This is a genomic window from Collimonas sp. OK242, from assembly GCF_900107095.1.
Taxonomy (GTDB): Bacteria; Pseudomonadota; Gammaproteobacteria; order Burkholderiales; family Burkholderiaceae_D; genus Collimonas.
Genome location: NZ_FNOR01000022.1, coordinates 1 through 57,499, shown reverse-complemented (window position 1 = coordinate 57,499; position 57,499 = coordinate 1). Strand labels below are relative to the sequence as shown.

The 57,499-nt window shown below is 57.9% G+C and carries 53 protein-coding genes and 1 tRNA gene (1 of these 54 cut by a window edge); 23 read left to right on the top strand and 31 right to left on the bottom strand.

All coding sequences use genetic code 11. The features are described from left to right. The 4 genes from tilS to cysS all read right to left on the bottom strand — a co-directional run. Positions 1-88 carry the 5' end (the start) of a tRNA lysidine(34) synthetase TilS gene (gene tilS, locus BLV81_RS20815; protein WP_092359820.1) on the bottom strand. It extends 1,358 nt beyond the left edge of the window, so the window shows 88 of its 1,446 coding nt (coding positions 1-88); the start codon lies at positions 86-88; its stop codon lies off the left edge, out of view. A 2-nt stretch (positions 89-90) separates the two neighbouring features. Continuing rightward, on the bottom strand, positions 91-1,065 hold the full coding sequence (locus BLV81_RS20810; protein WP_092359818.1) for an acetyl-CoA carboxylase carboxyltransferase subunit alpha: 975 nt from the start codon (positions 1,063-1,065) through the stop codon (positions 91-93). 64 nt (positions 1,066-1,129) lie between these two features. Further along, on the bottom strand, positions 1,130-1,780 hold the full coding sequence (locus tag BLV81_RS20805) for a DNA-3-methyladenine glycosylase family protein (RefSeq protein ID WP_092359816.1): 651 nt from the start codon (positions 1,778-1,780) through the stop codon (positions 1,130-1,132). 4 nt (positions 1,781-1,784) lie between these two features. Further along, positions 1,785-3,206: a cysteine--tRNA ligase gene (cysS, locus tag BLV81_RS20800; protein WP_092359814.1), complete on the bottom strand. Its 1,422-nt coding sequence runs from the start codon at positions 3,204-3,206 to the stop codon at positions 1,785-1,787. 227 nt (positions 3,207-3,433) lie between these two features. Between cysS and BLV81_RS20795 the strand changes: the two genes are divergently transcribed. From BLV81_RS20795 to BLV81_RS20785, 3 genes are read left to right on the top strand one after another with little or no spacing between them, the layout of a single operon-like run. Beyond that, entirely contained in the window at positions 3,434-4,036 is a 603-nt protein-coding gene (locus BLV81_RS20795; RefSeq protein WP_092359813.1) for a peptidylprolyl isomerase, read from the top strand. 54 nt (positions 4,037-4,090) lie between these two features. Next, entirely contained in the window at positions 4,091-4,582 is a 492-nt protein-coding gene (locus BLV81_RS20790) for a peptidylprolyl isomerase (RefSeq protein ID WP_092359811.1), read from the top strand. Positions 4,583-4,627: 45 nt separating this feature from the next. Further along, a complete protein-coding gene (locus tag BLV81_RS20785; RefSeq protein ID WP_092359809.1) occupies positions 4,628-5,419 on the top strand; it encodes a UDP-2,3-diacylglucosamine diphosphatase in 792 nt (263 codons plus the stop codon). Between the two features lie 16 nt (positions 5,420-5,435). Here BLV81_RS20785 and BLV81_RS20780 read toward each other — a convergent pair whose 3' ends face one another. From BLV81_RS20780 to rnr, 4 genes are all read right to left on the bottom strand, one after another. Beyond that, the gene (locus tag BLV81_RS20780) at positions 5,436-6,170 is read right to left on the bottom strand and encodes a YceH family protein (protein WP_255365397.1); all 735 of its coding nucleotides are present in this window, start codon (positions 6,168-6,170) and stop codon (positions 5,436-5,438) included. 30 nt (positions 6,171-6,200) lie between these two features. Continuing rightward, complete coding sequence (gene cysE, locus BLV81_RS20775; protein ID WP_092359807.1) at positions 6,201-6,950, bottom strand: serine O-acetyltransferase; 750 nt, start codon at positions 6,948-6,950, stop codon at positions 6,201-6,203. Between the two features lie 183 nt (positions 6,951-7,133). Continuing rightward, complete coding sequence (gene rlmB, locus BLV81_RS20770) at positions 7,134-7,877, bottom strand: 23S rRNA (guanosine(2251)-2'-O)-methyltransferase RlmB (protein WP_061540435.1); 744 nt, start codon at positions 7,875-7,877, stop codon at positions 7,134-7,136. A 55-nt stretch (positions 7,878-7,932) separates the two neighbouring features. Then, positions 7,933-10,392 (bottom strand): ribonuclease R, encoded by a 2,460-nt coding sequence (gene rnr / locus BLV81_RS20765; RefSeq protein WP_092359805.1) that lies wholly within the window; start codon positions 10,390-10,392, stop codon positions 7,933-7,935. 145 nt (positions 10,393-10,537) lie between these two features. Between rnr and BLV81_RS20760 the strand changes: the two genes are divergently transcribed. The 3 genes from BLV81_RS20760 (at position 10,538) to BLV81_RS20750 (ending at position 13,096) form a co-directional block, all read left to right on the top strand. Further along, positions 10,538-10,622, top strand: a tRNA-Leu gene (locus BLV81_RS20760). A 384-nt stretch (positions 10,623-11,006) separates the two neighbouring features. Next, positions 11,007-12,299: an MASE1 domain-containing protein gene (locus BLV81_RS20755; RefSeq protein ID WP_092359804.1), complete on the top strand. Its 1,293-nt coding sequence runs from the start codon at positions 11,007-11,009 to the stop codon at positions 12,297-12,299. Further along, positions 12,296-13,096 carry an alpha/beta hydrolase gene (locus BLV81_RS20750; RefSeq protein ID WP_092359802.1) on the top strand — a complete coding sequence of 267 codons (801 nt, stop codon included), beginning with the start codon at positions 12,296-12,298 and terminating at the stop codon, positions 13,094-13,096. Before BLV81_RS20755 ends, BLV81_RS20750 begins: the two co-directional genes overlap by 4 nt. 45 nt (positions 13,097-13,141) lie before the next feature. On the opposite strand, the gene BLV81_RS20745 is transcribed toward BLV81_RS20750, so the two are convergent. Further along, positions 13,142-15,472: a patatin-like phospholipase family protein gene (locus tag BLV81_RS20745; protein WP_092359800.1), complete on the bottom strand. Its 2,331-nt coding sequence runs from the start codon at positions 15,470-15,472 to the stop codon at positions 13,142-13,144. 243 nt (positions 15,473-15,715) lie between these two features. Between BLV81_RS20745 and BLV81_RS20740 the strand changes: the two genes are divergently transcribed. Beyond that, positions 15,716-16,852 (top strand): metallophosphoesterase, encoded by a 1,137-nt coding sequence (locus tag BLV81_RS20740; RefSeq protein ID WP_092359798.1) that lies wholly within the window; start codon positions 15,716-15,718, stop codon positions 16,850-16,852. Positions 16,853-16,898: 46 nt separating this feature from the next. Here the strand turns inward: BLV81_RS20740 and arfB are convergent, their stop codons facing one another. Further along, a complete protein-coding gene (gene arfB / locus BLV81_RS20735; protein ID WP_218134298.1) occupies positions 16,899-17,336 on the bottom strand; it encodes an alternative ribosome rescue aminoacyl-tRNA hydrolase ArfB in 438 nt (145 codons plus the stop codon). A 33-nt stretch (positions 17,337-17,369) separates the two neighbouring features. Beyond that, the gene (locus BLV81_RS20730) at positions 17,370-18,071 is read right to left on the bottom strand and encodes a glutathione S-transferase family protein (RefSeq protein ID WP_092359796.1); all 702 of its coding nucleotides are present in this window, start codon (positions 18,069-18,071) and stop codon (positions 17,370-17,372) included. Positions 18,072-18,255: 184 nt separating this feature from the next. On the opposite strand from BLV81_RS20730, the gene BLV81_RS20725 reads away from it, so the two are divergent. From BLV81_RS20725 to BLV81_RS20695, 7 genes are all read left to right on the top strand, one after another. Further along, on the top strand, positions 18,256-18,906 hold the full coding sequence (locus BLV81_RS20725) for a YceI family protein (protein ID WP_092359794.1): 651 nt from the start codon (positions 18,256-18,258) through the stop codon (positions 18,904-18,906). Positions 18,907-19,166: 260 nt separating this feature from the next. Next, the gene (locus BLV81_RS20720; protein ID WP_092359792.1) at positions 19,167-20,054 is read left to right on the top strand and encodes a GntR family transcriptional regulator; all 888 of its coding nucleotides are present in this window, start codon (positions 19,167-19,169) and stop codon (positions 20,052-20,054) included. Between the two features lie 166 nt (positions 20,055-20,220). Beyond that, entirely contained in the window at positions 20,221-21,306 is a 1,086-nt protein-coding gene (locus BLV81_RS20715) for a LacI family DNA-binding transcriptional regulator (protein WP_255365395.1), read from the top strand. 173 nt (positions 21,307-21,479) lie between these two features. Then, on the top strand, positions 21,480-22,292 hold the full coding sequence (locus BLV81_RS20710; protein WP_143036400.1) for a sugar phosphate isomerase/epimerase: 813 nt from the start codon (positions 21,480-21,482) through the stop codon (positions 22,290-22,292). Continuing rightward, the gene (locus BLV81_RS20705; RefSeq protein ID WP_369823912.1) at positions 22,283-23,260 is read left to right on the top strand and encodes a sugar kinase; all 978 of its coding nucleotides are present in this window, start codon (positions 22,283-22,285) and stop codon (positions 23,258-23,260) included. Before BLV81_RS20710 ends, BLV81_RS20705 begins: the two co-directional genes overlap by 10 nt. 69 nt (positions 23,261-23,329) lie before the next feature. Further along, entirely contained in the window at positions 23,330-24,604 is a 1,275-nt protein-coding gene (locus tag BLV81_RS20700) for an MFS transporter (RefSeq protein ID WP_092359784.1), read from the top strand. Positions 24,605-24,631: 27 nt separating this feature from the next. Beyond that, positions 24,632-25,648, top strand: coding sequence for a 2-hydroxyacid dehydrogenase (locus tag BLV81_RS20695; RefSeq protein ID WP_092359782.1), 1,017 nt, complete (start codon positions 24,632-24,634; stop codon positions 25,646-25,648). Here BLV81_RS20695 and BLV81_RS20690 read toward each other — a convergent pair. The 9 genes from BLV81_RS20690 to BLV81_RS20650 form a co-directional block, all read right to left on the bottom strand. Then, entirely contained in the window at positions 25,598-25,921 is a 324-nt protein-coding gene (locus BLV81_RS20690; protein ID WP_092359780.1) for a chaperone modulator CbpM, read from the bottom strand. The genes BLV81_RS20695 and BLV81_RS20690 overlap by 51 nt on opposite strands. Positions 25,922-25,931: 10 nt before the next feature. Next, on the bottom strand, positions 25,932-26,861 hold the full coding sequence (locus tag BLV81_RS20685; protein WP_092359778.1) for a DnaJ C-terminal domain-containing protein: 930 nt from the start codon (positions 26,859-26,861) through the stop codon (positions 25,932-25,934). A gap of 1 nt (position 26,862) precedes the next feature. After that, positions 26,863-27,414, bottom strand: a complete 552-nt coding sequence (locus BLV81_RS20680; protein ID WP_092359776.1) for an NADPH-dependent FMN reductase — start codon at positions 27,412-27,414, stop codon at positions 26,863-26,865. Between the two features lie 60 nt (positions 27,415-27,474). Next, complete coding sequence (locus BLV81_RS20675) at positions 27,475-27,885, bottom strand: OsmC family protein (protein ID WP_092359774.1); 411 nt, start codon at positions 27,883-27,885, stop codon at positions 27,475-27,477. A 188-nt stretch (positions 27,886-28,073) separates the two neighbouring features. After that, on the bottom strand, positions 28,074-28,403 hold the full coding sequence (locus tag BLV81_RS20670) for an Hpt domain-containing protein (RefSeq protein ID WP_092359773.1): 330 nt from the start codon (positions 28,401-28,403) through the stop codon (positions 28,074-28,076). Between the two features lie 275 nt (positions 28,404-28,678). Next, entirely contained in the window at positions 28,679-29,824 is a 1,146-nt protein-coding gene (locus BLV81_RS20665) for a 50S ribosomal protein L11 methyltransferase (RefSeq protein ID WP_092359838.1), read from the bottom strand. Between the two features lie 253 nt (positions 29,825-30,077). Then, on the bottom strand, positions 30,078-31,898 hold the full coding sequence (locus BLV81_RS20660) for a methyl-accepting chemotaxis protein (RefSeq protein ID WP_092359771.1): 1,821 nt from the start codon (positions 31,896-31,898) through the stop codon (positions 30,078-30,080). 28 nt (positions 31,899-31,926) lie between these two features. Beyond that, a complete protein-coding gene (locus tag BLV81_RS20655) occupies positions 31,927-33,585 on the bottom strand; it encodes a methyl-accepting chemotaxis protein (RefSeq protein ID WP_092359769.1) in 1,659 nt (552 codons plus the stop codon). A gap of 254 nt (positions 33,586-33,839) precedes the next feature. Next, the gene (locus BLV81_RS20650) at positions 33,840-34,769 is read right to left on the bottom strand and encodes a cation diffusion facilitator family transporter (protein ID WP_092359767.1); all 930 of its coding nucleotides are present in this window, start codon (positions 34,767-34,769) and stop codon (positions 33,840-33,842) included. Positions 34,770-34,945: 176 nt separating this feature from the next. On the opposite strand from BLV81_RS20650, the gene BLV81_RS20645 reads away from it, so the two are divergent. The 3 genes from BLV81_RS20645 to BLV81_RS20635 all read left to right on the top strand — a co-directional run bounded on the left by BLV81_RS20645 (position 34,946) and on the right by BLV81_RS20635 (position 37,317). Beyond that, on the top strand, positions 34,946-35,389 hold the full coding sequence (locus BLV81_RS20645) for a CHRD domain-containing protein (RefSeq protein WP_092359766.1): 444 nt from the start codon (positions 34,946-34,948) through the stop codon (positions 35,387-35,389). 91 nt (positions 35,390-35,480) lie between these two features. Further along, the gene (locus BLV81_RS20640) at positions 35,481-36,104 is read left to right on the top strand and encodes a hypothetical protein (protein ID WP_092359763.1); all 624 of its coding nucleotides are present in this window, start codon (positions 35,481-35,483) and stop codon (positions 36,102-36,104) included. Positions 36,105-36,213: 109 nt separating this feature from the next. After that, complete coding sequence (locus tag BLV81_RS20635) at positions 36,214-37,317, top strand: patatin-like phospholipase family protein (protein ID WP_176992917.1); 1,104 nt, start codon at positions 36,214-36,216, stop codon at positions 37,315-37,317. A gap of 26 nt (positions 37,318-37,343) precedes the next feature. On the opposite strand, the gene aroQ is transcribed toward BLV81_RS20635, so the two are convergent. Beyond that, a complete protein-coding gene (aroQ, locus tag BLV81_RS20630) occupies positions 37,344-37,964 on the bottom strand; it encodes a gamma subclass chorismate mutase AroQ (protein ID WP_092359759.1) in 621 nt (206 codons plus the stop codon). Between the two features lie 106 nt (positions 37,965-38,070). Between aroQ and BLV81_RS20625 the strand changes: the two genes are divergently transcribed. Both BLV81_RS20625 and cls read left to right on the top strand, forming a co-directional pair. Then, complete coding sequence (locus tag BLV81_RS20625; RefSeq protein ID WP_092359757.1) at positions 38,071-40,182, top strand: site-specific recombinase; 2,112 nt, start codon at positions 38,071-38,073, stop codon at positions 40,180-40,182. A 51-nt stretch (positions 40,183-40,233) separates the two neighbouring features. Further along, entirely contained in the window at positions 40,234-41,568 is a 1,335-nt protein-coding gene (gene cls / locus BLV81_RS20620; RefSeq protein ID WP_092359755.1) for a cardiolipin synthase, read from the top strand. Here cls and hutG read toward each other — a convergent pair whose 3' ends face one another. From hutG to BLV81_RS20580, 8 genes are all read right to left on the bottom strand, one after another. Next, positions 41,569-42,390: an N-formylglutamate deformylase gene (gene hutG, locus BLV81_RS20615; RefSeq protein WP_092359753.1), complete on the bottom strand. Its 822-nt coding sequence runs from the start codon at positions 42,388-42,390 to the stop codon at positions 41,569-41,571. A gap of 33 nt (positions 42,391-42,423) precedes the next feature. Continuing rightward, complete coding sequence (locus BLV81_RS20610) at positions 42,424-43,803, bottom strand: formimidoylglutamate deiminase (RefSeq protein ID WP_092359751.1); 1,380 nt, start codon at positions 43,801-43,803, stop codon at positions 42,424-42,426. Between the two features lie 13 nt (positions 43,804-43,816). Beyond that, on the bottom strand, positions 43,817-45,064 hold the full coding sequence (gene hutI, locus BLV81_RS20605; protein ID WP_092359750.1) for an imidazolonepropionase: 1,248 nt from the start codon (positions 45,062-45,064) through the stop codon (positions 43,817-43,819). Next, positions 45,045-45,659, bottom strand: coding sequence for a HutD/Ves family protein (locus tag BLV81_RS20600; RefSeq protein WP_092359748.1), 615 nt, complete (start codon positions 45,657-45,659; stop codon positions 45,045-45,047). Before BLV81_RS20600 ends, hutI begins: the two co-directional genes overlap by 20 nt. A gap of 29 nt (positions 45,660-45,688) precedes the next feature. After that, on the bottom strand, positions 45,689-47,230 hold the full coding sequence (gene hutH / locus BLV81_RS20595) for a histidine ammonia-lyase (protein ID WP_092359837.1): 1,542 nt from the start codon (positions 47,228-47,230) through the stop codon (positions 45,689-45,691). A gap of 71 nt (positions 47,231-47,301) precedes the next feature. Continuing rightward, the gene (gene hutU, locus BLV81_RS20590; protein WP_092359746.1) at positions 47,302-49,002 is read right to left on the bottom strand and encodes a urocanate hydratase; all 1,701 of its coding nucleotides are present in this window, start codon (positions 49,000-49,002) and stop codon (positions 47,302-47,304) included. 94 nt (positions 49,003-49,096) lie between these two features. Then, positions 49,097-49,981: a universal stress protein gene (locus BLV81_RS20585; RefSeq protein ID WP_092359744.1), complete on the bottom strand. Its 885-nt coding sequence runs from the start codon at positions 49,979-49,981 to the stop codon at positions 49,097-49,099. Between the two features lie 3 nt (positions 49,982-49,984). Then, positions 49,985-51,448, bottom strand: a complete 1,464-nt coding sequence (locus BLV81_RS20580; protein ID WP_092359742.1) for an amino acid permease — start codon at positions 51,446-51,448, stop codon at positions 49,985-49,987. A gap of 279 nt (positions 51,449-51,727) precedes the next feature. Here BLV81_RS20580 and hutC point away from each other — a divergent pair, with 279 nt between their 5' ends. The 3 genes from hutC (at position 51,728) to BLV81_RS20565 (ending at position 54,811) form a co-directional block, all read left to right on the top strand. Next, positions 51,728-52,432, top strand: a complete 705-nt coding sequence (gene hutC, locus BLV81_RS20575; protein WP_092359836.1) for a histidine utilization repressor — start codon at positions 51,728-51,730, stop codon at positions 52,430-52,432. 82 nt (positions 52,433-52,514) lie between these two features. Then, a complete protein-coding gene (locus tag BLV81_RS20570) occupies positions 52,515-54,011 on the top strand; it encodes an MFS transporter (RefSeq protein ID WP_092359740.1) in 1,497 nt (498 codons plus the stop codon). Next, on the top strand, positions 54,008-54,811 hold the full coding sequence (locus BLV81_RS20565; protein ID WP_092359738.1) for a ferredoxin--NADP reductase: 804 nt from the start codon (positions 54,008-54,010) through the stop codon (positions 54,809-54,811). Before BLV81_RS20570 ends, BLV81_RS20565 begins: the two co-directional genes overlap by 4 nt. Before the next feature lie 6 nt (positions 54,812-54,817). On the opposite strand, the gene pstS is transcribed toward BLV81_RS20565, so the two are convergent. Both pstS and BLV81_RS23995 read right to left on the bottom strand, forming a co-directional pair. Then, positions 54,818-55,861, bottom strand: coding sequence for a phosphate ABC transporter substrate-binding protein PstS (pstS, locus tag BLV81_RS20560; protein ID WP_092359735.1), 1,044 nt, complete (start codon positions 55,859-55,861; stop codon positions 54,818-54,820). An 815-nt stretch (positions 55,862-56,676) separates the two neighbouring features. Next, on the bottom strand, positions 56,677-56,910 hold the full coding sequence (locus BLV81_RS23995; protein WP_092359733.1) for a hypothetical protein: 234 nt from the start codon (positions 56,908-56,910) through the stop codon (positions 56,677-56,679). Positions 56,911-57,286: 376 nt separating this feature from the next. On the opposite strand from BLV81_RS23995, the gene BLV81_RS20550 reads away from it, so the two are divergent. Next, on the top strand, positions 57,287-57,499 hold a 213-nt coding region (locus BLV81_RS20550; protein WP_143036399.1), incomplete at its 3' end, for a transposase.

The following is a 57,499-nucleotide window of genomic DNA, read 5'->3' as shown; positions in this document are numbered from 1 at the left end:
TGGCAGGAAACGTTCGCGCGGCTTTTGCGATGGCCGCCAGAGTAGCTTCTAAGTACGCGTAGATACTAGTGGTAGATGAATTCGACACGCCTATTCTGCAGCCAGCACTTCCTTGAATTTACCGTAGCTCATCAGCTTTTCATGGCGTGCATTCAACAGATCCTTGGTCTTGACGCCTTGAAACTGGCGCAAGGTGTCCGCCAATGCGCGCTTCAACAGGGAAGCCATCTGCTTTGGATCGCGATGGGCGCCGCCCAGCGGTTCGCTGACGATCTTGTCGATCAGGCCGACTGCTTTCAAGCGATGTGCGGTCAGGCCCAGAGCATCGGCAGCGTCGGCTGCGCGCTCAGCGGTTTTCCACAAGATCGAGGCACAACCTTCAGGCGAAATTACCGAATAAGTCGCGTACTGAAGCATCAGGACTGCATCGCCGACCGCAATCGCCAAGGCGCCGCCGGAGCCGCCTTCGCCGATGATGGTAGCAATCAGCGGCACTTTCAATTCCGCCATCGCGTACAAATTATGGCCGATCGCTTCCGACTGCCCACGCTCTTCCGCATCGATGCCCGGGAACGCGCCCGGGGTATCGACAAAGGTGAAGATCGGCAGGCCGAATTTTTCCGCCACCTTCATCAGGCGCAGGGCCTTGCGATAACCTTCCGGTTTGGGCATGCCGAAATTACGCAATGCGCGCTCTTTGGTGTCGCGCCCTTTTTGATGGCCGATCACCATGCAAGCCTGGCCGTTGAAGCGCGCCAGACCGCCGACTATCGACTGGTCGTCGGCGTAAGTGCGATCGCCGTGCAACTCATGGAAGTCGGTGAATATTTCATTCACATAATCCATGGTGTATGGGCGCTGCGGATGACGTGAAATCTGAGAAACTTGCCAAGGAGTCAGTTTTGCGTAGATATCCTTAGTCAATTGCTGGCTTTTTTTCGACAGGCGCTCAATTTCTTCCGAAATATCTACCGCAGAGTCATCCTGGACAAAACGCAGCTCTTCGATCTTGGCGTCCAACTCGGCAATCGGCTGTTCGAAGCCGAGGAATGTTGTTTTACTCATATTACTCCCTTGATTAAACTGTCACTGCCGATGAAATTACTTAAAATCACCATCGGGCAATGACTTAATACTCTGCAGACACCGCATCCAGGCTACGCCATAGATACCAGGTCGCCACGGTGCGCCACGGCTCCCAGTTGGCAGATACCTCGCGCGCATCGCTACGCGAAACCGGCTCTCCTGAAAAGTAGTTGACACTAATGCCTTTAAGCAACCCCAGGTCATCCAAAGGCAAAATATTGGGCCGGAGCAAATTAAATATCAAAAACATCTCCGCTGTCCAGCGTCCGATGCCGCGAATTTGCGTCAAATCCGCGATGACTTCCTCGTCTTCCATCTCCTGCCACTGTTCGGCATTGACCCGTTTCGCCTTGAAATGATCGGCCAGATCTAGAATATAGTCTGCTTTACGCTTAGACAAACCGCAAGCCGCAAGTTGTTCGGGACCGGCTTTTAATACTTGGGCGGGAGTGGTCTTAGGACAGACTAACAGAAATTTTTGCCATACAGATTCCGCTGCCTTGACGGAAATCTGCTGGCCGACTACCGAACGCGCCAGCGTGGTAAACGCCTCGCCGCGGCCAACCAGATGCAGGTCGCCGAATTGCGGGATCAATTTACGCATGATGCGGTCACGCTTCATCAACTCAACTTTGGCGTCCTCCCAATACGAAGGCACAAAAAAAGGGGTGTCGACAGCTATCGTTTTTTGCATACGGTTACGCCCTTCGCCATTCGGTCTGACCACCGGGCTTATCTTCCAGCAAGATGCCATCGGCCTGCAGTTCCTTGCGGATCTGGTCTGCGGCAGAAAAATCCTTGGCTGTTTTTGCTGCTTGACGAGCTTGAATTTTGAGTAGGATATCTTGCTCTGACAAAGCCGCTTGTGCAATGCCATTTCCGACAACATCGTAACCGGCGAGCGCCCGGCCTTTCAAGAAATCTTCAGGAGTACGCTGCAACAGTCCCAATACGCCGGCTAGATTTTTGAGTTGGCGCGCCGCTGCCGGCGAGCGTTTCTTATTGACTTCATTGGCCAGATCGAACAAAGCCGAGATCGCCATAGGCGTATTGAAATCGTCATCCATGGCTTGCGCCAGGCGCTCGGCATGGGCCTCGTTCCAGTCCAGCGGCGCAGCGTCGGCCGGCACTTCTTTCAATGCTGTATACAAGCGTGTCAGCGCATTCTTGGCGTCATCCAGATTCGTATCGGCATAATTCAAAGGACTACGGTAGTGCGCCCGTAGAATAAAGAAACGCACCACTTCCGCATCATATTTTTTCAGGACGTCGCGAATCGTGAAAAAATTTCCCAAAGACTTGGACATCTTTTCATTGTCGATGCGCACAAAGCCGTTGTGCATCCAGTAATTGACGAACTGGTGGCCATGCGCGCCTTCCGATTGCGCGATTTCATTTTCATGATGCGGAAACTGCAAATCCTGGCCGCCGCCATGAATATCGAACTGCTCGCCCAGCAATTGTTCCGCCATGGCGGAACATTCGATATGCCAGCCCGGCCGGCCATGACCCCAGCGCGAGTTCCATTTGACTTCTTCCGGCTCGCTCTCTTTAGCGGCCTTCCACAAGACGAAGTCGAGCGGATCGCGCTTGCCCAGATTGACATCGACGCGCTCGCCGGCGCGCAAATCGTCGAGCGACTTGCCCGACAATTTACCGTAGCCGGCGAAATCGCGTACCGAATAGTTCACATCGCCGTCGCCGCCCTGGTATGCCAGGCCCTTATGCTCCAGCTTTTCGATCAGGGCCAGCATCTGCGGCACGAACGCCGTCGCGCGCGGCTCATGATCCGGCTTTTGCACGCCCAACGCGGCCGCATCCTCATCCATGGCCTGAATGAAGCGGCCGGTCAGCTGCGAGATCGTTTCGCCATTCTCGACGGCGCGCTTGATGATCTTGTCATCGATGTCGGTGATATTGCGCACGTAAGTAACGTCCAATCCCGACTGGCGCAGCCAGCGCTGCACCATATCGAACACCACCATCACCCGTCCGTGGCCAAGATGGCAATAGTCGTAGACCGTCATGCCGCAGACGTACATGCGGACCTTGCCTGGTTCGATTGGAGAAAACGGCTGCTTCTCACGCGCCAGCGTGTTATATATTTTCAGGTCGTTCATGGGAAGTTACGGCTTAGGGCACAGAAATAAAGCACAGAAATATTGCACGCCGCTCCATCCGCCTGCACGCTTACCGTGCGAGACATCGGTACAACTGAATAGCCAAAACTCTTTTGCAGTGCTTAGTTTGATAAAATGTTGCTTTTCGCCGCAGTATATCATTACTGAAATCCGAAAATGCAGCACATGAGATACGAAAACGGTACCACTTACAAGAAGGAACTTTGATGCCAACACCTCTTCGCTTGACTTTTCGTTTGCCGCGCCGCAGCTTTGCAATGGCGCTTGCATCAACACTTGCAGCGGCTTGCCTCATAGGCAATCCATCGTTTGCCGGCGCTGCCGACCAGCCGCATGTTTTGTTGAAAACCAATATGGGCGACATCGTCATCGAGCTGAATCCGGAAAAAGCGCCAAAGACTGTCAAGAATTTTTTGAGCTATGTGAACAGCGGCCACTATAACGGCACCATTTTCCATCGCGTCATCGACAATTTCATGATCCAGGGCGGCGGCATGACCAAGGACATGCGCGAGAAGCCGGCGCCAAGCAAGGTGGAAAACGAAGCCAAGAACGGCCTCAAGAACGTGCCATACAGTGTTGCCATGGCGCGCACCGCGGACCCGCAGTCGGCCGGCGCGCAATTTTTCATTAATGTCAACGACAATGAATTCCTCAACTACCCAGGCCGCGACGGCTGGGGTTACGCGGTATTCGGCAAGGTCATCAAGGGCACTGACGTTGTCGACAAGATCAAGAAGGTGAAGACTGCTTATCAAGACGTGCCGACTACGCCGGTTATCATCGAATCGGCTACAGTGACCAAATAAACCGGATTTTTACTTCTCCATTTTTCAACTTCCATCAATCTCATAGGAAATACCATGGCTGTCCTTCTCACCACCAACCACGGCAAGATCAAAATCGAACTCGACGCTGAAAAAGCGCCGAAGAGCGTGGAAAATTTCCTGGCATATGTCAATGCGGGCCACTATAACGGCACTATTTTCCACCGCGTAATCCCTGGCTTCATGGTCCAAGGCGGCGGCTTCGAACCTGGCATGAAGCAAAAGCCGACCAACGATCCGGTCGAAAACGAAGCCAAGAACGGCCTCAAGAACGAGCCGTACACACTGGCGATGGCCCGTACTTCGGCGCCGCACTCAGCGTCCGCACAATTTTTCATCAACGTCAAGAACAATAGCTTCCTCGACTATCCGGGCCAGGACGGCTGGGGCTACTGCGTATTCGGCAAAGTGGTTGAAGGCACCGATATCGTCGACCAGATCGAAAACGTAAAAACCACGCGTACCGGCATGTTTGCCGACGTGCCGGTGGATGACGTCATCATCGAAAAAGCCGAAGTAGTCGCTTAATCCGGGTTTGGCTCCTTCTTTCAGCTCCTGCTTTTAGCGCATCCTATGACAGCTTCAGTCTCGAACCAGCCCGGCGCCGCCGTTGCGCTGTTTATTTCCGACCTGCATTTGCAGCCCGCGCACCCGCGCACTACGCAAGCCTTCCTGGATTTTCTGCGGGAACAGGCAAGGCGGGTGCAGCAACTGTATCTGCTGGGCGACTTGTTCGAGTACTGGGCTGGCGACGACGATCTGGAAACGCCGTATAACCGTGAAATTGCCGAGGCGATCCGGCAAGTCAGCGAGAGCGGCGTACAAGTTTTCTGGATCGCCGGCAATCGCGATTTCCTGGCCGGCGAAGGCTTCGCGCAAGCGGCCGGCCTGACCATGCTGCCTGACCCGTCGGTGATCACCGTGGGGGGCCGCCGTCTGGCCATCGCACACGGCGATGCGCAATGTACCGACGATCTTGCCTACATGGAGTTTCGCGCGCAGGTACGCCAGCCGCAATGGCAGGCGCAATTTCTGGCGCTGCCGCTGGCGCAGCGCAAGGCAATCATTGCCGGCGTACGCAAGGAAAGCCAGGAAGAACAGCGTCACAAATCCATGGAAATCATGGACGTCAATCCGGCGGCGGTGACCGCCTTGTTTGACACTACCGCTACCACCACCCTGATTCACGGCCACACCCACAGGCCGGCACGCCACCACTCCGGTGACGGCGCGACCGCCCGTACGCGCTACGTGTTGCCGGATTGGGAGTATGACGTCAAGGCGCAAAGAGGCGGCTGGATTGCGATTGACGCGGATGGCGCGATTCGGCGCTTTGGCCACGACGGCCAGGAACTCGCAGATTGAACCGCAGGTCGAGCAATTAGTCGAACTGTCGCTTGAACTCGGCAAACTGCGCCGACAAATCATCCATTTGCCGCCGCAGGCTAAGCACTTCCTCTTCAAGCTGGGCGATCCGGTCCTGGCTTCCGCTTTTCACCACTGAAGCGCTGCCGGTCATCGCATCGGCCATTGCCTGCTGCTCCAATATCTCCTCGCCAGCCAGCAAATGGGCGTAGCGCGACTCCTTGGTGCCGGGCGCTTTCGCCAGGCGCGCCACCAATGGCGGATACTTATCGACCAGGAATTGCAAGGCCGCTTCAACTTCGCCGACAGAGGTGAACTCATGCAGCCTGCCGCTGCGGCTACGCAACTCTCCCGCGGTCTGAATCCCGCGCAGCATCAAGGTGGTCAATACCGCCAGCTTGTCTTGCTCCAGCAGCCATTTGACGCGCATCCGGTGTTCGTATTTGGCTACCCGGGCGCTGGCCTGGTTCACCTCCACCACCAGCTTGCGCCGCATCAGGCGCTGCAGGACATCCAGCACGGTCGACTCGGCGATCGCCATCACCGGATCGCGACTGGACAGCTGGTTGCAGCCATTGGTCAGGGTATTCAGGGACAAGGGATAATTATCCGGCGTCAGCGCTTCCTTTTCTGCAAGCACCGCCAGCACACGAATTTCGAACTGATCGAGAAATTCATCGGCGCGGGCCGAATCCGCTGCCGGCTCGCCATCACTGCCAGCGGCCGCAATACCATCTACTTCTTGATTCATCGCACTTTCTCCTGACACACCGCCACCAGCTTATTCAACCAGCTTATTCAGCTGATCCGGGTCGAATTTCTCGAGCTCGGGCAAGCTCTCGCACGCGATACCCGACTTCTTCAACAATGCAATGATGCGGTCAATCTGATGTTCTTGCGCTGCGGCGTTGTCGATCAAGCCATGCAAAGCCTTGGACAGAGGATCATCGCCGTTGGGCGTGACGCCATAGGCGGCAAACATGCGGGCCGCAGCTTCATCCTTGCCGCTGTTGCTTTCTTTCAAGACGATGCGCGCCGGATTACCTACCGCAGTCGCTCCCGGCGGCACTTCCTTGACCACTACCGCATTGGAACCGATCTTGGCGCCCTCGCCGACAGTGAAGCCGCCCAGCACCTTGGCGCCGGCGCCGATGATCGCCCCGCGCGCCAGGGTTGGATGGCGTTTGGCGCCCTTGTTCAGGGAGGTCCCGCCCAGAGTTACGCCTTGGTAAATGGTGCAATCATCGCCGACTTCGGCGGTCTCGCCGATCACCACGCCAAAACCGTGATCGATGAACACGCGCCGGCCTATGGTTGCGCCGGGATGGATTTCGATGCCGGTCAAAGTACGGGCAATCTGCGAAATAAAACGTCCCGGCCATTTGAAGCCGTTATGCCAGCAATGATGCGCCCAGCGATGCAGGATGATGGCATGCAAGCCCGGGTAGCAGGTCAGTACTTCCCACTGGGTGCGAGCGGCGGGGTCACGCGCCATGATGTTGGCAATGTCTTCACGAATGCGGCTGAACATAGGAATGTCGGATGAATGCGGAGGCGTAATGGTATTCCAAATTACGCCCGCCGTCTTTTGCGGCGAAAGTCCGGCGGTTCGGGCGACCGGCAAGCCGGTCTCAGACTGGACGGGAAAATTCTGAATTGCCGCGATTCATGGCAAACCGGCGGCGAGATTCAGAATGGGTAAGGCGGAATGCAATCAACAACCCTTTACCATGCGTTGACGGCGGGCTTCATACAGGCAGACGCCGGACGCTACCGACACATTCAGGCTTTCGACTGAGCCGAACATCGGCACGTTGACCAGCACATCGCAGGTTTCGCGCGTGAGGCGGCGCATGCCTTCGCCTTCGGAACCCATGACCAGGGCTGCAGGGCCGGAAAAATCGGCTTCATACAAGCCTTTCTCACCGTCTTCGCTGGTGCCGATCAGCCAGATTTCGCGTTCTTTCAGCTCGCGCAAGGTACGCGCCAGATTGGTCACGGTAATGTAGGGGACGGTTTCCGCAGCGCCGCTGGCGACCTTGGCGGCGGTGGCATTCAAGCCGACCGCGCGGTCTTTCGGTGCAATCACGGCATGCGCGCCGGCGCCGTCTGCCACCCGCAGGCAGGCGCCCAGGTTGTGCGGATCGGTGATGCCATCGAGAACCAGCAACAAGGGCGGACCGACAATCGCGTCCAGCAATTCGTCCAGGTTACGCGCCAGCGACAACTCGCCGGCTTTTGCTACCACGCCTTGATGGCGGCGCGTGCCGACGATATTCGACAAACGCGCATCGTCCACCGGGATCACACGTACGCCAACCGCTTTGGCGGCATTCAGCAGTTCTTGCATGCGGCGATCGACGCGCCCGGCGTCCACATAAATCTCTTCCACCGACGATGCTTCGTGACGCAAACGCGCGGTGACGGCGTGAAAGCCGAAAATCATTTTACTTTTCATATTCTATCTATCAGGGTCTATCTTCTATCTATTACAAGGTCCATCTTTTACAAGACTATCTTTTACGCTTACTGGATTTCGTAAAAGCCTTTGGTGCACGCGCCTTTTCAGGAACGATTGCCGTCTTGGCCTTCTTGGCTTTGCTCACCTTGCTCGGGCTGGTGGTCCTGGCCGCAGTGGTGACGCCGCCGGTTTTCTTGGGCGGCGCCGCTTTGGCCCCGGGTTTGGCGCTGCGCGCTTGCTCATTGTCGGCACGCCGTGCTTCATTCTTGAGTACGGTCTTGATACCCGGCTCGTTGACCAGGCGCAGATCGATCTTGCGGGCATCCAGGTCAACCCGGCTCACCTGCACCGTTACCCGGTCGGTCAACTGATAACGGATGCCGGTACGTTCGCCGCGCAATTCGTGGCGCGCTTCGTCGTACTGGAAATAATCCGCGCCAAGCTCGGTGACATGCACCAGTCCTTCGATGTACAAGGCATCGAGCTGGACAAAAATACCGAAGGTGGCGACGCCGGAAATCACGCCGGTGAACTCTTCGCCCAGCTTGTCGCGGATGAAATAACACTTGAGCCACGCTTCGACATCGCGCGAAGCCTCGTCGGCGCGCCGCTCATTGGCGGAACAGTGCACGCCGAGCGCTTCCCAGATGGCCAGGCTGCCTTCGTTTTTCTTCTTGCCCGCCGCTTTGTCTTCCGCCTGTTTCTTGCGGCCGGCCGGCGACAGCATGGTGTTCAGCGCGCTGGTGTCCAGGCCCCTGGGATCATAGCGCTTACCTTGCAGGATGGCCTTGATGGTCCGGTGCGTGAGCAAATCGGGATAGCGCCGGATCGGGCTGGTGAAATGCGCATACGATTCATACGATAAACCGAAGTGGCCGATATTTTCCGGGTTGTAGACCGCCTGCTGCATGGAGCGCAGCAGCATGGTTTGCAACAGCAAGGCATCCGGCCGCGCCTTGATCTTCGGCATCAGCTCGGCATAATCGGAGGCCGAGGGCGTATCGCCGCCAGCCAGCGTCAGGCCGACCTGTTTCAGGAAGGTGCGCAGTATCGCCAGCTTTTCCTTGGTCGGCTGCGCATGGATACGGAACAGGCCCGGATGCTTGTGACGCTCCATCAGGTCGGCGGCGCAGACGTTGGCCGCCAGCATGCATTCTTCAATCACCCGGTGCGCATCGTTGCGGGTGCGCGGCAGGATTTTTTCTATCTTGCCGGCGGCATTGCAGACGATGTAGGTCTCGGTGGTTTCAAAATCGATAGCGCCGCGCGCATGGCGTGCTTGCAGCAATGCATGAAAGACTTCATACAAATGCAGCAGATGCGGCACCAGCTCGGGACGCTTGGCTGCTTCCGGGCCCTTGGTATTGCCCAGGATGGCCGCCACTTCGGTGTACGTCAGGCGTGCCGCCGAATGAATCACAGCGGGATAGAACTGGTAAGCCTTGATTTCGCCCTTGGCGCTGATCACCGCATCGCACACCAACGTCAGGCGGTCGACGTCGGGATTGAGCGAACACAGGCCATTGGATAGTTTCTCCGGCAACATCGGAATCACACGGCGCGGGAAATATACCGAAGTGCTGCGTTCCAGCGCGTCGACATCCAGCGCATCGTTAGGTTTGACGTAATGGCTGACGTCGGCAATCGCCACAATCAGCCGGTAACCGTTGGCGCGGCCGATCTTGACCGGTTCGCAATAGACGGCATCGTCGAAATCGCGGGCGTCTTCGCCGTCGATCGTTACCAGCGGCACGTCGCGCAAATCGACGCGGTCGGCCAGATCGGCGGCACGTACTTCACCCGGCAGCTTGGCAGCCAGTTTCTTGGCTGCCTCGGAAAACTCATGCGGCACGCCGTATTTGCGCACCGCAATTTCGATTTCCATGCCCGGATCGTCAATGTCACCCAGGATTTCGACAATCTTGCCGACCGGCTGGGTAAAACGCGAGGGTTGCTCGGTCAGCTGGACGCTCACTACTTGCCCGGCCTTGGCCTTGCCCGGCGAACCGGCCAGGATGATGTCCTGGCCGATACGCTTGTCTTCGGGAGCGATCACCCAGACCCCGTTCTCATTGAGCAAACGGCCGATCACATGGGTATTCGCGCGCGATACCACCTCGACAATCGTTCCCTCAGGGCGGCCGCGGCGGTCGGTGCCGACGATACGCGCCTGCACCCGGTCGCCATGCAGCACTTTCTGCATTTCCTTTTCAGGCAGGAAAACATCATCGCCGCCCTCGTCCGGGATCAGGAAGCCGAAACCGTCGCGATGGCTACTGACGCGCCCCTCGATAAAGCCGGGCGAGTTGGTCAGTTTGTAGATGCCGCTGCGGTCGGGCTTGATTTGTCCGTCGCGTTCCATGGCATTCAGGCGGCGCGTCAAACCATCCATTTCATCGGGTTTGACATTAAGCGCGGCGGCTAGAGCGGCGGCGTTTTGCGCCTCGGAAGAGGTGCGCAGAAGGCCGAGAATTTCCTCCCGGCTGGGGATGGTGTAGGAATATTGGCTCAAAAGGCTATTTTCAACAGGTTGTTATTCATCAAGGCTTAGTGTAACGGAGGATTAAGACATTCTCCTAACCAAGCAATTTATATCTTCATATCGTTATGGCGGAGTTGACTTATTTTCAGGTTAGCTTATAATCTCGCTCTCTCAAGCCCACGTGGCGGAATTGGTAGACGCGCATGGTTCAGGTCCATGTGCCGCAAGGTGTGGGGGTTCGAGTCCCTCCGTGGGCACCATATACCATAGACTAGACCCTTTCCGGGGTCTAGCTCTCCGCAAAATTCCCAGCATTGCCGAGTTAATCGGGATGCGCAGTGGATATCAGGATTAACACCCATAACAGTGTTGAAAACAATGTACCGGCATCACGGGTTCGCCATTTCTGGCGCATTCGGCTTAAGCACGATGCATGATATCAGCAAATTGCAATAATCCAGAAGCAGCGAGGCCCCGTCTGCCATCGGCCCGGCTTGGCTCGCCTCCATCACCGGCGAACGCCGGCAAGCAAGCCGCGAATCTTGCCGATAGCCAAATTCTTTCCAGATTCACCATATAATGAGCGACGCCATAATCACCGCTTTCAGGATGACGCGGGCGCCAACGCCATAAGGATATTGAGTGTGAAACTGACCAACCGATCTGTCATAGCATTGCTGTGGGGTTTGCTCTACCTGGCCACCGGCTATATGTCGCATCAGCTCAATGGTCCGATTGCGGCGACCGGCTATATCTGGCTGCCGGCCGGCGTCACCGTGGCGGCATTCATGCTGACCCGCACCGCACGCTGGCTGCCTGTGGCTATCGGCTTCGTGCTGGCGCAATTGCTTCTGGGCTGGATCGAAGACCGCAATCTGCTACGGGTTGCACTATTTGCGCTCGACGAAATCGGCGTCGCTGCCATCGTGGTGGCGCTGGTGCGCATGCTCCGATTGCCGATGGAAGGCTTGCATTTCGTGCGCGGCCTGTTGATCGCGGGCGTCGCCTGCAGCGCCATCAGCGCGGCCATCGGCGCAGCCTGGTACTTGCTGGTGCAGCAGGTGCCGTTCTGGCCGACTGCGCGCATCTGGGCCGCATCCGACCTGGTCGGCATACTGATCGTCACACCTATGCTGGCAGGCTGGTCGCACTTCCACGCGATGCGTTCGGGCGGCATGGATCGCAGCGACTTTCTGCTCGGCCTGGCGGCCTTCGTCGCCTTGGGAGCGACTGCTTATATCATCTTCGACGGTCATGGCATCAGCAATTTTTCTGCCGGCGTCAATTTTGCGCTGACTTACGTACCGCTGTTTTTCGCAGCAGTTGTGACCCTGCTGTGGGGCGGCCGAGGCGGCTCGCTGGCCGTCGCCATGCTGGCTTTTTTTGCCTTGTTGAACACAGTCCAGGGCGAAGGGCCGTTTGCCGCCCTTGCGGACACCTATTCCAAACATTCGCTGCTGGAAGCCCAGCTCTATCTTGCCGTCGCCGCCCTGCTTTGTCTGCTGATCAGCGCCCTCAAGACGACCCGCGAGCAACTGCATGAAGATGCCGCGCAGTGGAAAAACGACGTTGAGCTAGCTCTGGTGGCCAGCAAGCAACTGGTCTACAACATAGACCCGCACAGCAAAAAACTGTGCTGGAGCGGCGATCTGCAGGGATTGCTCGGCGTAAGCAACACCGCCTTCAGCGATCTCGACCAGGTTCTGGCACATGTCCATCCGGACGATCGCCAGCCGCTGCGCAGCCGCTGGCTCGACGACACCGACGATGATGCCCGGCCTGACCTGAGTTTCCGCCTGCTGCTGCCAGCTGGAGAAGTAAGCCATGTGACCGACACGAGTGCAGTGTTGCTCGACGCCGACGAATCGGTCGCCATGGTGGCTGGCGCCTGGCGCCTCAATCTCAGGGAGGATGCGCAGCAACGGGGCCGGACATGAGTGTTCGTACCGGCGCCTTGCTGATCCATGGCTTGGGCGGCACCCAGTTCGATCTCGGCTCGATGCACAAAGTGCTGCAGCGTGCCGGCGTGGAAACCCACGCGGTTACCCTGCCCGGCCACGGCGGCCAGCCCGAGGATCTGGTGACGGTAAGCTATGAGGACTGGCTCGATAGCGTCACCGCCAGCTACCGCGAACTGGCGCCGCAGTATGACACTTTCCATGTGATGGGCATGTGCCTGGGCTCGTTGCTGGCGCTGGCACTGTGCGCGCGTGTCCAGCATGACAAAGGCAAATTGGTGACCTTGGCGCCGCCGGTCTTTATCGATGGCTGGTCTACTCCCTGGTATCGCCAGCTGCGGCATCTGGTGTACTGGATACCCGGCATGGCAGACCGGATGAAGGTCGAAGAAGACGAGCCGTTCGGCATCAAGAATGCCACGGTGCGCGCCATCGTCAAGGCCAAATTCGCGCGTGGCGATAATTTCCACTATCGCTGGGTGCCGCTGGCCTGCATACGCCAGGTCGACCGCTTACGCAAGAAAGTCCTGGCCGACGCCCACAGGATTGCTTGCCCGACTTTGGTTGTCCATGCGCGCGAAGATGAACTGACCAGCCTGAAATCGGCCGAGTTCCTGCATGCGGCGTTGCCGGATGTGCGCGTGGTGGTGCTGGAAAACAGCTACCACATGATTTGCGTCGACAATGACCGGGAACAAGTGATCAACAGCGTGCTGGAATTTTTCGGTTACCCGCCAGCGCCGCCACGGCGGGTACGCGGCTGCGGCCAGACTTGATACTTATCTGGATGCCCCTATAGAGCACCGCCGGCACCGGTCATTTTAAAATACCCGGCCCAATTGCAAATACACGTTCCAGATCCCGCGCGGCGCAAGGGCCAGGCCAAAATACAAGGGCCCGAGGAAGCTGCTCCCGCCTAAAAACATGCTGGCGCTTTTCTTGTATGGACCGGTACCAAAGGCGGTGCGGGTCTGCCAGACGTCGCCTACTTCCAGGCTGCTGCCCAGCACCGTATTACGTAGTCCAGGCAAATCCAGGCCCGGCATCTCGTGCAGATAAGTCAGGCGGCTATATAGCAGGTAATTGCCGTTAAATTGGTCCGGGGCATACGCCGATAAATGCTGAAATCCTCCCAGAGAAAATCCGAGCCCGCCGTTGCCGCTGACATCATTCGCTTCGTTGCCATAGGTGCCGGCGGCTTCCAGCGCCAGGTTAAGCGTATTGCCGCCACGGCTGATCGCCCACAGCGCCTTGCCTTGCGCGTCGCTGTAGCTGTTGGCGGCACCGCCGAAGGCCACGTTGCTGATGGCGGAAAGGTAGTAACCTTTGCGCGGGTACAACGGATCGTCAAGTTGATCGATGGTGAGCTGGGCACGGAATACCGGCTGCTTTATACGGAATGACTGAAATATTCCATCGGCCTCCTGATCGCTGACGGGGATATTGTATGAAGGTTTGGCTACCAGCCACTGGTAATTAATCCCTGCCCGGAATTCTCCGAGGCGGCCAAGCGGGACACCCAGGTCAACGCCGACCTTGGTGGTATCGATCCGGTAGGCAGTAACAGGAATTGTAGACGAAGTGGCATCCTTGTCGGAGTAGACATCAATATGACGGCGCCCAAATTCTGCGTAAGGCGCCACATATAAGCCGACCTGGCCCCAGACCGGCTGCCGCAATTCGGTATGCAAGCTCCCTCGATTGCTACCCAGAACCACATCGTTGCGCCATTCCAGGCCGCTTTCGGTAATCCACGGCAAACGATGGCCGATTTGCAAATTGAAGTCGCCGCGGCCGTCGAAATTATTCGACATACCCAGGCCGAACAACAGGAAATGCGGCCCCCAGGATTTATCGTCGGCATCGACTTTCAGCACATTGCGGCCATTCTCTGTCACCAGCTCTTGCGTCACGCTTTTGAAATCGCCGTTGGTCGCCAGGCGCGCCACATCTTTATTGAGCGCGACCGGGTTGTAGAAATCGCCTTCCTTGACGTCCAGCGCGCGGCGCACTACCGCTGCCGGCACCCGGCCGTTGCTCTTGATTTCAATTGCGTCAATCCGGGTTTCCTGCGCCAGCACCGGGCCGCCGCTACGCGCAGCCAGATATTCTTTCCACTGCTGTGGCGGCAACGCCAGCGCTGCGAGTTTGGCACGCTGGCGCTCCGTTGCCTGGTAGCCAGCCTTGACGCCGTCCTTGCCGCGCGAAAAATCGGCAAATGACAGGTCGCCCAGCTCCGGTTCTATCAACACATCGCCTTTCTTGAGCGAGTCGATCTGTTGCTTGACGTTTTGGTGAATCAGGATAGTCACCATCTGTTGCGCCACCGCGGTCGGCGAATCGAGGGTAGAAGGATCCGCCAGATCGGTTGCGATATTTACCGCGATGATGATGTCGGCCCCCATGCTGCGCGCCAGCGATACCGGCAGGTTGCTTACCAGGCCGCCGTCCACCAAGGTCCTGCCATCCAGCTTGAGCGGCGCGAACAGTCCTGGCACCGCCATGCTGGCGCGAATCGCGCGCGGCAGCGAGCCATGGCTCAGAATCACCTCGGCGCCGCTGCCCAGATCGGTGGCCACTGCACGGAAAGGTGTCGGTAACTTGTCAAAAGAAATATTTGCAGGCAATTGCGGAGTCCAGTCCTGCAATAACAGCAGCAGATTGTTGCCCTGTACCAGACCGGATGGCAGTTTCAGCTTGTCCTCGCCGTAACCGGCCGACAAGCCGATAGGGTATTGGAAATCATCCTCGCGCTGAGATTGCGGCAGCTCCGCTCGCTCATTGCGGTCAAAGGCGATATCGCTCAGGTTGGTCTCGGTCAGGATGCGGTCCAATTCCTCCACCGACAGCCCGCTCGCGTACAAGCCGCCGACCACCGCTCCCATGCTGGTTGCCGCAACATAATCGATAGGAATGTGCATTTTTTCCAGCGCTTGCAACACGCCCAGATGAGCGTAGCCGCGCGCGCCGCCGCCAGACAGCACCAGGCCGATACGCGGCCGGGTCGAATTTGCGCTTTTGACGTCGACAGCGGCTTCCGGCGCGGCTGATAGCGGCCCCGCATGCGCCAGATTCAACAGCAGGCACCCCAGGTAAATACATACACCGCGCAACAGGCGGGAAATTACATTATTTCGCTTCGGAAGAGCCATAACTTACGGGAAAGCACCTGATGTTGGGAGAGTGTTAAACAAAAAACCATCTGATTATATTTGAATAAGCCCACAGTTTCCTCAATACACCCTATGCCATCGCAGCTTTATGTGAGCGCGCGGCTATTGAAGCTGGCCTGCGCGCCCTAATATGGGTAAACAGCGCAAGCACCGGACAGTGCATGGCGCCTCATTCATTTGCCTCACTTATTTACCTCACTCATTCTCCTCACAGGTATCTCCATGCCCTCGCGCTTTGCCATCGTGCTTGTACTGTTTTTGCTGGGCGTATTGCATGCGCTTATCGCTTGGCTCCTGATGCCGGCGCTGTCGGCCGTCCCATTCTTGTCAATCCTGCTGGGCAGTTGGCTGCTGCTGTCGTTCTTGCTGATTCCTGCCGGCCTGCTGGCCCGCGTTATCCGGCGCCAGCCCCTGTCTGATCGCCTGGCATGGGCCGGCATGCTGGCCATGGGGGTATTCTCATCGCTATTGCTGGCGACCTTGTTGCGTGAGCTGTGCCTGTGGCTGTCGCCTTGGTTCGCGCCGAACCAAGATCAATTCCCGCTCTGGAGCGCGGTGGCGGTGCTGCTGCTGACCGCCGTGACGACCGCCATCGGCTTTTTCAATGCACGCCGCCTGGCTGCGGTGGTCGACGTCGATGTCCCGATCGATGGTTTGCCCGCTGCCCTGCACGGCTACAGCATCGTGCAGATCAGCGACATCCATGTCGGCCCGACTATCAAACATAATTATCTGGACGCTATCGTCAACAAGGTCAACACCCTAAAGCCCGACTTGATCGCGGTCACCGGCGATCTGGTCGACGGCAGCGTGCAGCAGCTGGCCGTACACACTGCGCCACTGGCCAAGCTGCGCTCCCGTCACGGCGCCTATTTCGTTACCGGCAATCACGAATATTATTCGAACGCGCCGGAATGGGTGGCAGAGGTGCGCAGACTTGGACTAACCGTGCTCATGAATCAGCACGTAGTCATAGACCATCAAGGTACATCGCTGCTGGTGGCCGGCGTCACCGACTATAGCGCCCATCATTTTGACGAATCCCAGCGCAGCGATCCGCATGCGGCACTGGCCGGCGGTCCGCAGCAGGTAGCGCTGAAACTGCTGCTTGCCCATCAACCGCGCTCAGCCGCGGCGGCAGCCGACGCCGGTTTCGACCTGCAGCTATCCGGCCATACGCACGGCGGTCAGTTCTTTCCCTGGAATTTTTTCGTACCATTGCAGCAGCCATATACAGCGGGCCTGCGGCGCTTGCGCAATTTATGGGTGTATACCAGCCGCGGCACCGGTTATTGGGGGCCGCCAAAACGCTTGTTTGCGCCTTCGGAAATCACGCGCTTGCGGCTGGTGCCTGCGTAACCCTGGCGCCGCGCATGCCTGTCCTGAATCCGGATCGCCGGCTTTTTCAGAGAATGACCTTGCCGCGCATGGCCTTGTCTTTACCGCGCCGTGTCTTGCTATCGACGCGCTTTAATTTTGCGCTCCGGCTGGGCGCCGTTGGCCGCCGCTTCTTGGGAATCACGGTCACACTGAGCAATAATTCCTGCAAGCGCAGCAAGGCTTCGCTCTTGTTCTTTTCCTGGCTGCGCGATTGTTGCGCCTTGAGGATCAGCACGCCATCCTTGGTAATGCGCTGATCGTTCAACGCCAGCAGCTTTTCCTTGTAGAAATCCGACAGCGACGATGCGCGGATGTCAAACCGCAGATGTATCGCCGACGAGACTTTGTTGACATTCTGGCCGCCCGGGCCTTGGGCGCGGACGGCGCTTATCTCAATCTCGCTCAGCGCAATGGCGAGTGAATCGGTGATGTGCAGCAGCTTGTCATCGTTACGTGTAAACATGCGCGATATTATGGCACGCTGCACGCTTTCGTTTCACTTTGATGACGCACTGCGCAAATCTTCCAGCAGCGTGCCCGCCGCACTGGCCTCGGCTTCATGGCCAGGCTCGCGCCAGGTTTCCGCCAGCGCATCGGCCAGCCACTCGCGCATGGCCGGCAATTCGAGCAATCGCGTTACATAGGCTTGCGCTGCCGGGCTCAACTTGAGACCGTAGGTTTGCACCCGGAAAGCCACCGGCGCGAAAAATGCATCGACGGCGCTGAAGCTTGCACCGGCCAGGAAAGGTCCGCCAAAACGTGCCAGGCCTTCATTCCATAATTCGTCGAGCCGCGCAATTTCGCCCTGGAGCGCATCGGATAAGTGCTCAAGCCTTACCCGGATGCCGCAATTCATGGTGCAATGCTGCCGCAAGGCGCCAAAGCCCGAATGCATCTCGGCAGCGGCGCAACGCGCCCAGGCCCTGGCTTGCGGATCGTTCGGCCAGACGCCGCCATGGCGTTCGGCCAGATACTCGACAATCCCAAGCGAATCCCATAGCGAAGTAGCGCCGTGTATCAACGCCGGCACCTTGCCGGACGGCGAGAAACTGCGAAACGTATCCCAGTTGGAGCCTGCAGCACCGTCAGTAAAAGGCACGATGTGTTCGTTAAACGTCAACCCGAGTTGACGCATCAGGACCCACGGCCGCAAAGACCATGATGAATAATTTTTGTTGGCGATATACAGCTCGTACATGATGGAAGACGCTCCGTTTTGAGTTGCTACGTTGAGTTGCTACGATCAATCGCAGCAGCAGGCAATGAATTTGGTGCGTTGCTGCGAAAGAACTATTTTATATGCTTCCGGATCGGAATATATATACTATCCGTATCGTTAAGATATTTAGAGAAGCACCGAAAATCGAAGGCTATGCGTCACCATGCAAACCAGCCACAGCCAGATAGCAGCCCTGCAGAAGCGGCTGTCCAAAAAAAACGCTCTGCTGCGCTCTTTACTATTACTGCTGACGCTCGATAGCAGCGCCTGCTTCGCCGCCGACCGTTACCTGATTGATCCAGAGCACACTTTTTCGTATTTCGAGTACAACCATTGGGGTTTGTCGATGCAGCGCAGCCGCTTTGACACCACCGCCGGCTCGATTGAAATTGATCACGACGCACGTAGCGGCAGTATCGACATCGAAATCGATGCGGCGTCGGTCAGTACCGGCAGCAACGGTTTCAACCGGATTCTGCGCTCCGGCGATTTTTTCGACGCCGCCAACTACCCGAAGATCAGTTTCAAATCCTCCAGCCTGCATTTTGAAGAAAAGCAGCTGACGCAAGTCGACGGCGACCTGACTATCAAGGGCATCACGCATCCGGTAACGCTGGAAATCAGCAATTTCAATTGCCGTTTCATGCTCGCTTACGGCAAACAGGCCTGCGGCGCTAACGGCTCGGCCAAGATTTTACGCAGCGATTACAAACTTGCTAGCTACGTGCCCTTTATCAGCGATGCGGTGACACTGCATATCTGTGTTGAAGCCATCAAGGACTATGGATCGGCAACGCCGGACGGGACCAGGTAGAAGTTGACTCTGCTCCGCCGCAGCACTACCTATCGGATGTGAACGCCTGCCACATGGATGCGCCTATCGCCAAATCGGCAAATCGGCAAATCGGCAACAACAAAATAATTTGCATTAACTTTTTGATAAAATCAAATAAATCTCACTTTTTAAGAATTGTCTTAGCCATTAAGTATCGCGATCAAATTTGCCCGCTAGTTTACTCAATTGATATTAATCATTTAACATCAATCAAATGTAAACCTGACAGTGGCAAGAGAATGACAAAAACAGAAAAACCCAGCCGTCCGAGTCCCTTGCAACTCGACCTGGCGAATCGGCTGATCCAACAGATCACGACCGGTGAATTACCTGCCGGAACACATTTGACTGAAGAAGGCCTGGCAAGTCAGTTTGATGTCTCGCGTACCCCGGTCAAAGCGGCATTGCGCCTGGTGGCCGAACAAGAGTTGCTGGAATACCACGTGAACAGCGGCTATTTCGTCAGCGCCAATGCCACGCTGGGCAAAGCGGCGGAGATGGTGGTTGACGGCGTCAGCGGCGATACCCTGTATCTGCGGCTGATCGATGATCGCGCCAACAATCTGTTGCCCGACACGATGACGGAAACAGATTTCCTGGCGCGCTACGCGGTGCCGCGCAGTTTGTTACGGGGGACGCTGGTGCGCATGGCGGCAGACGGCCTGATAGAGAAACGCCGCGGCCAGGGCTGGAATTTTTCGCCGGCCATAGGCTCGCCCGAGCTGATGGCCGAGAGCTACAAGTTTCGCATCATGGTGGAGTGCGGCGGACTGTTGGAAAGCGGTTTCAAGATCGATGCCGTCCAGCTGCAGAATAGCCGTCTGGCGCATGAAAAATTGCTGCGCCAAGGCCAGGCTCCAGCCGAACATCCGAGCCTTGCGTTCTCCTCGCTGAATGCCGCTTTTCACGAAATGCTGGCGCGCTTCTCCAACAATCGCTTCGTGCTGCAGGCGGTGCAACAACAGAATCAACTTCGGCGCCCGAGCGAACATCTCGCGCTTCACCGAGATCCGCGCCGGATCGACTCATGCAAGGAGCATTTGCAAATCATCCAGGCGCTGGAAAGCGATAACAGGGAATGGGCGGCCGCGCTGATGCGTCATCACCTGAGCATCGCGCGATATTAATTGCGCATGCAGAACCCACATGACGATACATGACCATGCATTTATAACTCCAAAAATTCGAAGTCAAATTGCAGGACATGGCTGCTGGCATGTCGCTTGATTTGCGTTACTCATCCAGCACAATGTAATAAAAGGTTCTGGTCACGGCAAACACAAGCATGGAATAATGCGTGAGCAGCATTCTCCTGTTCCCAACATTTTCCTGGCTCCCTCCATGCCCGACACCGATCCAAGCCGCACACCCACAATCAACGATGTTGCGCGCGAAGCCAAGGTAGGGAAAACCAGCGTCTCCCGCTATCTGAACGGCGAATTTGACAGCCTCTCCGATGCACTCCGGCTGCGCATACAGCACGCCATTCGCAAACTAGGCTTTCGCCCCAACCAGATGGCGCGCGGACTCAAGCGCGGCCGCACACGCATGATTGGCATGGTAGTAGCCGACATCGGCAATCCGTATTCGGTTGAAGTCATGCGCGGCGTCGAGGCTGCCTGTCAAAAACAAGGCTTCATGCTGATGGTCTGCAATTCCGATAACCAGCTTGAATTGGAGAAGCGTTATCTGAATTTGCTGGTCAACTATCGCGTGGAAGGCTTGGTAGTCAATCCAATCGGCTTGCCTGAGGAAGATTTGGCGGCCATCGGCAACACTGGCCTGCCTATGGTCATTATCGATCGCCGCGCCGATCGTTTGCAATGCGATATGGTTGGACTTGACAATACCCAGGCTGCGACCCTGGCGGCCCAGCATCTGATTGCCCAGGGATTTCATGCAATTCACTTTCTTACCGAGCCGATTGGCCAGATCAGCAGTCGCAGCGAACGTGAACAGGCCATCCATCAAGTGGTGAAGAAAGCCGGAAAACAATACCTCGCAATCACTTCAGAAGTCGATATAGCGGATGCCGCTGCTTTGCAGTTAGCGTTGCAGGCAGCATTGCACAGTAAAAAGCGCAGCGCCATCCTTGCCGGCAATGGCCGCATGTTGCTGAATGCCGCGCTTGGCTTGCAAGGCTTGGGCGCGCACTGGCCGGACGATGTCGGCTTATTGGGCTTTGACGATCCTAATTGGGCGGCGTTGGCCGGCAGCGGTATCACCGGCATTCGTCAGCCGACCTTCGATATCGGCCATGCGGCGCTGGAGTTTCTGGTGCAACGCATCGATGGCGCAAACACCCCGCCGCGTTTTCTGGCTTTCCCCGGGGAATTGAAGATACGTGGCTCCACGGCAGCGCTAAAAAGTGTAACTTAGGCTTGACTGTCTATTTTTTATAGATTAACTTGGAACCGGTTCCATAGATTTTCGCCTTCATCGCCTTAATCTATCTGTCATTTAATGAATTGTCAGCAATTTTTTTAAATTGTTATGGAACCGGTTCCAACAATAAAAATATTAAAATAACTAGTCGTTCTCAGGAGACAGATTTGCCATCAACCATGGATATCTTCATCGTGGCCTCAGCCTACGGCGTCGATTTTGTACGAAAAAACGGCCATGCCGCGCTCATTCCGCTTGCGGCCGGCGCCAACGCCAATGGCCTGGAAATCCGCCGGGAGCTATTCCTGCAGGCAGATGATGATATCGCGCCGGAACTTGCCGCCTTAAAACCATTACTGGCTGCACATGGATTGCAAGCGGTGTATTCCGCACCGGAATCCTTGTTCCTGCAAGACGGCAATCTCAATCTGCCGGATTTGGCTGCACGTCTGGGTGAAGCAGAAACGCTAGGAGCGGCAACGCTTAAATTACAGATGCATCACTACTCCGGCAGCGTTGACGTACAACTTCTGCGACAAGCTCTGGCCGACTCGCCAGTCGCGTTGCTGCTTGAAAACGGCCAGCAAGATAGCGGCAGCCGGATCGCGGAGTTCGCCAGCTTTTTTACCGCATGCAAAGCCTATGCGCCCGCCATCCCCGTCGCCATGACTTTTGATATCGGCAATTGGAGCTGGGCCGGCGAGAACGCCATCGAAGCCGCTGCCGCGCTTGCTTCACACGTACGCTATATTCATTGCAAGGGAGTGCTAGGCGAAGGCATGCGCCGTTTTGCAGTGGCGCCCGACGACGGCAGGGTCGACTGGCGTGCCTGCCTGTCGACGTTACCCGGCCATGTGCCGAGAGCGATTGAATATCCGCTGCCTGCAGGCGCAAAGGCGCAGGCGGCGCACGTCGACCGCTTGCGTTCGGCCTGCGAGCCGACATTTGCAGCACCAGCAGGAGTAAATGCATGTCAATAACAGCGCCGCCCACAAGCGAACCGGGCGAAATGAAAAAACTGGATGTGGTGACTTATGGCGAGGCCATGACAATGTTTGTCGCTGCCGAAACAGGCGACCTAGCCAAAGCCAGGAATTTTGTCAAACGCGCTGCTGGTGCGGAACTCAACGTCGCTACCGGTCTGGCGCGCCTGGGGTTTCAAGTTGGCTGGATGAGCCGTGTCGGCAACGATTCTTTTGGCCGCTTCGTACTGGCGACGCTGGCGAGTGAAGGCATCGATAGCGACGCCGTGACAATTGACGAACGCTATCCCACCGCCTTCCAGCTGAAATCGCGCAACGACGATGGCAGCGACCCGGAAATCGAATACTTTCGCAAGGGCTCTGCGGCCAGCCACCTGTCCATCGCAGATTACCGGCCAGAATATTTCAAGGCTGCGCGCCACCTGCATCTGTCCGGTGTCGCGCCGGCGATTTCCGAATCGTCGCTGGAGCTGGCTTTCCATATCGCTGCCGAAATGCGCGCTGCCGGCAAAAGCATCACATTCGATCCCAACTTGCGGCCGACGCTGTGGCGCTCACGTGAGCTCATGGTGGACCGGCTCAACGCCCTGGCTGCATATGCCGACTGGGTACTGCCGGGCCTGGAGGAAGGCCGGATCCTGACCGGCTTGACGTCGCCGCGTGAGATTGCCGATTTTTACCTGGCGCGCGGCGCGCTTGGCGTCATCATCAAACTGGGTAGCGCAGGAGCCTATTTGCGCACCGCAGAACATGAAGCCACGGTTCCGGCGCCGCTGGTGACAAACGTGGTCGATACCGTCGGCGCCGGCGACGGTTTCGCGGTCGGCGTGATCAGCGCAATGCTGGACGGACATGAGCCCCGCTTGGCGGTCGAGCGCGGCAATCAAATCGGCGCAATGGCGATTCAGGTCATCGGCGATAGCGAAGGATTGCCGACCAGGGAGCAGTTAAACATACGTAGTTAAATCAGAAACGTCGCTAAAAACAATACGGGTATCAACCTGCAAATGCGAAAAAATCCAAGGAGACACAACATGGAAACAAAAAAATTAGCAATCCGGCGCTGGTGGTTCATCATGCCTATCGTTTTTATTACCTATAGCCTGGCCTATCTCGACCGCGCCAATTTCGGCTTTGCCAGCACGGCCGGCATCAATCATGACCTGGGCATTACCCAGGGCACATCGTCATTGATCGGCGCCCTGTTCTTTCTCGGCTATTTCTTCTTTCAGATTCCCGGCGCCATCTACGCCGAACGCCGCAGCGTCAAGAAATTGATTTTCTGGAGCCTTGTGCTATGGGGTGCTTGCGCCGCACTGACCGGTATGGTCAGCAATATCCCGATGCTGATGGTGATCCGTTTTTCACTCGGAGTGGTGGAAGCCGCGGTGATGCCGGCAATGCTGATCTACATCAGCAACTGGTTCACCAAGACCGAGCGTTCCCGCGCCAACACGTTTTTAATCTTAGGCAATCCCGTCACCGTGTTGTGGATGTCCGTGCTGTCGGGCTATCTGGTCAACAGTTTCGGCTGGCGTAACATGATGATTGCCGAAGGACTGCCGGCGATTGTGTGGGCGTGTATCTGGTGGTTTGTGGTCCAGGACAAACCGGCAGCATCGACCTGGCTGAAACCGCAGGAAAAGGCGGATCTCAAAGCCGTGCTCGATCTGGAGCAGGCCGGCATGAAGCCGATGCGCAATTATGCCGAAGCCTTCAAGTCGCCGGCCGTGGTGAAACTGTGCGCCCAGTATTTTTGCTGGAGCATCGGTGTGTACGGTTTTGTGCTGTGGTTACCTTCCATCTTGAAGAATGCCGGGCATATCAGCATGGTGGAAACCGGCTGGCTGTCGGCTTTGCCCTACCTCGTCGCCGTGATTGCCATGTTACTGACTTCATGGGCTTCCGACAAAATGCAAAACCGTAAATTATTCGTCTGGCCGGCACTGCTGATCGGCGCCCTGGCTTTCCTCGCGTCCTATTTACTCGGCAGCAGCAATTTTTGGCTGTCCTACACTCTGCTGGTGATTGCGGGCGCCGCAATGTATGCACCCTACGGCCCTTTCTTTGCCATCATTCCCGAGTTGCTGCCGAAGAATGTCGCCGGTGGCGCGATGGCCTTGATCAATAGCATGGGGGCGCTCGGTTCTTTCCTTGGCTCTTATGTGGTTGGCTATCTGAATGGCGCAACCGGCAGTCCGTTTGCATCCTATCTGTTCATGGCGGGCGGTTTATTGGCCGCCGTGGCACTGACGATTTCAGTCAAGCCGGAAGCTGCAGTTCCCAGCGTCGCCCTGGCGCGGCGATAAGTCGGCATCCATCCTGAAGGAATTCTTGTGCAAGAAAAAATAGTCCTCTATAAAAAGGTCGCCGACGATGTCCTGGCGATGCTGCAACAGGCGTACCGGGTTGTGCAATTTGACGGCGTCAATGCCGGCAATCGGGCCGCTTTCATGGCGCAACTGGAAGACGCCGTGGGTCTGATCGGCGCCAGCGTCAAAATCGATGCCACGATTCTTGACCTTGCCCCCAGGCTTAAGGCGATTTCCAGCATTTCCGTCGGTATCGATCAATTCGACCCGGCCGATCTCAGCAAGCGCGGGATTGCGCTGCTCAACACACCGGACGTGCTGACGGAAACCACGGCCGACACCGGTTTCGCGCTGATCCTGGCTACCGCGCGGCGGGTAGTGGAAATGGCGGATTACGTCCGGCAAGGCCGCTGGACGCACAGCATCGGCGACGACTGTTTTGGCAGCGACGTACAAGGAAAAACCTTGGGCATCGTCGGCATGGGAAGGATCGGCGGCGCCATGGCGCGACGCGCATCGTTAGGGTTCGGCATGCCGGTTTTGTACAGTAATCGCCACCCCAATCCGGCAGCTGAAAAGGCCTATGGCGCCCGCTTCTGCCCGCTCGCGACTTTATTGCAGAGTGCCGATTTCGTTTGCATCACGGCTCCCCTGACGCCGGAAACCCATGGCATGATAGGCGCGACCGAATTGGCGCAGATGCGTTCCAGCGCCATCCTGATCAACATTTCCCGCGGCAGCATCATCGATGAAACCGCGCTGATTTCAGCCTTGGAAAACGGCCGCCTGCGCGGCGCCGGACTGGATGTGTTCGAGCGCGAGCCGTTGTCGCCGGATTCGCGTTTGCTGCAGATGCCGAATGTTGTGGCCTTGCCTCATATCGGCTCCGCCACCCATGAGACCAGGCATGGGATGGCGGTCTGCGCAGCGCAAAATTTGCTGGATGCACTGAGTGGCAAGGCCACGCGCAATGTCGTCAATGCTGAAGTATTAACTCAAATGCGGCAATTTGGCATCCAAAGCAGCCAGCCGAGTCTCTAGCGCATGTATTTTCTGCAATAGATTGAGCGCCATGGCCACGCCGTGTATATCGAGCTCGAAATCGTCGCGCAAACGGCGCGCGGTCCTGGCGAGCACGATGGTTTGCGCCGGAAACACATGCTCCGGCGCGGCGCTGCGATCCGGCTCGATGGCGCCAATCGCCACCAGATCCGCCAGCTCGTCATGGCTGAGTCCGGAAAACTCCGCCAACTCATCCAGCGAACACAACGCAATGTCGTTTAACCAAACGGCTTCTACTAACAGAGCAGTCATTGTCGCCCTCCTAAATAAGATGCTGACGCGGATTGAATCTCGATTCAGCCGCCAGTTGCTCAAATAGCTCGCGTTCGCGCGCAGTTGCCGCCGGCGGCACTTCTATCCTTACCACCGCATATAAATTACCGTGCTCGCCTCCGGCGGACGGCAAACCGCGCTTGGCCAGACGGAACTGACGGTTGGCGGCGGTACCCGCAGGAACGCTCAGCTCAACCTTGCCGCCCAAAGTAGGCACCAGCACAGTAGCCCCCAACACGGCTTCCCATGGCGCCAAAGGCAGATCGATATACAGGTCTTTCCCGCTTACCCGATACAGCGGATGCGGAATCACCTTCATCACGACATACAAATCGCCATGTTTCCCGCCATCGTGCCCCTGCCCGCCTTTACCCGCCAGACGCAGTCTTTGGCCGTCTTCCGCACCTTTCGGCAGCTGCACCCGATAGGTGCGCGGCACCCGGTGCAAGGTGCCGTGTTCATCGTATTCGGGCATGCTCAGGCGGACATCGGTTTCGCCGCCTTCATAAATCTGCTCCAAGGTGATAGGCGCGTTGACTTCGTAGTCTTCACCTCTGGCCGGACGCATTCTGGCGCCTGCGCCGCCATGGCGCGAAGCCGCAAAGGCGGCCAGGATATCGGCCATGTCGACATCGCCGAACGTCGCACCGCCTGCGGCAAATCCTTGCTGCCAGGACTGCGGCGGCTCAACGTTTTCACCTTCACGATGGCTGCCCAGCTGATCGTAGGCAGCGCGCTTTTCGCGGTCTTTCAACGTCGCGTAAGCTTCCGCAATGTCTTTGAATTTCTCTTCTCCGGCCGGGTCTTTGGAGACATCCGGATGGTATTTATGCGCCAGTTTGCGATAGGCTTGCTTGATCTCGGCGGCACTGGCGCTGCGCTCGACGCCCAAGGCGCTGTAATAGTCTTTGAATTTCATTTCAGCTTTTCAAGAACTCGACAAAATTCCGGTTGAACTCCCTCAGTTGCTCGCGTACCTGCTCGTCAACCAACTCCCCGTTTTCATTAAATACCTTACCGGCGCGCGACACCATCAAGCGCCCGCCGAACCAGGGTTGCATGCCTAAGGTGCGTAACACCGGCAACCAGGCATTTTGCGACAGGATGGTGCCGAAGCCGCCCGGCGAAGCACCGATCACAGCAACCCGGCGACCGCCAAAGATGCGGGCGCTATCGGCCGGCGGCCGCGACAACCAGTCGAGCGCATTCTTGAACACACCCGGCATGGAATTATTATATTCCGGCGTCACCAGCAGCAAAGCGTCAGCGACCGCTATCTGCTCCTTCAGCAAGGTCACGGCCGCTGGAATCCCTTCGGCCTGCTCAAGGTCGCCGTCATACAAGGGAATCCCTTTGATCGTGCCGATCTCCAGTGCCGATCCCGGCGGCATCAGATCAGCCGCCGCGCGTAACAATGCGGCATTCAGCGAACCGCCGCGCAGGCTGCCAGCCACACCGACTATCTTAGTCATGCGCTTCTCCTTTGAATTGCTCAACTGCTGGGCTCAAATGCGTATGCACAATTGCGTATCTTAGCTGCATGAATCAAGCTTGGCCTGGCTCAAGGTAGTCACAATTTCGGTACCCCGCCTGACGGTTTTCGTGACCGGCGTCTTTTCGCAAATCTCAGCCAATCTGCTTATCTGTTCCGGGCTAAGTTGTGCGCCGAAAGCGACTGTGCGGTCTATCTTTTCCTGTCCCTGTTCATCGCGCGAAAAGCGCAAGCGCACGTCGATCAGGCCGAGATCCCATTGCTTGCGATCGGCATACATGCGTAAAGTCAGAGAGGTACAGGCGGCCAATCCGGCCAACAACAATTCGTACGGCGCGGGGCCGCTATCGGTACCGCCGTTGCTGAGCGGTTCGTCGGCACGCAACTGGTGCGACCTGGCTTGAATTTGCTGGGCAAAGCCGCTAGTGCTTTGTAAGTGTACAGACGCCATGCGCTCTCCATATCAAAGTTGAACTGCCAATCCACGAATGCCGGCTTGGCATGCGCGGATCTGACATAGAGACTATAGCTGTTTTAGAAGAGGAGGATATTGCTTATCTGCTGCCGGGCAAATGTCAGACAAAATGTCAGATCGATACAAGCCATGGCAACACTAGCAAACAAGCGCTGCATTGAGGCTCAAAGCGGTCCAATCTGCTGCCGCAGCGCAGCACACGCCGCGCTGAGTTGTACGTGATCGACCGGCAGTCCGGTGTTGAGGACAGCTTCCATGCGGAGCGCCGCATTGACCGTTGCCGACGCGCGAAAAATCATCGCCGCCCCTTTCAGACTATGCACCGTTTGTTGTATGGCGCCGTAATCGCGGCGCGCCAGCGCCTGCTCGATGCTGAGCAGATCTTGCCTTGCGCTGTCCAGGAACAGATCGTCAAGTCCAAGCTCGCATCCATTCAAGGGCAATAGCGAAACTGGTTGAGGCGGGCTAGGTTTGCTCGGCGTGTTTTTTTTCATTTCGTCCACTTCTAGTGTTTATCCCGCGATGTCGCCTTGACCGTCTGCAAACAGTGCAGAACGATGCAAGCACCCTTCTGTTCATCTTTTATAGTCAGACAAAGAGAGATAGCCTAGATTTGGAGATTAATTGCCGCAATAGCAAACTTATATATTTTACAATGCTTAACAATGAGTCACAACAAATCACCGGTTTCATCACGAGAAACCGGCGAATTTACAACAAATACTTTCCTTAATGCAATAAAAATGCAACTTTAATCAATCCACCCTGCTCAACGAACCGCCAGTCGCCATAAGGAAGTCAGTTCAGCGGCGCGCGCCGCATGTAGCGGATCGGTCTGGTCGGAGACTTTCGGATGCTGCGGCCGGATATCGGCTTTCCCCAATACTTGCAAGCCCGCCGTATCAATCGCCGCCAGTAGCTCGGCGCGCGAACGCAAGCCCAGATGCTCAGCCAGATCGGACAAGATCAGCCAACCCTCGCCGCCAGGCTCCAGATGCTGCGTCAGGCCGCTCAGGAAACCGCGCAACATGCGGCTCTCAGGATCGTAGACCGCATGCTCGATGGGTGAGCTGGGCCGCGCTGGAATCCAGGGTGGATTACAGATCACCAGCGGCGCCCGGCCTTCGGGAAACAGGTCGGCCTGCAGCAGGGTTACCTGGTCGTCTACATGCAGTCGCCGTAGATTCTCCCGGGCGCAAGTCAGCGCGCGCGGGTCCATATCGGTGGCCACGATGCGCTGCACGCCGCGCTTTGCCAATAATGCCGCCAGCACGCCAGTGCCGGTGCCGATGTCGAAGGCCAGTTTGGTCGATGGCAACGGCGCTGCCGCCACCAATTCGATGTATTCGCCGCGCACCGGCGAATACACGCCGTAGTGAGGATGAATGCGCTCGCCTAGCGCGGCAATCTCAACGCCCTTCTTGCGCCATTCATGCGCACCGATCAGGCCCAGCAGTTCGCGCAGCGACGCCACGAACGGCTCGGTCGGCGCGCCATAGGCTTCGTTGCAAGCCAGATGCACATCGGGTGCGCGCCGCAGGGGGATGCTGTAGTCGGCGTTAAACGGCAGCAACAGCATGCCCAGAGTGCGGGCGCGTTGCGATTGCGCCTGACGGTGCAGATTGAAGGCATCGGTCGGCGAAGTTGGCTGCTTGCGCGGCTTGCCGCGCTTTTCCGCCTTCGGTTCAGCGCGGCGTGCCAGCGCCTGCAGCAACTGGCGGGCATTCTGGAAATCCCCGCGCCATAGCATGCCGGTGCCTTCGCAGGCCAGGCGATAAGCCGTATCGGCAGTCATCCGATCATCGGCAATCACCACCCGCTTGGGCGCGGGGTTGCCGTTTTCCGAGCGCCACCGCGCCGAGCACGGCTGATCTTCCTCGATCCAGTGGATCATCGGCGGTTCGCCCACTGGCATAGTCATAGGGCGCCCGCAGGACATTCAGTCGAAGGCAAGCCGACAATGGGAAAATTCAAACTCATGGATGGGTCTCGATCAGTGTGGGTAGGTAGGAAGCGGATCATGACGCATTAGCAATGCATCATCTACGCTGCCCGTTTGCCATCGCAGCAAACGGGCAGCTTCGATAGATCCGAAGTATACCTCTTGACCACGGTAGTGAGCCGTTTCTTTGTTTCTTTCCAGCAGGCCATCTCAGAGACATGCAGCGCTAAAACGTTTCCCAATCATCCGCGTTAGACGCCGCCAGTTTGGTCACAGGCGCTTTCCGCGCTCCCTGCGCCCCGCTGGCGGCCGCTGCCTTGCCGACCTTGGGTGCCTTGTGCGCATCCACAGATCTCAGAACCGGGGGCGCAGCGCGCTTTACAGGTGACGAGGTTGACGCAGGCAACTGTTTGACGCTGAACGATGGCTCCGTGCGCTTGGCCACTGCCGGCGCGTTGTTGCTACTACCGCCACTCCCATTGCCATTATGCCGGAGCCCCGCCACCTGGAACACCGATACCGCATCCTGCAAGCGTTGCGCCTGTCCGTCCAGCGAGGTGGCGGCAGCCGCCACCTGTTCCACCAGGGCGGCATTCTGTTGCGTTACCTTATCCATTTGCATAACGGCTTGATTGACCTGCTCGATGCCGCTGCTTTGTTCTTCCGAGGCGACTGTAACCTCCGCCATGATGTCGGTCACGCGCTTGACCGCCTGCACGATTTCATCCATGGTCTGGCCGGCTCGCGCCACCAGCTCTGAGCCGCCATCGACCTTGTTGACCGAGTCCCCTATCAATTCCTTGATTTCCTTGGCGGCCTGGGCGCTGCGCTGCGCCAGATTGCGCACTTCAGCTGCCACCACCGCAAAACCACGGCCTTGTTCGCCTGCCCGGGCCGCCTCCACTGCCGCATTCAGCGCCAGGATATTCGTCTGGAACGCGATGCCGTCGATGACGCCGATAATGTCGGCGATGCGTTTGGAGCTATCGGTAATGCCCTGCATGGTGTGCACTACCTGCCCGACCACCGCGCCGCCCTTGGCCGCGATGCTCGAAGCGCTCTGCGCCAGCTGGCCGGCCTGCCTGGCGTTATCGGCGTTTTGCCGCACCGTGGCAGTCAACTGCTCCATGCTGGCTGCGGTTTGCTGCAGCGAGGCCGCCTGCTGCTCGGTGCGCGCTGACAAATCGCTGTTGCCGGCGGAAATCTCCTTGATCGAATCGCCGATATTGTGCGTACCTTCGCGAATTTCGGTGATGGCTGCCGCCAGTTGCTGCTGCATCTGCCGCATTGCGTGCAGCAAGCTGGTTTTATCCCCGGCGTCGACCAGCACGGTTAAATCCAGCTCGCCGCCGGCGATTCTGGCGGCGATGGCCGCTGCGTAGCCGGGCTCTCCTCCCAGGCTGCGCGTCACACTGCGGATGATCAGCAACATGGTCGCAGATACGGTCACGCCGATGATGATCATGATCACCAGCAGTTTGAGCAGATTGTCATAAAACGCCGCTTGCACATCGTTCACAAACACGCCCGATACCAGATACCAGTCCCAAGGCGCAAAATAGTTCACCTGGCTGATTTTTTCGGCGCGGGTGTCGGCGGTCCCGGGCAAGCGCCCCATGTAATGCACTATGCCTTGCTGTTGCTGCTTGCCCAGCTTGACCATCTCCACATAATACAATTTGCCGTCGGTATCCTTGCGGTCGCCGACGTTCTTGTTGACGATATCCTTGCTGGTCGGGTGCATCAATACCACCGGCTGCGAATCGAAGACGAACACGTAGTTGTCTTTCCCATAGCGCATGCTGCCGAGGCGCTGCAAAGCCTGGCTTTGCGCATCCGCCAGGCTGAGCTTGTTGGCGGCGACGTCATCGGCATAGCCTTTAACAATGCCAGCCGCCGTCTCCACCACATTCTTCAGTCCGGCCTCGCGCTCGCTCATCATCGTGTCGCGGGTGTTCAAAGCGGACCAGCCGGCCAGCAACAGCAAGCCCAGCCACATGACCGCCAGCACCAGCCACAATTTTGCTTTCAGACTCAGATTTTTCATACCTGCACACCTTCCTGTAAAAATTAAGCTAGGCCGCCGCGCGTCGGGCTGTTGGCCTGGCGGACAATTGCGCAGGCCGCGGCGTGATATCCATGGCGTGCCTGGCCGGCTCGCCATGGCCAGCTTGGCTGACATGAGCACTATCGGTTTTGAACACGCCCACCATCTGCGCCAGGTTGACGGCCTGCTCTTGCAGCGATGCTGCGGCTGCAGCAGCTTGCTCCACCAGGGCGGCATTTTGCTGGGTCACCTCATCCATTTGGGTGATCGCGTGATTGACCTGCTCGATGCCCGTGCTTTGCTCCTGGCTGGCGGTGGCGATCTCACCGATGATGTCGGTCACGCGTTTGACGCTCGTCACCACTTCCCCCATGGTTACGCCGGCTTGCTCGACCAGCTTGCTGCCGCTGCCGACCTGGCTGACTGAGTCGTCGATCAGCACCTTGATTTCCTTGGCTGCAGCGGCCGAACGTTGCGCCAGATTGCGCACCTCGGAGGCCACCACGGCAAAGCCGCGGCCCTGCTCGCCGGCGCGCGCCGCTTCCACCGCGGCGTTCAAGGCGAGAATATTGGTTTGGAAAGCGATACCGTCGATCACGCCGATGATATCGACGATTTTCTTCGACGAATTGCGGATATTGCCCATCGTGTCGACCACCTGCGACACCACCGCGCTGCTGTCGCTTGCCACTTGTGAAGCGGTGACCGCCAACTGATTGGCTTGCCGCGCGTTGTCGGCGTTTTGCTTGACGGTCGAGGTCAGTTGTTCCATGGCCGAAGCGGTTTCTTCCAGCGATCCGGCCTGTTGTTCTGTGCGGCTGGACAAATCCAGGTTGCCGCTGGCGATCTGGCCGGAGGCGGTGGCAATCGTGTCAGCAGAACTTTTGATATTGGAAATCGTATGCAGCAGCGATGTGCGCATGCATTTCATCGCGTACACCAGGCTGCGCGTATCGCCCGGGCGGGTTGCTATATCCTGGCTGAGGTCGCCGTCGGCAATGCGGTTGGCGATGTCGGCTGCACCGCCAGGATCGCCGCCGATCGCATTCAGCATGCTGCGGTTGGAATAGACGATCAGTGCACTCAGCGCCAGCGCCACTACCAGCAATATGGCGCCGCCCTGATACAGGGATTGCATGAAAGCCTGGTTCAGATCGTCCACATAAATACCTGTAGTGGCGATCCAGTCCCATGGCTGGTAGCCGAGCGCGAACGACATCTTCGGCACCGCCTCGGCAGCGCCGACGCGCGGCCAGACATACTCGATGAAACCGCCGCCAGGCTGGCTTCCTGCCTTGGAAATCAAGGCAAATACCGGATTACCCTCAGGGTCCTTGAAATCGCTCATCTTGCGCCCGTCCAGCTCCGGCTTGATCGGATGCATGACCATTACTTCATTCGAAGTAATAATCGAAAAATAGCCATCCTTGCCGAAGCGCAAGGCCTTCAGCCGCGCCAGCGCCTGCTGTTGCGCCTCGCTCTTGCTGAGCGCCCCGCTGGCGGCCATGGCGCCGTATTCCTTGATCATGCTCATGGCGGTATCAGAGACATTCCTCAAATCGCTTTTACGTTCCTCCAGCCGGATCTGCCGCGCTTGATAGGCGTTAAAGACGGAGATCGAAAATAGTGCGACCAGGCTGATCAGCAACGGCAGCCAGAGTTTTTGCGTAAAAGACAATTTATTCATGAATGGATCCCCGTTTTGCCTAAGCAATTATTAGTAGCGTGCCGCAGTCAGGCGTCGCACGGAAAGCAATCGTCCGCCAAGCCTTCCTTTGCATTAACGGCAGTGTTGTTGCTTAGCTGAAGGGGGAGAACAAAAATTTTTCGCAATCGCGCTGCATGCGTGAATCAAGCTGAGTCGATGGCGGAATGGATAGCGGCGGCTTTGGTGGTGGTGGTGCAACACGTGGACGCGCAATTTGCCTCCGGACAGACTGCTCAGGCATGCATGTGCGGTTCTTTTGCTGCGCTGTAGTTGCATCCATCTTCCGTATGGGCGCAAGGATTTACCTCAAACTGCAGCGTGGTGTGATACACCGCGAATTGCGACGCCAAGATCTCTTTCAGCGCCGGCAGCAACTGTTCCGTCGAATAAGCCGGGTCGTACACCACATGCGCGGTCAGGCTGGCCTTGCCGCTGGTGAGCGCCCATAGATGGAAGTCATGCACACCCAGGACTCCCGGCACTGTGCGCAGCGCGGCTTGTACCATTTCAATATCCATGCCTTCGGGTACGCCTTCCAGCAGGATATTGACGCTCTCCTTCAGCAAGATCCAGGTGCGCGGCAACACCCAAAATCCGATCAATACAGCGATCACCGAATCGACCCACGCCCAGCCGGTATAGCGTATCACCAAGGCACCGATGATCACGCCGACCGAACCCATCATATCGCTCCAGACTTCCAGATACGCACCCTTGACGTTCAGGCTGGCAGCCTTGCCGCCGCTGAGCAGGCGCATGCTGATCAGGTTCACGACCAGGCCAAAGACGGCAATGACCAGCATCCCAGTCGACTGGACTTCAGCGGGGTTGCGGAAGCGCTGGTAAGCCTCGTACAAGATATACATCGCCACCATGAACAGCAATACCGCGTTGAACGCGGCGGCCAGGATTTCGAAACGATGATAGCCGAAAGTGCGCTTGGCGTCAGGCGCTTTCCTGGCAATGCGGATCGCCGCCAGGGCGATTGCCAGGGCCATGGTGTCGGTCAGCATGTGCGCCGCATCCGAGATCAGCGCCAGACTGCCGGTGATCAGGCCGCCGATAACTTCGACTATCAGGAAGAGCGTGGTAAGTCCCAACGCGATCCAGATATATTTCTCGTTCTGGCTGCGGGGTAAGGCGTGCGTATGGCCTGCGCTCATGTTTGTCCTTGGAGTGTGGCATGCAGATAATGTACCGCTTTATTGCGATCCTATGCTCCCATTAAAAACCTTATAGCTACTACAAGGTCAAGCAAATACATAAAAATTTCCGCAAGAATGAAAGCGGACTACACTATCGTTTGCTTTCCCCCAATAACCGGCACAAAGGAAAACAAATGACTACCCTGTTAAAAAACATAAGGCCATCGTTGTTCGCTTCTGTTGCACTGGCATTGCTGCTTGGAGCATGCTCGACGATGTCGATGAATGCGGGCCACACCAGCAAGGTGACCCTGGACGGCGGGCATGAAGTACCGCCTACCGGCTCGGCGGCAACCGGCAGCGGCAGTATCGTGATTGCAGCCGACAAATCGGTTAGCGGCAGCGTCACCACGATTGGCGTACAAGGAAAAATGGCGCATATCCATGAAGCCGCAATGGGCAAGAACGGCCCGGTACTGGTGCCTTTGACCAAGACTGACGACAACACATGGTCGGTGCCGCCCGGCGCCAAGTTCACCGACGCCCAGTACGCCAGCTACATGGCCGGCAACCTGTATATCAATGTCCATAGCGAGGCCAATCCCGGCGGCGAAATTCGCGGTCAGCTGCTGCCCTGAGCTGCACTCGCGAAGCCGCCATGGCTGGCTTGCGACCTATTGCAAGCCAGCCATGGCGGCCGGTTGATGATATTGCCTTTTGAGTAAACCTATGCATCCTGCGATCCGGATTTTTGGCGCATTCTTCCTGGCCATCGCGCTTGCCAGCGGCGTTCTGTATGCTGTCGACCATTCACTCAATGGCGCTGGCAGCCGGAATCCTGAAAGTCCGGCAAAAACCGCCAACGCTGCGCCGTTCGCGGCAAATCCCGTATCGCCTGCGCCCGCCGCGGCGCCTATGGCGGCGCACGAGCCGCCACCACCAGCGCCATCGACAGGCGCGAACCGACCATTGCTGGAGAACGTCGGCGTCATTGCCAAATGCACCATCGACGGCAAGATCGTCTATACCGACAAGGGCTGTCCTCAAGGCAGCAAAGCCAAACCTGTGCAGATTACCAATAACGCCATCATCCCCGGGGTCGACCAGGCGACGATCGAACGTACGCTACGCCAAGCGCCGCCACAGCTAGCCCAGGCTGCGCCGGCGGCCGCCGTGATCGAACCGCCCATCGCCACCATCACCACCGAGGCCGGCGTCGATTGCCTGGCACTTGGACGACGCCTTGAATGGCTTAACACCATGGGCCGCCGCCGGCAGCCGCCGCATATCCGCGACAGCATGCGACGCGAACGCGATGAGCTGCAAACCAGACTGTTCTGGGCGCATTGCTAGTGGGGCGGCAACGCCTGCAGCGACAGACACGCCAATTGAATGCGATTCCGTGTCGGTTTCGGTGCAGATCCTTGATATTCAAGGTGCATCTGATGCATCATTCCAGCCCATGACGCTAAGCGAAACCCGAACCGGGAAATATCGATGTTGCATGGTGATGGCGGGCGGTGGTTTTCGCTTTGGCTATTATCTAGGCATGTACGCAGCAGCAGTCGACACCAATAACCAACCGGACCTGCTGCTGGCCAGTTGCGGCGGCTCCATCGCCGCCGCCGTGATCCAGGCATTGCCGGACGATGCGCAGCGCAAGGCATGGATCAGCTCGCCAGCGATGTATCAATTTCTCTGCGGCTTGCAATCGACACCTAAAGCCGCCATCGGCCGTTCCTTTATCCATGCGGTCAAACGCCGCCTCACGCTAAAGCGCGCCGCCAGGATTCCCGATCTGTTCAGCGACTATTTTTTCGACATCCCGGCAGAATTGCCCTTGCCGCCGCTCCAGCCGCAATCGGCAGATCCGGTTGCGGTCGCCATCATCGGCGGAAAAATATTGTTTTCGAAAGAGGAGACCGGACAACGCCGGGCGGGCCGCAAATTATTTGCCGAGACCGTATTTTGCAATCCGCGCACTGCGGCGCTGCTCGACGGCATGCGCTCTCCCATGAGCGATACGATGTGGGGCGACAATGCGATCGCGCCGCAATTGCTGACCGAGGTTCATATGCCTATCGGCGATGCCGTGCGGATTTCCATTTCCGACATGTTTTATTTTCGCTGCCATTCGCATCAGGCCAAGCATTACACCGGCGGCGTGGTCGACCTGTTCCCCATCGAGCTGGCGAATAAATTAGCGCAACGCGTGGTGATGGAGCTGAAAGCGCCGTTCAGCCAGGCGCTTGCCATCCCTGCCTGGCGTGCGGTGCTGGGCGTCGACGGCAACCAGCGATTACGGCATGTCCATCGCCAGCATGCCGACGTCTGGATCGATACCTCGGATGTGGAAAGCGTATTCCGCAAACGCGGCATGCAGCAGAAACTGTCATGGCCTAAGAACCGTTTGCGCCTGCTCATGCCGGCGCGCTATGAAACCTATGTGGAACATGTCGAAGCGCAGTGGCAATACGGCTATCAGCGCGGACTGGAAGCCTTTGGCAAGCCTCACGCCAATTACAAACAGCATATGCGTCATGCGACCAGGCACAACAAACCTTGACCATGTCAGGGCTAGGGCGTGTTGACCTAATTCTCCATCCAGCCCTGGAGCGCCACGCGGCGCGGCAAACCGTCCAGATCGCCGCGCACCAGAAGCCGTGAGCGCATTTCGATATAGGCCGGCATGCCAGGCTGCGCGAGCAAGGGCTGAATCTGGCCTAGCGCGGCGATCAATTGCGGCGTCAGCTGGTCCAGCACCGGCCGCACGTCTCGCCCCAGATCCGGAGCATCGCTAAAATTGCCGGCGCCCTGCCGGCGCCATTGCGCATGCAAACCTAGCTGCAGGGCTTTGCTGGCGTCGAACTGGGCCTGGAAGAAGCGCCGTACAAACCCCGCATCCAAGCTCTTGGCCTGGGCGGCGACGGCGTCCAGTATCAGCTGCTCGCGCGGCGGATCGTTGATGGCGCCGCCGGAATTCCATTTCGCTTTGGCCACCATGGGCGCGACTGCCAGACGTTGATCTATCAGCACCAGCAGATGGTCGATCCGGGCGGCGTCGGCAGCAGCGACGCTCGGAGCGCCCGGGCCACTCTGCGCACCTGGTCCTGGCGGCATGCTTTGGCAAGCCGCCAGGGCAAACAACAGGAACCAGCAGGCAAGGAATTTGCCCAAGGATCGGGATGTGGAAAGTTCTTTGGAAAATTTCATGGCTACTTTCTATGACAACGCGAAACATAACATTCATTCGTTCATCCACAACCCGTTTCGATAAACTAAACGTACACTATCCACTTTGCATTTTATAAAAATTTACATGCTGTCAACACTAAAACTCATCGCTGCCGATCCGAACTCCGACAATATCGACCATCTGGCGGCCCTGATAAAGACCTTGCGCCCTGGCAAACCGGAGCAAGGCGAACAGGCGGCCGAGAACGTACGAGTGTTGGTGCAATTGCTGCATGGCGAACCGGCCCAGGCCAGCGCCCTGCGCCATTACGTGCTGCATCTGTTTTCGACGCGCCGCCAGATCAGTTTGTATACCGATACCGGCATCTTGCCGAATGCCGGCTTTTTCACCGAACTTTTTCAGCGCCTGTCGTTTCGCATCCTGCCGCCGGCGCTGGATGAAAATTACTTGCGCGATTGCCTTGATCGCCTGCTGCCGATCGAAACCGACTACCTGTGGATCAATGCAGTGCCGGCAGCGGAATGGCTGAGCTTGTTCGACTTGCTAAGCCAGGCGGCGCCCTATGCCGATGCTGAGAACAACGCCGCCAGCGACGCCGCCGAACGCCATAAAACCGTGGGCGAATTGCTGGAAGCGATCCAGACTCTGTCCTATCGCATCAGCGCCATGGGACTGGAGCCGGGATTGCTCAGGCTGTATCCCAGCATTGACGAATTCGAATCGCCGTTCCTGATGCAAAACGTCGAGCTGCACCTGTACCTGAACAGCTATCGCCGCCATCTGGCAGCGAGCGAATCGGCGACCGATCCAAGCCGGTTGCCGCCGCTGGAAGATGCCCGCCATCTGGCAGTGATGCTGGATCAATGCGAGACCATCGTCCTCAAAATCCGTAAAAACGCCTTGCGCATGGGGAGCAGCGTTTCCCTGACCTATCTGCTGGTCAGGCTGGAGCAAAGCATCACGCGCCTGCGCAAGCTGCTGAGTCTGGTCGATGTCGCTGAAACCAAGGCCGAAGCTGCCGAAGATACGCAGGATCAAAACCCGGCAGACGCCGCTCAACTCGCCAAACGCAACCTGGCATTGGCGCTAGGCCGGGAACTGATCGAAGGGCATAACCGCAAATATGCGGTGCGCGAACTATTCGCCGACAATATCAATCTGCTGGCGCGCAATGTCACCGAAAACGCCAGCCGTACCGGCGAACACTATATTGCTGAAGACCGTCAGGAATATGGCGCGATGTTCCGCTCCGCTTCCGGCGCCGGGCTGGTCATCGGCTTCATGTCGCTGCTGAAGATACTGGCATCTTACCTGCGCGCCGCGCCGCTGGTGGAGGCGTTTTTATTCAGCATGAATTATTCGCTCGGCTTCATGCTGATCCATGTGCTGCATTTCACGGTCGCTACCAAGCAGCCGGCGATGACTGCATCGCGCATCGCTTCCGGCCTGCAAAGCCGCGACGGCCGCAATATCGATCTCGACAGTCTGGTGGAACTGATCGTCAAAGTGATACGCACGCAATTTATCGCGGTGGCGGGCAATTTGCTGCTGGCTTTTCCGGCAGCCTACCTGATCGCCCTCGCCTATCACGCCCTGCTCGGTCATCATCTGGTAGCGCCCGACAAGGCGGCGCACCTGCTGCACGATATCGATCCGTTCGCCAGCCTGGCGCTGTTCCATGCGGCGATCGCCGGCGTCTGCCTGTTCCTGGCCGGCCTGATCTCCGGCTACTATGATAACAAGGCGCTCTACACCCACTTCGGGCAACGCGTGACCCGCGCGCGCTGGTTAGGCAAGCTGCTGGGCCAGCAACGGCTGAGCCGGTTCGGCGAATACCTTGAACGCAACCTGGGCGGCCTGATGGGTAATTTCTACTTCGGCATACTGCTCGGCACGATAGGCACCATAGGTTTCATGCTCGGCTTGCCTATCGACATCCGCCACATTACGTTTTCGGCCACCAACTTTGCCACCGCCATGGTCGGCCTGGACCATCAGATGGGTTGGCGTACGGCGGCGGTCTCCGTCATCGGCGTGCTGGGGATAGGCACGGTCAACCTCTGGGTCAGCTTTTCGCTGGCCTTGTTCGTGGCCATGCGTGCGCGCCAGATCCGCTTCCGTCATGGAGTGACATTGGCCAGAGCGGTCTTCACACGTTTCAGAAGCGGCCCCAAGGATTTCTTCATCCCGCCCAAGAGGGTCGCTCCGCTGGAACAGGACAAGCCTGCCGCTTAGGTGTTAAAAACAACGCACTTAAAAACGACGTACTGCAGGCAAAATACCAAAATGAACGTTCAGCTAGGTGATTTTTTTCTACGATGCGCCGTGGCGCTGCTGTGCATCCTGACAGCAGCCTGTTCGACTTTGCCCGACGTCAGCAATTTGAGCGCGTCAGTGTTGCAGGTTGGCGCAACCGGCAATCGCCAGGAAAATGCCGCGTCCAGGCTCGGCAACCTGGCGGCAATGGAAGCAGCGGCTACCGGCAGCCCGCTAGTCAAAGGCAACCAGGTGACCTTGCTGTTCGACGGGCCGGAGACCTTGACAGCAATGATTGCGGCCATCAAGCAAGCCAAAAGCACGATTAATTTTGAAACCTATATTTTCGACCAGGACCAGCTCGGCCTGCAGTTTGCGGATCTGCTGATGGAAAAGCAACGTAGCGGAGTACAGGTCAACATCATCTACGACAGTGTCGGAAGCATCGGCACTTCCACCGAATTTTTCGATCGCATGCGCGCGGCCGGCATCAGGCTGGTCGAATTCAATCCGGTCAATCCGCTTAAACGCTTTGGCCGCTGGCAGCTGAATCGTCGCGATCATCGCAAAATCCTGGTAGTGGACGGCAGGATCGGCTTCACCGGCGGCGTCAACATCAGCGCCGCATATGCCAATAGCTCGCTGTTTCGCGCCGGCCGCCGCGCCAGTGCAAACGCCATAGGCTGGCGCGACACCCATGTCCAGATAGAAGGCCCTGCCGTCGCCTCCCTGCAATTGCTGTTCATGCAAACCTGGGGCACGCAATACGCGGAGGATATGCCAGACCTGAATTATTTCCCGAAACTGGCTGAAGCCGGCAACGAGACCGTACATGTGCTGAGCAGCCAGCCTGACAGCGATTACAGTCTGTATAAAGCCTATATCCTGGCGATCCAGCAAGCCCGCAAAAGCATCCACATCACCACGCCCTACTTCGCCCCCGACCGCCAGCTGGTGGGCGCATTGGTCGCCGCCGCCAAGCGCGGCGTGGATGTCACGCTCATCATGCCCGGAGTGTCCGATGTCGGCCTGATGTACCATGCCGGCCAATCGTTTTATACGCAACTGCTGAGCGCCGGCGTCCGCATTTATCAGCTGCAGATAGCGGTGCTGCACGCCAAAACCGCGGTCATCGACGGCAGCTGGTCTACCGTCGGCTCCGCCAACATGGACATCCGCAGTTTTCTCCACAACTATGAGGCCAACGTGATTGTCATCGACGAGCAGTTCGGCCGCCAAATGGAAAAAGCCTTCCTCGAAGACATCCGCGGCTCCGAGCAAATCACGCTGGCACAATGGCGGCAACGGCCGTTTTCGGATCACATCAAGGAATGGGCTGCGCGCTCGCTCGGTTATTGGTTATGATCAGCGCAGCGCGTGGCTTTGCGCCCAGGCCAGCATCACGTCCATAAAGCGCTGCAAAGTCGGCCGCACCCGCGCCGCCCGCTGCTCGTCGAACGCAAACGGCAGCTGTTCTTCCATATAAGTAATTTGCGCCTGCTCCAGCTGCACCGCGTGGATATTCTGTTCCGGCTTGCCGTAGTGGCGCGTGATATGGCCGCCCTTGAAACGGCCATTCACCGCATGGCTGTAGCCCGCCCCGGCCGCCTGAACGGCCACCACCTGCAACTGTTGCGTCAGTTCCGGCGCGCATGAGCTGCCGCCCCCGGTGCCCAGATTCAAGTCAGGCAAGCGGCCTTCGAAGAAGCGCGGCACCACCGATGCGATGGAGTGCGCATCCCACAGCATCGCCACGCCATGCTCGGCGCGCAGGCGCTGCAATTCCTGCTCCAGCTGCTGGTGATAAGGCCGCCAGTATGCGCTAACCCGGCGCTGGATTTCGGCCTCATCAGGATTTTTACCGGCTTGATACAGGGCTTCCTTGTGAAAGGTATCCAGCGGACACAGTCCGGTCGTATCCTGCCCCGGGTAGAGATTCACATTGTCTTCGGGGCGATTCAAATCGATCACATAGCGCGAGTGGGTCGCCACCAGAACCGAAGCGCCTAGCTGTTCCAGGAAGTTGTATAACTGCGGCATGTGCCAGTCGGTATCGGCAATATCGAGCGCTGCAGCGCTCATGCTGGCGCGGATATCCGGCGGAATATACTCCCCCGCATGCGGCATCGACACCAGCAACGGCAATCTGCCGCGATGAAACAGAAATTTTTCCACAGGGAAACTCATCATTTATCCTTTCAATCTACCTGATTCGGTTTTTTAGTCCAGCAATCTCTGCATGGTACGCGCATATGACAAGGCGCTTTGTTCCTGCCGACTATGCCGATGGTCTCTGATGACCCAATGGCCGCCGACCATGACATCGCGCACCGGTGTTTGCCCGTGGTGGCAAAACACAAAACTGTCGAGCAACTGCTCGCCATGTTTGCCGTTCAGGTCTGCGTGCTGCGGATCCAACGCCAGCAAATCGGCGCGTTGTCCGACCGCCAGCCCAGCCACCTGCCGCCCGCTGGCGGCAGCGCCGCCACGCAGGGCTTGCCGATACAAATAAGCGCCCACCGAAGCGCTGGCGCTGCCGACCAGCACATTGCGCTGGCGACGCTGCAGGCGCTGGCCGTACTCATACAAACGCAATTCCTCGCTGACGCTGGTGCTGACATGACTGTCAGAACCTATACCCCACGCACCTTGCGCGGCCGCGTAGGCAGCACCGTTGAAAATACCGTCGCCCAGATTGGCTTCGGTAGTCGGGCAAATGCCGGCGACAGCGCCGCTGCGCGCCAGCTTCTCGGTTTCAGCGCTTGTCATTTGGGTGGCGTGCACCAGGCACCAGCGGCGGTCGACCTCGACATTGTCCAGCAGCCAGGCCACCGGCCGCGCACCCAAGGCTGCGATACAGTCTTCCACTTCCTTGTTTTGTTCAGCGATGTGGATGTGCACCGGCGCCTGCGCATCCCATTGTCTTAGCTGCGTCAGCAATTCCTGCAGCGATTGCGGCGACACCGCGCGTAACGAGTGGGGCGCGACGCCGTAGCGCAAAGCGGCATGCTGCGGATGCGACGCTTGCAAGGTTTGCAAGGCGCTCATGATCCATTCCGGCGAATTGATGAAGCAGGCCTGCCCGGCATGCGGCGCCTGTGCGCCGAAGCCGCTGTACTGATACAGGACCGGCAGCAAGGTCAGGCCGATGCCGACTTCCTGCGCCGCTTCGATCAGGCACACCATGTTTTCCGCCGGATTGGCATACGGCTTGCCGCCGCTATCGTGATGCAGATAGTGGAATTCGCAGACCGAGGTATAACCGGCTTGCAGCATCTCGATGTACAGCTGCACTGCAATCGCCTTCAGATCGGCAGGCGCCAGCTTGCCGGCAAACTTGTACATCAGGGTGCGCCAGCTCCAGAAACTGTCGGCCGGATCGGAGCGATATTCGGTCAAGCCCGCCATCGCTCTTTGAAACGCGTGCGAATGCAGGTTGGCGATGCCCGGCAACACCGCGCCGACGGCTCTGGGCGCCAGTGCGATTTCCGCGGCATCGGGGCTGACCCGCGTCAGGATGCCCTTGTCGTCCCATTCCAGCAATACATTGTCGCGCCAGCCTTCGGGCAACAGGGCGCGGTCGGCGATCAGTTGTTTCATGCAAATACTCCTTTTACGATGTCCTGCCAGGCAGGCCGCAGCGCACTACCGCGCTGCAAGGATTGAGTCCTGACCAATAAGCCAGTTCGGCCAGCGTATCGACTGACCAGATAACAAAATCGGCAGCCCGGCCCACCGCCAGCAAGCCGTGGCGATCAGCTTTGCCGAGCGCCAGGGCAGCATTGCCGGTAACGCCCTGCAACGCTTCCGCCACCGTCATGCGGAACAGAGTGCAAGACATGTTCAACATCAGCAGCAACGACGTGGTGGGCGAAGTGCCCGGATTGCTATCGGTGGAAATCGCCATCGGTATCCGGTAGCGCCGCAGCAATTCCAGCGGCGGCTGTTTGGTTTCGCGTATGAAATAGTAGGCGCCAGGCAGCAGCACCGCCACCGTGCCGCTGCGCTGCATTGCGATCACATCGGCTTCGCTCAGATGCTCCAGATGGTCGACCGACAGGGCCTTGAAGCGTGTGGCCAGTTGTGTCGCGCCAATATTCGACAGTTGATCGGCATGCATTTTTACCGGCAAGCCGAGCTTGCTCGCAGCCGCGAATACCCTTTCGCTCTGCGCCACGGAAAAACCGATGTTTTCGCAAAACACATCGACCGCGTCGATCAAGCCTTCTGCATGCAGCAGCGGCAGCATGTCGTTGCAGACCAGATCGATGTAGGCGTCGGCACGGCCCTGATATTCCGGCGGCACCGCATGGGCGCCAAGAAAAGTGGTGTACACGGTGACCGGATAAGAGGCGCCAAGACGGCGCGCAACACGCAGCATTTTGCGCTCGGTCGGCAGATCCAGGCCGTAGCCGGATTTGATTTCGATGGTCGTCACGCCTTCAGCCAGCAAGGCCTGCAGCCGCCCTGCCGCTTGCTGAAACAGACTCTCTTCGTCGGCCTCGCGGGTGGCGCGCACGGTGGATACGATGCCGCCGCCACGACGTGCGATTTCTTCATAGCTGGCGCCGGCCAGGCGCAAGGCGAATTCATCGGCGCGATTGCCGCCATACACCAGATGGGTATGGCAATCGATCAAACCAGGCGTGATCCAGCGCTTAGCGACATCGTGCCGCGCCAAGCGGGCATCGATATATTCCGCGGGCATCTCTGCCTCGCGACCGATCCAGGCGATGACGCCGTTGCGCACCACGATGGCAGCGTCGCTGATGGTCTGGTCTGGATTGCCGGCCGGGGCGATCCTGGCGTTATGCCAGATGCCGTCGGCAGACTGCGCTTGCTTAACTGGGCTCTGCGGCATGTTGGTATCCCGGTTGCAGATTGATGTTGAGATTGATTGAAACGCTGATTAAAACACTATCGGCGCTCAGCGCACGCAAGGCCAGCGCGCCCGCTTCGTCTTCGCGGACCAGGGTCTGGCGCGGCGCCAGCGTCGCTTGCCCCCGACCCTGGCTCCGTACATCCCAGCGGCCTTGCACGCAAAACAATAGTTCCCAGCCCGGCGGTAGATCGCGGTCGCCACGCAAGACCTCGACCTCGCCGCTGGCCGCGCCGCGCCGCAACATCAGGTTGAAATCTTGACATGGTCCGCCTTCCAGGCGTGCCCTTATCGGTTCCTCGCCGCGAAAGCGATGCGGCTGCAAGGGCGTCGTCAGCGCTGTTTGTTTACCGTCATCGGCGAGCAATTGCATGCCCTCGCCGTCCAGCAGCGTAATCACCCGGTCGACCCCGGGGAAACGCGAAAACGCGCCGGACTGCGCGACGTCGGCAATACTCACCCGCCACAAAAACGCATCGAATGAGGCCGCCGCCGGATAGCCGTATAACTCGCGCGTCACGCCACCGCCGTTTTTCCATGGCGTGGCATGCAAGTCTTCGAACTTGATGAGTTTCATTTTATCGGTTTGTATTGATTAATTTATATTCATCGATTGTATAAATCCGCAAACAGGGAACTGCAGCTGGCGCTGACCGCGCCTTGCAAGACCAGCTGCTTGGCGGCTTCGATGTCCGGTGCAAAGAAACGGTCCTTGTCGTAGAACCCGACCTTGTCGCGCAGACGCTGCTGCACTTGCGCCAGCAACGGCGAGGTGGCCAGCGGCTGATGGAAATCCACACCCTGCGCCGCCGCCAGCAATTCAATCGCGACGATGGTAGCGGTATTGTGCGCCATTTCATGCAGACGGCGGCCAGCGTAGGTCGCCATGCTGACGTGGTCTTCCTGGTTGGCGGAAGTCGGCAAACTGTCGACGCTGGCCGGATGCGCCATGGATTTGTTTTCCGAGGCCAAGGCTGCGGCAGTCACGTGGGCAATCATGAAACCGGAATTCAGGCCCGGTTCGTTCACCAGGAATGGCGGCAGGCCGGAAATCGAGGCATCGATCAGCAAGGCGATGCGACGCTCCGACAATGCCCCGATCTCGGCGATCGCCAGCGCCAGCGTGTCAGCCGCAAACGCCACCGGCTCGGCATGAAAATTGCCGCCGGAAATCACTTCGTCGCGCTCGGAATAAATCAAAGGGTTGTCAGTCACCGCATTCGCCTCGATCAGCAGCGTGCGCGCCGCATTGCCGATCAGGTCGACGCAGGCGCCCATCACTTGCGGCTGGCAACGCAAGCTGTACGGGTCTTGCACCCGCTCATCGTTGACCAGGTGCGATTGCCGGATCGCGCTGCCGCTCAATAGCTGGCGATAAATTTTTGCGCTGGCGATCTGTCCCGGCTGGCCGCGTACTTCATGCACGCGCGGGTCGAACGGTGCGTCGCTGCCGCGTGCAGCATCCACCGCCAAGGCGCCGGTAACGGTTGCGGCTGCCAGCACGCGCTCGGCCAGGAACAAGCCGTGCAGCGTCAATGCGGTTGAGACCTGGGTGCCGTTGATCAGCGCCAGGCCCTCCTTCGAGGCCAGCACGATCGGCGTGATGCCGGCCATGGCCAGCGCTTCCTTGGCGTCCACCAGTTTGCCGTCAACCCGTACCTGGCCTTCGCCCATGATCGCCAGAGTCATATGCGACAACGGCGCCAGGTCGCCGGATGCGCCGACCGAACCCTTGACCGGGATACAAGGCATGATGCCGGCGTTGTAGAGCGCCAGCATGGTATCGATTACCTTGGCCCGGATGCCGGAGAAACCGCGTGCAAGGCTGCCGATCTTCATCGCCAGGACCAGGCGCACCGTCTCATCGGCCATCAATTCGCCGGTGCCGACCGAGTGCGACATGATCAGATTGCGCTGCAGCAGTTCCAGTTGATCGTCCGGAATCCGGGTCTTGGCCAGTTTGCCGAAGCCGGTATTGATGCCATAGGCGGCATCGCCGCGCTCAACGATTCTGGCGACGGTCGCGGCCGAGGCGTTGATTGCTTCGTAGGCGGACGGCGCCAGCTGGAGCGGCACGCCGTCGGCCCAGATGCTGCGGATCTCTGCCAGAGAGATTTTTCCCGGTTGCAGAGTCAATGCTGTTTTCATGATCGTTTCTTTCAAAATAGTGCGGAACAATACTTCATTCTATGGGTAAAGCAGGCATGGCTCTGTCTTGATCAGCTCTTGATCATCGGCAGCTTCAAGCCCTGTTGTTTGGCGGTGGCGATGGCGGTGTCATAGCCGGCGTCGGCATGGCGCATCACGCCCGAGGCGCAATCGTTGACCAGTACTCGCGCCAGCCGCTCGGCCGCAGCGTCGGTGCCGTCGGCCACAATCACCATGCCGGCGTGCTGCGAGTAACCCATGCCGACGCCGCCGCCATGGTGCAGGCTGACCCAGGTAGCGCCGCCGGCGGTATTCAACAACGCGTTCAGCAACGGCCAGTCGCTGACGGCGTCGCTGCCGTCTTTCATCGATTCCGTTTCGCGGTTGGGGCTGGCCACCGAGCCAGTGTCGAGATGGTCGCGGCCGATCACGATAGGCGCTTTCAACTCGCCATTCCTGACCATCTCATTGAACGCCAGGCCGGCACGGTGGCGCTCGCCCAGGCCGAGCCAGCAGATACGCGCCGGCAAGCCCTGGAAAGCGATGCGTTCGCGCGCCATGTCGAGCCAGCGGTGCGTGTGTTTATTTTCTGGGAACAGTTCCTTGATCTTGGCGTCGGTCTTGTAGATGTCTTCCGGATCGCCTGACAGCGCCACCCAGCGGAACGGCCCCTTGCCTTCGCAAAACAGCGGACGGATATAGGCCGGCACAAAACCGGGGAAATCGAAGGCGTTTTTAACGCCCATGTCAAACGCCACCTGGCGGATGTTATTGCCGTAATCGACAGTCGGAATGCCCATGGCCTGGAAATCGAGCATGGCTTGCACGTGCACGGCGCAGCTCTTGGCGGCGGCCTCGGTCAGTTGCGCATGCTGGGCCGGGTCGCGCTGGGCAGCCTTCCACTGCGCTACGCTCCAGCCGCTCGGCAGATAGCCGTTGATCAGATCGTGCGCGGAAGTCTGGTCGGTGACCAGGTCCGGCTTCAAACCGCCGGCTTTGGCGCGGCGCACCAGCTCAGGCAGGATCTCGGCAGCGTTGCCCAGCAAGGCGATCGATACCGCTTCCTTGGCGGCCGTGTGCTGCTTGATCAGCGCGATGGCGTCGTCGATGTCCTTGGCCTGCTTGTCGACATAGCGGGTGCGCAGACGGAAGTCGATGCTGCTTTGCTGGCATTCGATGTTGAGCGATACCGCACCGGCCAGCGTCGCCGCCAGCGGTTGCGCGCCGCCCATGCCGCCCAGGCCGGCGGTCAAAATCCACTTGCCCCCCAGATCGTTATTGAAATGCTGGCGGCCGGCTTCGACAAAAGTCTCGAACGTGCCTTGCACTATGCCTTGGCTGCCGATGTAAATCCAGCTGCCGGCGGTCATCTGGCCGTACATGAACAAGCCCTTGCGGTCGAGTTCGTTGAAATGTTCCCAATTGGCCCACTTCGGCACCAGGTTGGAGTTGGCGATCAGCACACGCGGCGCGTTCGGATGGGTCTTGAACACGCCCACCGGCTTGCCCGATTGCACCAGCAGCGACTCGTCGTCGTTCAACTCTTTCAGCGAGGCCAGTATCTGGTCAAAGCAGGCCCAGTCGCGCGCAGCACGGCCGATGCCGCCGTACACAACCAGGTTCTGCGGGTCTTCAGCCACCTCGGGATCGAGGTTGTTTTGCAGCATGCGGTAGGCTGCTTCCGTCAGCCAGTTCTTGCAGTTCAGCTGGCTGCCGCGCGGAGCACGGATCACACGGGTAGGATCGAAGCGAGGATCGACATTATCGGTCATGACAGTTTCCTTTTAATATATAAATAGTACATACAAATAGCAGATACACATTGCGGCAATTCGCCGCATGAGTTGCAAACCCATTGCAAACCCGTTACGACGCCCGCGGCAACACCATCACGGGCACCGGCGAAGCCTGGATAATCTTGTTAGCGTTCGAGCCCAGAAATACGCGTTTGAGCACCCCCATCCGGCTCGACCCCAGAACCAGCATCTCGCCGGGCAACCAGTCGAAACTGCCGAGGGCTTCCTCCCAGGTTTCTTTCACAGTGACGGCGATCGCCAGCGGCGGCTGCTGCCGGGTCAGCTGTTGCTGCACCCGTTCGAGCGCGGCCAGCGCCTGTTCGCGCCAAGCCTCGGCCAGGCTTTCCTCGGCTTGATAGCCGACCAGCGGCGGGTACATCTGGCGGTCTCGCACAGCAAAGCTGACCAGGCGCAACGGCGCCTCCATTGCGGTGGCGACGCCGAGCGCTTCGAGCACTGTGCCGCTGGCAGCCTCCAGCCCCGAATAGGCGCAGGTGAAGCGACTGACCACCGCACTCTCGCTGGCACAGTAGCCGCGCGGCGCGATGGCTATCGGCAGCTCGGAGCTGTGCATGATTTCACCGATCACGCCGCCGGTCGAGATGCGTCCCTCAGGGCCGTTGCGTGCGGAACCTAGCACGATCAGATCGGCCTTTTCCTGTTTGGCAGCTTCCAGCAAGCCGGCGCTGGCCGAGGCCGAGGCGAATTTAATGTAGCGCACATTCGGCGTGCCGCCCAGCAAACCCTTTGCCTTATCGATGGCGGCTTGCGTATGCTGCGCCAGGAAGTTGGCGTACTCGAGGTCGAGCTTGGCCAGCGACGGATGGCCCCAGGCTTCCGGCGCCACCACGCAGACCACCAACGACCAGCCGTGGGCACGCACCCAGGTTCGCGCCAAAGCCAGCGCTTCTTCGCCTGCAGCGTCTGGCGTATAGCCAACCAAACAGGTTTGCATGATTCACATCCTTTTTAAAGCGAGTTTAGAGTTACGGATGCCGTACATGGCGTAGCCCAGCACCGTAAAGCCGATCCACGCGGCAAATATGGTGTAAGTAACGTTGCTTAAGCCCACCACAATCCAGGCACAGGCAAGCACGCTCAGGCCCGGAATCACCCAAGGTCCGAAAGGCAAGGTGAAGCCGCGCACCAGTTCGGGCGATTTACGGCGCATGACCGTCACGCCGATAGAGACCAGGGCAAAAGCCACCAAGGTTCCCATGCTGACCATATCCCACAGATAGCTTGAATCCACGAATCCGGCAATCAAACCCACCATGACCGACACGATCAAGGTGTTCGCCACCGGCGACAGGGTTCTCGGGTGTATGGTTTGGAAAACCTTAGGAATCAAACCGTCGCGGCCGATCACGAACAAGATACGGGTTTGACCGTAAATCAGCACCAAGGTCACGCTGAACACAGAAATAATGGCGCCGGCGGACAACAAGATGGCAGGCCATTTTTGCCCGCTAACGTTTTCCAGAATTGCAGACAGGCCGGCTTCCTGCCCTATAAAGGCCGCCACCGGTTGCGCGCCCATGGCGGCCGTCGCCACCAGGATATAGGCCGCCACCACAATCAGCAGCGCCAGCATGATGCCCAAGGGTACATTGCGTTTCGGGTTATCGGTTTCAGCACCGGCAGTCGCTACCGTATCGAGTCCGATGAACGAGAAGAAGATGGTGCCCGCGGCTGGCACGATCCCCATTCCCGTCTCGCCAGCATGCCCAAGCATGCCGTGCGGGTTGAAGGGAACAAAATTATGGCTGTTGAAAGCGGTGAACGCCATCACAGAAAAAAATACCAGGATGGCAATCTTGATGAGCACCATGATGCCATTCACCGTCGCCGACTCTTTGGCGCCGCGCAGCAGCAAAAGACAGCACATGCAGACCAGAATGATAGGAGGCAAATTAAAGTTACCCCAATGCATCTCAAGGCCGTTCGCACCGCTCACCATTAGCGGGCTGCGCCAGTGCAGCGGGATCGACCAGCCGATCGCGTGTTGCAAAAAATTATTTAAATACTCAGACCAGCCGATGGCTGTAGCGCTGGCAGCCAACGCGTATTCAAGCAACAGGCAAGACCCTACGATATACGCAGGGAATTCGCCGACGCTGACATAAGTATAGGAATAGGCGGAGCCGGAGGCCGGAATGAAGGACGACAATTCGGCGTAGCACAGCGCCGTCAAGCCTGCCGCGATGCTCGCAATGACAAAAGACCAGATCACCGCCGGCCCCGCCTTCGGCACCGCTTCGGCCATCGCAAAGAAAATACCGGTGCCGATGGTAGCGCCGACACCCAGCATCACCAAAGAAAACAGGCCCAGACTGCGCTTGAGTTCACCATGGCCGTGGCCTGCGCGCGCATCATCGTTGATTGATTTTTTTCGTATCAGCGCGTTTAAAAATGCATTCATTTTGTCTCCTGGAAGGATTTGGAATATGTGATTTTGTTATTTTTTTATCTGACTAAGCGCTGCGCCCTCCCGGCTAAGCATGCGCGCAAAAATCGACATATCGATTATTTGACCATACAAATATAATATTTATTAATTTAAATGTATATACAAATAGTACGTATGCTAAACTCATGTGTCAAGACAATCCAAGTTTTTTTCTTGGTCAGAACCCTGGGAAATGAGCGCCAATATGCCGCAAAAAAACAACAAGTCACGGTCTTTGCAGGACCGCAAGCCATGACGTCCGATACCCTCCCAGCCTTCCAGCGCATCAAGGCCTATGTATTGAGCCAGATCCAGGCCGGCATCTGGAAAGAAGGCGAAGCGATTCCGACCGAAGCAGCATTGGCGCGCGAATTCAGTGTGTCGCGGATGACAGTGAACCGCGCCATCCGCGAGCTCAGCGATGAGCAAATTGTGCTGCGGGTGCAAGGTTCCGGTACGTTTGTGGCGCAGCAAAAATACCAGTCGACGCTGGTCGAAATCCGCAACATTGCTGAGGAAATTGCCGCGCGCGGCCATGTACACCGCAGCGAACTGCAACAACTGGAACGCTGCAAAGCCGACGAAGCCCTGGCGCGCCAGTTCGGACTGCCGGCGCAGCAGACCCTGTTCCATTCAGTGGTGGTGCATTTTGAGAACGCCTTGCCGATCCAGGTCGAAGACCGTTACGTCAACCCGGCGATCGCTCAGGATTATCTGGCGCAGGACTTCACCAGCCAGACGCCAAATGCCTACCTGATGCGCGTGGCGCCGCTGCAAGGGGTGCGGTTTGCGATTGAAGCTTGCCTGCCGCCGGCCGAGATTGCGGAACTGCTAGGCATGGCCGCGCAGGAGCCCTGCCTGGTACTCAAGCGCCGTACCTTGTCGCAGGGGCAGGTGGCGTCGGTGGCGTCGCTATGGCATCCGGCTTCACGCTATCAATTTACCGGCAGTTTTTGATACGCTGCCCGGATTTTCCGCCCAGCAGCAGCAATGTTGTCGAAGCGGTAAAATCCAAGCTCTGCAATGTCAAACTTCATTCATGCCGGCCACCCCAACTTCAATCAACCCCAGCACCCCGCCCGCAAGCTGGGCAGATCTACTCTCCGGACGCAACGCCCTCCGCTCCATCACGCTGGCGGGCGGCGTCGGCATGCACGCCACCAATGTGTATATCGTCACTACCATCCTGCCGTCGGTAGTCAAGGATATCGGCGGCCTGGAATACTATGCCTGGGCCACTTCATTGTTTGTGGTGGCTTCCATCATTGCCGCCGGCCTGGCTTCGCGGCTGGTCGAGTGGCTCGGTTACCGTCCCGCTTGCCTACTGGCATTGCTGGTGTTTTCACTGGGTTCCGCCGGCTGTGCGCTGGCGCCGCATATGGTATGGCTGCTGGCAGCGCGCACCGTGCAGGGCTTTGGCGGCGGGGTGTTGGTGGCGCTGTCTTATGCCATGATCCGTGTCGTGTTTGCGCCGCCGCTATGGTCGCGGGCGATGGCGCTGATGTCGGGCATGTGGGGAATTTCCACGCTATCGGGTCCCGCCATCGGCGGCATGTTTGCCCAGGCCGGCAGCTGGCGCGGCGCGTTCTGGGCGCTATTGCCGGCAGCTGTCGTGCTGGCGTTTCTGGTGCAATTCACGCTGAAGATGCCGGCAGAAACGCGCTCCGAGGAAAAACCGAACAGCATTCCTATCGTCAAAATTTTGCTGCTGGCCGCGGCGGTATTGTCGGTCTCGGCGGCCAGCCTGTTCAGCAGCGCCGTATTGAATCTCGGCGGCATCGTGTTTGGCATTGCCTTGATCGGATTGATCGCCTGGCTGGAGCAGCGCGGCAGTGTAGGCAAACCGCGCTTGCTGCCGAGCGGCGCATTTTCCTTGCACAGCCGCATCGGCGCCCTGTACGCCACCATGATCCTGATGATCCTGGGACTGACCACTGAAATCTACGTGCCGTATTTCTTGCAAGTGATCCAGGGACATTCACCGCTGCTGGCCGGCTACCTGACCGGCATCATGTCATGCGGCTGGACCCTGGCGGCCCTGCTGTTTTCCAGTTACGGCGGCGCCCGCGCGGAATTTGTCATGAAAGCCGGCCCGCTGGTAGTGATCGCGGCATTGCTGGCCCTGTCGTTCATGCTGCCGTCAAGCGCCGTGCTCAACGATTACGGACTGCTGCCCTTGTGCATCGCGCTGATTCTGGTCGGCTTCGGCATAGGCATGGGCATGCCGCATTTGATGGCGAAGATATTAAGCAGCGCGCATCCGGACGAAGGCAGCCTGGCGGCCTATTCACTCACCACCGTGCAACTGTTTGCCACCGCCATCGGCGCCGCCCTGGCCGGCATGGTGACATCGCTGGCCGGGCTGGCTGATCCGGGCGGCCTGCCCGGCGCCGCAAATGCGGCACAATGGTTATTCATCTGCTTCGCAGCGGCGCCGTTACTCGCGTTCTTCGCGGTGCGGCAAGCGTTGCGCTTGAAAGCAGCGGTCGCACCCGGCGTTGCGCACGGCAAGCAATTACAGGAACCTTTGTCATGAGCAGCACACCTCCAAAAGCAACGGTTTCCCATCTCAAGGCCAGTACTGAAACCGTGACCAGCGTGCATTACTGGACCGAGAAACTGCTGTCGTTCCGTACCACGCGACCGGCCGCTTATCAGTTCACGCCTGGCCAGTTCGCCCGGCTGGGCGTGGTGGCCGGCGATGAGACACTGTGGCGCGCCTACTCGGTCACCTCGGCGGTTACCGAAGACGAGCTGGAATACTTCCTGGTGCAAGTCCCCGGCGGCCTGTTCACCGAACAGCTGAAAGACCTGAAACCAGGCGATCCGATCCTGCTTGAAAAATTCAGCTACGGTTTCATGACCGCGGACCGGTTTGCGGATGGCGAGGATTTGTGGATGCTAGCCACGGGAACCGGCCTTGGCCCGTTCATCTCGATCCTGCAAGACCCGGCGGTCTGGAAAAAATTCCGCAACCTGATTCTGGTGCACTGTGTAAGAAATGCCGATGAGCTTGCCTATCAGGAGCTGCTGTCCAAGCTGCACTTGCGGCCGGAACTGGCGGCCGGCGGCGCGCGCTTGCAGCTGTTGCGCTCCACCACACGCGATACGCAACCACCCGCGGCAGGCAATCTGCAAGGCCGCATCACGACCCTGCTGACTGGCGGCGATCTGGAGGCCGCGGCAGGCCTGGCTATCACGGCAGAAGCCTCGCGCGTCATGATGTGCGGCAATCCGGAAATGATTACCGCAACCCGCGACATTCTCTATCAGCGTGGCTTGCGCCCTTGCCGGCGGGCGGTGCCGGGGCAATTCGTGACAGAAGACTATTGGTGAGCGATATTATTTGACAAAGATCGGAACCGACAGACGATTGCCTTTTGTATCGACGACGCTGGACATTTCGTGCACTACGCGGGCCTGCACATTGTCAGGCAGGCGAATGTAGTCCAGGCTGTTCGCCAAATCGTCGCCTTCCATGAAGGCCCAGGTGAAAAATTGCATGACCGCCGCGGTACGTTCCGGCTGGCTGCTGACACGCGGCACATAGATGTAAGTGGCGCCGGTGATCGGCCAGCTGCCGGAGCCGGGTTTATCGGTCAGCATTTCCTCGAAATTCCCGGTGTTTTTCCAGCCGCTGTTGGTCAACGCCGCTTTGAATGACAGTGCATTCGGGTGGACGTATTGACCGTCGTGGTTCTTCAGCTGCGCATAGTTCAAGCTGTTCTCGACCACGTACGCATATTCTGCATAGCCGATCGCACCCGGCGTTTTCTTTACCGTCGCCACCAGATCATTCGTGCCTTTGATGACCTTTACATCGGCATGCCAGGCGATAGTGAAATTGCTGCCGTACTGCTTTTTCCATTCCGGATTGACGCGGCTAAGGTAGTCGGTCAGCGTAAATGTCGTGCCGGAGCCGTCGGCGCGCGCCAGTGGCAGGATGCGTAAATTAGGCAGTGTCAGCCTTGGATTCTCTTTGCTGATGGCGGCGTCGTTCCATTTATCTATCTTGCCGGAGTAAATGCCGGCAATGATATCCGCATTCAGATGCAACTCGCCTTCCCTGACGCCCGGTAAATTGACAAACGGCACCACCCCGGAAATAACGGTAGGAAAATCCAGCAAATTGAATTTCTTGAGGTCGGCGGCCGACATGGGGGCATCGCTGGCGCCGAAATCGCTGGCATTTTCCTTGATCTTCTTGATACCGCCAGATGAACCGATGGCTTCGTAGACCAGCTTGTTGCCGGTTTTCCTGGTGTAGGCTTGCTGCCATTTCGCATATAGCGGCGCTGCTGCGGTAGAACCGGCGCCGGTGATATCGACGGCTTGGGCCGCACTAAAACCGAGTGCGCAGGAAAAAAGAAAGACGTATTTCAACATTTTCGACCTATGGAGTAATTAATCTGGCAGGTGAGCGGCATTTTGAAGCGTCATCACAGCCAACTGCCTGATTTGGCAAATTTGGCGGGGGCAATTGTGCCATCAACCGCGGCTTTGTTGGCAGATGTCTGATAACACCAGCAAAAAAGCAACATGGCCTTGCTTGCCTATAGCTCTTATTTTTATAAATCGTGATCTGATCTGACAAGATATGCCGGGGCGTGAAGGTCGTAGTCCCCCCCTCCCCCGAGCTGCCTGCCACCATTCGTGGGGCCAACGGCAGAAATCAGCGGTTGCGGTTATTGACGTTCCATGACGCGGTTACTGATGCCGACAGTATTGGCCTTCCTCAGATGTAATTTTGAGCGGCGGTTTCACTCATAGCCGTCGTTTGCCTATTCACACGACAAATACTTTCGTATTATTTTTTTGAATGGCCGGTTTCTAAACGTTGGGAGACCGGACACGACCCAAAGCGGAAGTTCAGATTTCTCCAAAGCGGACGTTCAAATGCAGTTGCAACACAGCTCTATTATTGTTCAATTTGGTTTATGAAACGTATTTCAGTCAAAACAATCTCAGCAGGATTCTCCATCGAGAATACGATCGCAACTATCTCTGCTGCCGATTCCTTTCTTGACTTCCACAAAGTCGTCAATAATTGAAGTGGGCAGTAGCCATTCACTTCTGAATTCTGTAGCCTGTCGCGGCTCGCCGCGACAGGCTAGTGCAATGATGGGTCAGCCTGCCAATTTGCGGCCTGTTGGTTGCAACATTGGCGCTCGCCGACTGCATCTGCGTGACGTGGGAATTACCTACCGAATCGCCTCCTCAGTGATTCGGATGTGGGCATCTGTTACGTGTACTCCATAAGTCTCGATGTCGCATAGACATTCGTTCGCATCCACACCAGGTGTGTGTTGGTCATTGAGAAGTTCGATACTCCTAAATTCTAGCCACGGCGCATACTTCTGCGGCAGATTTTGACCTGATGCTTGAGCGGTAAAGCCAAAAATACGGCCAGGACCTCTGAAGATATGTACTTGCATGTGTTTTTCCAATTCTTGTGATTCGGTTGTTTGATGTTCGAAACATTTACACATTCCTCCTTTCAATAGTCCATAAAGTGATACTGCAGGAGCCATGACTCCAAGTCATCGAATTTTGATTGCTCTGCGGAGTAAAACGCCTTGGCGCGGTCTCTCTGCCCGCAAACTATCTTTTCTCCGTTTGCAAGCTATTAAAAAATTACGCCGGGGATTTCGTACATCTATCAGCTGCCTTGCGGACCGCAAATGGCCCAGAGTGTGTGAAAACGCGACGCCCCTTGGGGATTATATTTTCACCGTTTTTCAGCCATCAGTGTAAACGCAATTAATCCCAAGACGTTATTTGGCTATCTCATCAAACGGCGGGGGTAGCTAGATGAAGCGCTTTATCCAGGGAGAGCATCGCACGCAAGGCATGCTACTCCCCGAACACTTAGATGACTACATCACCGAACATAATCCAGTGCGCATCGTCGATGTGTTCGTCGACGAACTGGACCTGGTCAAGCTCGGATTTGATGGCGTCGTTCCAGCGGAAACTGGCAGGCCTTCGTATCATCCTGCAATGCTCTTGAAGATTTACATCTAC

What these genes read in the sequence shown, in the direction of transcription:
- hutH (WP_092359837.1), bottom strand. Translation starts at nt 47,230, where the DNA reads ATGAAAACAGCATTGACTCTGCAACCGGGAAAAATCTCTCTGGCAGAG.
- BLV81_RS20670 (WP_092359773.1), bottom strand. Translation starts at nt 28,403, where the DNA reads ATGAAAAAAAACACGCCGAGCAAACCTAGCCCGCCTCAACCAGTTTCG.
- BLV81_RS20785 (WP_092359809.1), top strand. Translation starts at nt 4,628, where the DNA reads ATGACAGCTTCAGTCTCGAACCAGCCCGGCGCCGCCGTTGCGCTGTTT.
- BLV81_RS20810 (WP_092359818.1), bottom strand. Translation starts at nt 1,065, where the DNA reads ATGAGTAAAACAACATTCCTCGGCTTCGAACAGCCGATTGCCGAGTTG.
- BLV81_RS20780 (WP_255365397.1), bottom strand. Translation starts at nt 6,170, where the DNA reads ATGAATCAAGAAGTAGATGGTATTGCGGCCGCTGGCAGTGATGGCGAG.
- cls (WP_092359755.1), top strand. Translation starts at nt 40,234, where the DNA reads ATGAACGTTCAGCTAGGTGATTTTTTTCTACGATGCGCCGTGGCGCTG.
- arfB (WP_218134298.1), bottom strand. Translation starts at nt 17,336, where the DNA reads ATGTTTACACGTAACGATGACAAGCTGCTGCACATCACCGATTCACTC.
- cysS (WP_092359814.1), bottom strand. Translation starts at nt 3,206, where the DNA reads ATGAACGACCTGAAAATATATAACACGCTGGCGCGTGAGAAGCAGCCG.
- BLV81_RS20665 (WP_092359838.1), bottom strand. Translation starts at nt 29,824, where the DNA reads ATGCCAGTGGGCGAACCGCCGATGATCCACTGGATCGAGGAAGATCAG.
- BLV81_RS20750 (WP_092359802.1), top strand. Translation starts at nt 12,296, where the DNA reads ATGAGTGTTCGTACCGGCGCCTTGCTGATCCATGGCTTGGGCGGCACC.
- BLV81_RS20715 (WP_255365395.1), top strand. Translation starts at nt 20,221, where the DNA reads ATGCGTGAGCAGCATTCTCCTGTTCCCAACATTTTCCTGGCTCCCTCC.
- aroQ (WP_092359759.1), bottom strand. Translation starts at nt 37,964, where the DNA reads ATGAAATTTTCCAAAGAACTTTCCACATCCCGATCCTTGGGCAAATTC.
- BLV81_RS20740 (WP_092359798.1), top strand. Translation starts at nt 15,716, where the DNA reads ATGCCCTCGCGCTTTGCCATCGTGCTTGTACTGTTTTTGCTGGGCGTA.
- cysE (WP_092359807.1), bottom strand. Translation starts at nt 6,950, where the DNA reads ATGTTCAGCCGCATTCGTGAAGACATTGCCAACATCATGGCGCGTGAC.
- BLV81_RS20585 (WP_092359744.1), bottom strand. Translation starts at nt 49,981, where the DNA reads ATGCAAACCTGTTTGGTTGGCTATACGCCAGACGCTGCAGGCGAAGAA.
- BLV81_RS20610 (WP_092359751.1), bottom strand. Translation starts at nt 43,803, where the DNA reads ATGAAACAACTGATCGCCGACCGCGCCCTGTTGCCCGAAGGCTGGCGC.
- BLV81_RS20680 (WP_092359776.1), bottom strand. Translation starts at nt 27,414, where the DNA reads ATGACTAAGATAGTCGGTGTGGCTGGCAGCCTGCGCGGCGGTTCGCTG.
- BLV81_RS20730 (WP_092359796.1), bottom strand. Translation starts at nt 18,071, where the DNA reads ATGTACGAGCTGTATATCGCCAACAAAAATTATTCATCATGGTCTTTG.
- BLV81_RS20625 (WP_092359757.1), top strand. Translation starts at nt 38,071, where the DNA reads ATGCTGTCAACACTAAAACTCATCGCTGCCGATCCGAACTCCGACAAT.
- BLV81_RS20720 (WP_092359792.1), top strand. Translation starts at nt 19,167, where the DNA reads ATGACAAAAACAGAAAAACCCAGCCGTCCGAGTCCCTTGCAACTCGAC.
- hutG (WP_092359753.1), bottom strand. Translation starts at nt 42,390, where the DNA reads ATGAGTTTCCCTGTGGAAAAATTTCTGTTTCATCGCGGCAGATTGCCG.
- BLV81_RS20725 (WP_092359794.1), top strand. Translation starts at nt 18,256, where the DNA reads ATGCAAACCAGCCACAGCCAGATAGCAGCCCTGCAGAAGCGGCTGTCC.
- BLV81_RS20580 (WP_092359742.1), bottom strand. Translation starts at nt 51,448, where the DNA reads ATGAATGCATTTTTAAACGCGCTGATACGAAAAAAATCAATCAACGAT.
- BLV81_RS20675 (WP_092359774.1), bottom strand. Translation starts at nt 27,885, where the DNA reads ATGGCGTCTGTACACTTACAAAGCACTAGCGGCTTTGCCCAGCAAATT.
- BLV81_RS20650 (WP_092359767.1), bottom strand. Translation starts at nt 34,769, where the DNA reads ATGAGCGCAGGCCATACGCACGCCTTACCCCGCAGCCAGAACGAGAAA.
- BLV81_RS20635 (WP_176992917.1), top strand. Translation starts at nt 36,214, where the DNA reads ATGACGCTAAGCGAAACCCGAACCGGGAAATATCGATGTTGCATGGTG.
- rlmB (WP_061540435.1), bottom strand. Translation starts at nt 7,877, where the DNA reads ATGAAAAGTAAAATGATTTTCGGCTTTCACGCCGTCACCGCGCGTTTG.
- BLV81_RS20705 (WP_369823912.1), top strand. Translation starts at nt 22,283, where the DNA reads ATGTCAATAACAGCGCCGCCCACAAGCGAACCGGGCGAAATGAAAAAA.
- BLV81_RS20690 (WP_092359780.1), bottom strand. Translation starts at nt 25,921, where the DNA reads ATGACTGCTCTGTTAGTAGAAGCCGTTTGGTTAAACGACATTGCGTTG.
- pstS (WP_092359735.1), bottom strand. Translation starts at nt 55,861, where the DNA reads ATGTTGAAATACGTCTTTCTTTTTTCCTGCGCACTCGGTTTTAGTGCG.
- BLV81_RS20645 (WP_092359766.1), top strand. Translation starts at nt 34,946, where the DNA reads ATGACTACCCTGTTAAAAAACATAAGGCCATCGTTGTTCGCTTCTGTT.
- BLV81_RS20600 (WP_092359748.1), bottom strand. Translation starts at nt 45,659, where the DNA reads ATGAAACTCATCAAGTTCGAAGACTTGCATGCCACGCCATGGAAAAAC.
- BLV81_RS20570 (WP_092359740.1), top strand. Translation starts at nt 52,515, where the DNA reads ATGCCGGCCACCCCAACTTCAATCAACCCCAGCACCCCGCCCGCAAGC.
- BLV81_RS20700 (WP_092359784.1), top strand. Translation starts at nt 23,330, where the DNA reads ATGGAAACAAAAAAATTAGCAATCCGGCGCTGGTGGTTCATCATGCCT.
- hutC (WP_092359836.1), top strand. Translation starts at nt 51,728, where the DNA reads ATGACGTCCGATACCCTCCCAGCCTTCCAGCGCATCAAGGCCTATGTA.
- BLV81_RS20685 (WP_092359778.1), bottom strand. Translation starts at nt 26,861, where the DNA reads ATGAAATTCAAAGACTATTACAGCGCCTTGGGCGTCGAGCGCAGCGCC.
- BLV81_RS20655 (WP_092359769.1), bottom strand. Translation starts at nt 33,585, where the DNA reads ATGAATAAATTGTCTTTTACGCAAAAACTCTGGCTGCCGTTGCTGATC.
- BLV81_RS20640 (WP_092359763.1), top strand. Translation starts at nt 35,481, where the DNA reads ATGCATCCTGCGATCCGGATTTTTGGCGCATTCTTCCTGGCCATCGCG.
- BLV81_RS20790 (WP_092359811.1), top strand. Translation starts at nt 4,091, where the DNA reads ATGGCTGTCCTTCTCACCACCAACCACGGCAAGATCAAAATCGAACTC.
- BLV81_RS20805 (WP_092359816.1), bottom strand. Translation starts at nt 1,780, where the DNA reads ATGCAAAAAACGATAGCTGTCGACACCCCTTTTTTTGTGCCTTCGTAT.
- BLV81_RS20795 (WP_092359813.1), top strand. Translation starts at nt 3,434, where the DNA reads ATGCCAACACCTCTTCGCTTGACTTTTCGTTTGCCGCGCCGCAGCTTT.
- hutI (WP_092359750.1), bottom strand. Translation starts at nt 45,064, where the DNA reads ATGCCGCAGAGCCCAGTTAAGCAAGCGCAGTCTGCCGACGGCATCTGG.
- hutU (WP_092359746.1), bottom strand. Translation starts at nt 49,002, where the DNA reads ATGACCGATAATGTCGATCCTCGCTTCGATCCTACCCGTGTGATCCGT.
- BLV81_RS20660 (WP_092359771.1), bottom strand. Translation starts at nt 31,898, where the DNA reads ATGAAAAATCTGAGTCTGAAAGCAAAATTGTGGCTGGTGCTGGCGGTC.
- BLV81_RS20565 (WP_092359738.1), top strand. Translation starts at nt 54,008, where the DNA reads ATGAGCAGCACACCTCCAAAAGCAACGGTTTCCCATCTCAAGGCCAGT.
- BLV81_RS20745 (WP_092359800.1), bottom strand. Translation starts at nt 15,472, where the DNA reads ATGGCTCTTCCGAAGCGAAATAATGTAATTTCCCGCCTGTTGCGCGGT.
- BLV81_RS23995 (WP_092359733.1), bottom strand. Translation starts at nt 56,910, where the DNA reads ATGCAAGTACATATCTTCAGAGGTCCTGGCCGTATTTTTGGCTTTACC.